General features: G+C 56.4%; 63 protein-coding genes, 4 tRNA genes and 1 pseudogene (1 of these 68 running past the window's edge). 58 read left to right on the top strand and 10 right to left on the bottom strand.

All coding sequences use genetic code 11. The features are described from left to right. Positions 1-72: 72 nt before the first annotated feature. The 50 genes from birA to bfr all read left to right on the top strand — a co-directional run bounded on the left by birA (position 73) and on the right by bfr (position 36640). On the top strand, positions 73-1026 hold the full coding sequence (gene birA / locus M0808_RS10025) for a bifunctional biotin--[acetyl-CoA-carboxylase] ligase/biotin operon repressor BirA (protein ID WP_027614311.1): 954 nt from the start codon (positions 73-75) through the stop codon (positions 1024-1026). Continuing rightward, on the top strand, positions 1016-1765 hold the full coding sequence (locus tag M0808_RS10030) for a pantothenate kinase (protein WP_247840956.1): 750 nt from the start codon (positions 1016-1018) through the stop codon (positions 1763-1765). Before birA ends, M0808_RS10030 begins: the two co-directional genes overlap by 11 nt. Positions 1766-1772: 7 nt before the next feature. Then, complete coding sequence (locus M0808_RS10035; RefSeq protein ID WP_247840958.1) at positions 1773-2210, top strand: hypothetical protein; 438 nt, start codon at positions 1773-1775, stop codon at positions 2208-2210. Between the two features lie 142 nt (positions 2211-2352). After that, positions 2353-2437 (top strand) — tRNA-Tyr (locus M0808_RS10040). A gap of 24 nt (positions 2438-2461) precedes the next feature. Continuing rightward, positions 2462-2535 (top strand) — tRNA-Gly (locus tag M0808_RS10045). Positions 2536-2561: 26 nt separating this feature from the next. Further along, positions 2562-2637 (top strand) — tRNA-Thr (locus M0808_RS10050). 84 nt (positions 2638-2721) lie between these two features. Next, positions 2722-3915: an elongation factor Tu gene (tuf, locus tag M0808_RS10055; RefSeq protein ID WP_024014521.1), complete on the top strand. Its 1194-nt coding sequence runs from the start codon at positions 2722-2724 to the stop codon at positions 3913-3915. A 53-nt stretch (positions 3916-3968) separates the two neighbouring features. Then, positions 3969-4044: transfer RNA gene (locus tag M0808_RS10060), tRNA-Trp, on the top strand. A gap of 45 nt (positions 4045-4089) precedes the next feature. Beyond that, positions 4090-4458 carry a preprotein translocase subunit SecE gene (secE, locus tag M0808_RS10065; RefSeq protein WP_041074957.1) on the top strand — a complete coding sequence of 123 codons (369 nt, stop codon included), beginning with the start codon at positions 4090-4092 and terminating at the stop codon, positions 4456-4458. 9 nt (positions 4459-4467) lie between these two features. Further along, positions 4468-5001 (top strand): transcription termination/antitermination protein NusG, encoded by a 534-nt coding sequence (gene nusG, locus M0808_RS10070; protein WP_025113545.1) that lies wholly within the window; start codon positions 4468-4470, stop codon positions 4999-5001. Between the two features lie 117 nt (positions 5002-5118). Next, complete coding sequence (rplK, locus tag M0808_RS10075) at positions 5119-5550, top strand: 50S ribosomal protein L11 (RefSeq protein ID WP_003228756.1); 432 nt, start codon at positions 5119-5121, stop codon at positions 5548-5550. After that, entirely contained in the window at positions 5550-6245 is a 696-nt protein-coding gene (gene rplA / locus M0808_RS10080; RefSeq protein ID WP_003228754.1) for a 50S ribosomal protein L1, read from the top strand. The genes rplK and rplA overlap by 1 nt, the downstream gene beginning before the upstream one ends. Before the next feature lie 198 nt (positions 6246-6443). After that, a complete protein-coding gene (rplJ, locus tag M0808_RS10085; protein ID WP_003228752.1) occupies positions 6444-6944 on the top strand; it encodes a 50S ribosomal protein L10 in 501 nt (166 codons plus the stop codon). A 74-nt stretch (positions 6945-7018) separates the two neighbouring features. Further along, positions 7019-7384, top strand: coding sequence for a 50S ribosomal protein L7/L12 (rplL, locus tag M0808_RS10090; RefSeq protein ID WP_007962228.1), 366 nt, complete (start codon positions 7019-7021; stop codon positions 7382-7384). Positions 7385-7605: 221 nt separating this feature from the next. Then, complete coding sequence (gene rpoB, locus M0808_RS10095; protein ID WP_027614262.1) at positions 7606-11679, top strand: DNA-directed RNA polymerase subunit beta; 4074 nt, start codon at positions 7606-7608, stop codon at positions 11677-11679. Positions 11680-11742: 63 nt separating this feature from the next. Next, positions 11743-15942 carry a DNA-directed RNA polymerase subunit beta' gene (gene rpoC, locus M0808_RS10100; protein ID WP_027614261.1) on the top strand — a complete coding sequence of 1400 codons (4200 nt, stop codon included), beginning with the start codon at positions 11743-11745 and terminating at the stop codon, positions 15940-15942. 215 nt (positions 15943-16157) lie between these two features. After that, complete coding sequence (gene rpsL / locus M0808_RS10105; protein WP_003186084.1) at positions 16158-16529, top strand: 30S ribosomal protein S12; 372 nt, start codon at positions 16158-16160, stop codon at positions 16527-16529. A gap of 107 nt (positions 16530-16636) precedes the next feature. Continuing rightward, positions 16637-17110 carry a 30S ribosomal protein S7 gene (gene rpsG / locus M0808_RS10110; RefSeq protein ID WP_003228745.1) on the top strand — a complete coding sequence of 158 codons (474 nt, stop codon included), beginning with the start codon at positions 16637-16639 and terminating at the stop codon, positions 17108-17110. Between the two features lie 30 nt (positions 17111-17140). Next, positions 17141-19246: an elongation factor G gene (gene fusA, locus M0808_RS10115; protein ID WP_007962223.1), complete on the top strand. Its 2106-nt coding sequence runs from the start codon at positions 17141-17143 to the stop codon at positions 19244-19246. Between the two features lie 31 nt (positions 19247-19277). Then, a complete protein-coding gene (gene tuf / locus M0808_RS10120) occupies positions 19278-20471 on the top strand; it encodes an elongation factor Tu (RefSeq protein WP_210685724.1) in 1194 nt (397 codons plus the stop codon). 158 nt (positions 20472-20629) lie between these two features. After that, positions 20630-20941 (top strand): 30S ribosomal protein S10, encoded by a 312-nt coding sequence (gene rpsJ / locus M0808_RS10125; protein WP_003186070.1) that lies wholly within the window; start codon positions 20630-20632, stop codon positions 20939-20941. Between the two features lie 80 nt (positions 20942-21021). Further along, positions 21022-21657: a 50S ribosomal protein L3 gene (gene rplC / locus M0808_RS10130; RefSeq protein WP_003228738.1), complete on the top strand. Its 636-nt coding sequence runs from the start codon at positions 21022-21024 to the stop codon at positions 21655-21657. Positions 21658-21669: 12 nt separating this feature from the next. Next, complete coding sequence (rplD, locus tag M0808_RS10135) at positions 21670-22272, top strand: 50S ribosomal protein L4 (protein WP_003228735.1); 603 nt, start codon at positions 21670-21672, stop codon at positions 22270-22272. Next, positions 22269-22568: a 50S ribosomal protein L23 gene (gene rplW / locus M0808_RS10140; RefSeq protein ID WP_002555488.1), complete on the top strand. Its 300-nt coding sequence runs from the start codon at positions 22269-22271 to the stop codon at positions 22566-22568. Before rplD ends, rplW begins: the two co-directional genes overlap by 4 nt. Before the next feature lie 14 nt (positions 22569-22582). After that, complete coding sequence (gene rplB, locus M0808_RS10145) at positions 22583-23407, top strand: 50S ribosomal protein L2 (protein ID WP_003228734.1); 825 nt, start codon at positions 22583-22585, stop codon at positions 23405-23407. Positions 23408-23423: 16 nt separating this feature from the next. Beyond that, positions 23424-23699: a 30S ribosomal protein S19 gene (gene rpsS, locus M0808_RS10150; protein ID WP_003228731.1), complete on the top strand. Its 276-nt coding sequence runs from the start codon at positions 23424-23426 to the stop codon at positions 23697-23699. 11 nt (positions 23700-23710) lie between these two features. Continuing rightward, positions 23711-24043 carry a 50S ribosomal protein L22 gene (rplV, locus tag M0808_RS10155; RefSeq protein WP_003103908.1) on the top strand — a complete coding sequence of 111 codons (333 nt, stop codon included), beginning with the start codon at positions 23711-23713 and terminating at the stop codon, positions 24041-24043. Between the two features lie 13 nt (positions 24044-24056). Further along, the gene (gene rpsC, locus M0808_RS10160; protein ID WP_003176422.1) at positions 24057-24743 is read left to right on the top strand and encodes a 30S ribosomal protein S3; all 687 of its coding nucleotides are present in this window, start codon (positions 24057-24059) and stop codon (positions 24741-24743) included. 12 nt (positions 24744-24755) lie between these two features. Beyond that, positions 24756-25169 carry a 50S ribosomal protein L16 gene (rplP, locus tag M0808_RS10165; RefSeq protein WP_003228729.1) on the top strand — a complete coding sequence of 138 codons (414 nt, stop codon included), beginning with the start codon at positions 24756-24758 and terminating at the stop codon, positions 25167-25169. After that, positions 25169-25360, top strand: a complete 192-nt coding sequence (rpmC, locus tag M0808_RS10170) for a 50S ribosomal protein L29 (protein ID WP_002555481.1) — start codon at positions 25169-25171, stop codon at positions 25358-25360. The genes rplP and rpmC overlap by 1 nt, the downstream gene beginning before the upstream one ends. 2 nt (positions 25361-25362) lie before the next feature. Continuing rightward, complete coding sequence (gene rpsQ / locus M0808_RS10175) at positions 25363-25629, top strand: 30S ribosomal protein S17 (RefSeq protein WP_003194644.1); 267 nt, start codon at positions 25363-25365, stop codon at positions 25627-25629. A 23-nt stretch (positions 25630-25652) separates the two neighbouring features. Next, the gene (gene rplN, locus M0808_RS10180; protein WP_002555479.1) at positions 25653-26021 is read left to right on the top strand and encodes a 50S ribosomal protein L14; all 369 of its coding nucleotides are present in this window, start codon (positions 25653-25655) and stop codon (positions 26019-26021) included. Positions 26022-26032: 11 nt separating this feature from the next. After that, complete coding sequence (gene rplX / locus M0808_RS10185; RefSeq protein WP_003186046.1) at positions 26033-26347, top strand: 50S ribosomal protein L24; 315 nt, start codon at positions 26033-26035, stop codon at positions 26345-26347. Positions 26348-26367: 20 nt separating this feature from the next. Beyond that, complete coding sequence (gene rplE / locus M0808_RS10190) at positions 26368-26907, top strand: 50S ribosomal protein L5 (RefSeq protein ID WP_003210069.1); 540 nt, start codon at positions 26368-26370, stop codon at positions 26905-26907. A 13-nt stretch (positions 26908-26920) separates the two neighbouring features. Next, a complete protein-coding gene (gene rpsN, locus M0808_RS10195) occupies positions 26921-27226 on the top strand; it encodes a 30S ribosomal protein S14 (RefSeq protein ID WP_003228726.1) in 306 nt (101 codons plus the stop codon). Positions 27227-27435: 209 nt separating this feature from the next. Then, positions 27436-27828: a 30S ribosomal protein S8 gene (gene rpsH, locus M0808_RS10200; RefSeq protein WP_007966178.1), complete on the top strand. Its 393-nt coding sequence runs from the start codon at positions 27436-27438 to the stop codon at positions 27826-27828. Positions 27829-27840: 12 nt separating this feature from the next. Further along, a complete protein-coding gene (gene rplF / locus M0808_RS10205) occupies positions 27841-28374 on the top strand; it encodes a 50S ribosomal protein L6 (protein WP_007966176.1) in 534 nt (177 codons plus the stop codon). 10 nt (positions 28375-28384) lie between these two features. After that, positions 28385-28735, top strand: coding sequence for a 50S ribosomal protein L18 (gene rplR, locus M0808_RS10210; protein ID WP_003186037.1), 351 nt, complete (start codon positions 28385-28387; stop codon positions 28733-28735). Positions 28736-28738: 3 nt separating this feature from the next. Further along, on the top strand, positions 28739-29239 hold the full coding sequence (rpsE, locus tag M0808_RS10215; protein WP_003176409.1) for a 30S ribosomal protein S5: 501 nt from the start codon (positions 28739-28741) through the stop codon (positions 29237-29239). Between the two features lie 2 nt (positions 29240-29241). After that, positions 29242-29418 carry a 50S ribosomal protein L30 gene (gene rpmD, locus M0808_RS10220; RefSeq protein ID WP_003176408.1) on the top strand — a complete coding sequence of 59 codons (177 nt, stop codon included), beginning with the start codon at positions 29242-29244 and terminating at the stop codon, positions 29416-29418. A 3-nt stretch (positions 29419-29421) separates the two neighbouring features. Continuing rightward, positions 29422-29859: a 50S ribosomal protein L15 gene (gene rplO / locus M0808_RS10225; RefSeq protein WP_003228720.1), complete on the top strand. Its 438-nt coding sequence runs from the start codon at positions 29422-29424 to the stop codon at positions 29857-29859. Then, on the top strand, positions 29860-31188 hold the full coding sequence (gene secY, locus M0808_RS10230; protein ID WP_003228718.1) for a preprotein translocase subunit SecY: 1329 nt from the start codon (positions 29860-29862) through the stop codon (positions 31186-31188). Positions 31189-31215: 27 nt separating this feature from the next. After that, a complete protein-coding gene (gene rpmJ, locus M0808_RS10235) occupies positions 31216-31332 on the top strand; it encodes a 50S ribosomal protein L36 (RefSeq protein ID WP_002555468.1) in 117 nt (38 codons plus the stop codon). A 130-nt stretch (positions 31333-31462) separates the two neighbouring features. Beyond that, the gene (gene rpsM / locus M0808_RS10240) at positions 31463-31819 is read left to right on the top strand and encodes a 30S ribosomal protein S13 (protein WP_008374135.1); all 357 of its coding nucleotides are present in this window, start codon (positions 31463-31465) and stop codon (positions 31817-31819) included. A 30-nt stretch (positions 31820-31849) separates the two neighbouring features. Then, entirely contained in the window at positions 31850-32239 is a 390-nt protein-coding gene (gene rpsK / locus M0808_RS10245) for a 30S ribosomal protein S11 (protein WP_002555466.1), read from the top strand. Between the two features lie 18 nt (positions 32240-32257). Then, complete coding sequence (gene rpsD, locus M0808_RS10250) at positions 32258-32878, top strand: 30S ribosomal protein S4 (protein ID WP_003176404.1); 621 nt, start codon at positions 32258-32260, stop codon at positions 32876-32878. Positions 32879-32900: 22 nt separating this feature from the next. Then, entirely contained in the window at positions 32901-33902 is a 1002-nt protein-coding gene (rpoA, locus tag M0808_RS10255) for a DNA-directed RNA polymerase subunit alpha (protein WP_003186012.1), read from the top strand. A gap of 42 nt (positions 33903-33944) precedes the next feature. Then, on the top strand, positions 33945-34331 hold the full coding sequence (gene rplQ / locus M0808_RS10260) for a 50S ribosomal protein L17 (protein WP_003176402.1): 387 nt from the start codon (positions 33945-33947) through the stop codon (positions 34329-34331). Between the two features lie 239 nt (positions 34332-34570). Beyond that, positions 34571-36025, top strand: coding sequence for a catalase (locus M0808_RS10265; protein ID WP_027614253.1), 1455 nt, complete (start codon positions 34571-34573; stop codon positions 36023-36025). Between the two features lie 150 nt (positions 36026-36175). Beyond that, a complete protein-coding gene (gene bfr / locus M0808_RS10270) occupies positions 36176-36640 on the top strand; it encodes a bacterioferritin (protein WP_003228714.1) in 465 nt (154 codons plus the stop codon). A 64-nt stretch (positions 36641-36704) separates the two neighbouring features. Here the strand turns inward: bfr and uvrA are convergent, their stop codons facing one another. Then, positions 36705-39539 carry an excinuclease ABC subunit UvrA gene (uvrA, locus tag M0808_RS10275; protein WP_027614251.1) on the bottom strand — a complete coding sequence of 945 codons (2835 nt, stop codon included), beginning with the start codon at positions 39537-39539 and terminating at the stop codon, positions 36705-36707. Between the two features lie 191 nt (positions 39540-39730). On the opposite strand from uvrA, the gene M0808_RS10280 reads away from it, so the two are divergent. The 3 genes and pseudogenes from M0808_RS10280 to M0808_RS28560 all read left to right on the top strand — a co-directional run. Next, complete coding sequence (locus M0808_RS10280; protein WP_139055401.1) at positions 39731-41128, top strand: MFS transporter; 1398 nt, start codon at positions 39731-39733, stop codon at positions 41126-41128. A 9-nt stretch (positions 41129-41137) separates the two neighbouring features. Further along, a complete protein-coding gene (locus M0808_RS10285; RefSeq protein WP_007966163.1) occupies positions 41138-41656 on the top strand; it encodes a single-stranded DNA-binding protein in 519 nt (172 codons plus the stop codon). A 95-nt stretch (positions 41657-41751) separates the two neighbouring features. Beyond that, positions 41752-41841: pseudogene (locus M0808_RS28560) on the top strand (metal ABC transporter ATP-binding protein); the annotation flags it as partial. Positions 41842-41856: 15 nt separating this feature from the next. Here the strand turns inward: M0808_RS28560 and M0808_RS10290 are convergent. The 6 genes from M0808_RS10290 to M0808_RS10315 form a co-directional block, all read right to left on the bottom strand. Beyond that, positions 41857-43014 (bottom strand): glutathionylspermidine synthase family protein, encoded by a 1158-nt coding sequence (locus tag M0808_RS10290; protein WP_247840960.1) that lies wholly within the window; start codon positions 43012-43014, stop codon positions 41857-41859. 2 nt (positions 43015-43016) lie between these two features. Then, complete coding sequence (locus tag M0808_RS10295; protein ID WP_247840962.1) at positions 43017-43694, bottom strand: DUF1190 domain-containing protein; 678 nt, start codon at positions 43692-43694, stop codon at positions 43017-43019. Positions 43695-43711: 17 nt separating this feature from the next. Further along, a complete protein-coding gene (locus tag M0808_RS10300; RefSeq protein WP_027614247.1) occupies positions 43712-44137 on the bottom strand; it encodes a DUF350 domain-containing protein in 426 nt (141 codons plus the stop codon). Between the two features lie 15 nt (positions 44138-44152). Then, the gene (locus tag M0808_RS10305) at positions 44153-44803 is read right to left on the bottom strand and encodes a DUF2491 family protein (RefSeq protein ID WP_247840964.1); all 651 of its coding nucleotides are present in this window, start codon (positions 44801-44803) and stop codon (positions 44153-44155) included. A 196-nt stretch (positions 44804-44999) separates the two neighbouring features. Next, positions 45000-45698: a PspA/IM30 family protein gene (locus tag M0808_RS10310; protein ID WP_007966153.1), complete on the bottom strand. Its 699-nt coding sequence runs from the start codon at positions 45696-45698 to the stop codon at positions 45000-45002. Between the two features lie 17 nt (positions 45699-45715). Further along, positions 45716-46297 (bottom strand): YjfI family protein, encoded by a 582-nt coding sequence (locus M0808_RS10315; protein WP_230679397.1) that lies wholly within the window; start codon positions 46295-46297, stop codon positions 45716-45718. A 660-nt stretch (positions 46298-46957) separates the two neighbouring features. On the opposite strand from M0808_RS10315, the gene M0808_RS10320 reads away from it, so the two are divergent. The 5 genes from M0808_RS10320 (at position 46958) to M0808_RS10340 (ending at position 52146) form a co-directional block, all read left to right on the top strand. Continuing rightward, the gene (locus tag M0808_RS10320; protein ID WP_247840966.1) at positions 46958-48088 is read left to right on the top strand and encodes a ThiF family adenylyltransferase; all 1131 of its coding nucleotides are present in this window, start codon (positions 46958-46960) and stop codon (positions 48086-48088) included. Then, positions 48089-49282: an MFS transporter gene (locus tag M0808_RS10325; protein WP_098965850.1), complete on the top strand. Its 1194-nt coding sequence runs from the start codon at positions 48089-48091 to the stop codon at positions 49280-49282. A gap of 90 nt (positions 49283-49372) precedes the next feature. Beyond that, entirely contained in the window at positions 49373-50107 is a 735-nt protein-coding gene (locus M0808_RS10330; RefSeq protein WP_247840968.1) for an iron-containing redox enzyme family protein, read from the top strand. A 181-nt stretch (positions 50108-50288) separates the two neighbouring features. Continuing rightward, positions 50289-51398 (top strand): DUF3182 family protein, encoded by a 1110-nt coding sequence (locus tag M0808_RS10335; protein WP_247840970.1) that lies wholly within the window; start codon positions 50289-50291, stop codon positions 51396-51398. Further along, positions 51388-52146, top strand: coding sequence for an alpha/beta fold hydrolase (locus M0808_RS10340; RefSeq protein ID WP_047602490.1), 759 nt, complete (start codon positions 51388-51390; stop codon positions 52144-52146). The genes M0808_RS10335 and M0808_RS10340 overlap by 11 nt, the downstream gene beginning before the upstream one ends. Before the next feature lie 114 nt (positions 52147-52260). Here M0808_RS10340 and M0808_RS10345 read toward each other — a convergent pair whose 3' ends face one another. The 3 genes in view from M0808_RS10345 to M0808_RS10355 are tightly spaced (each overlapping or abutting the next) and all read right to left on the bottom strand, a layout consistent with a single transcriptional unit that may run on beyond the window. Continuing rightward, a complete protein-coding gene (locus M0808_RS10345; RefSeq protein WP_027612952.1) occupies positions 52261-53235 on the bottom strand; it encodes a lysylphosphatidylglycerol synthase domain-containing protein in 975 nt (324 codons plus the stop codon). After that, positions 53232-54506: a cardiolipin synthase ClsB gene (clsB, locus tag M0808_RS10350; protein ID WP_027612951.1), complete on the bottom strand. Its 1275-nt coding sequence runs from the start codon at positions 54504-54506 to the stop codon at positions 53232-53234. Before clsB ends, M0808_RS10345 begins: the two co-directional genes overlap by 4 nt. Then, on the bottom strand, positions 54503-55079 hold the 3' portion of the coding sequence (locus M0808_RS10355) for an endonuclease/exonuclease/phosphatase family protein (protein WP_247840972.1). Its footprint extends 218 nt past the window's final position; only the last 577 of its 795 coding nucleotides appear in the window; its start codon lies off the right edge, out of view — the gene reads right to left on this strand; it ends in the stop codon at positions 54503-54505. The genes clsB and M0808_RS10355 overlap by 4 nt, the downstream gene beginning before the upstream one ends.

The raw sequence follows: 55079 nt of genomic DNA on the forward strand, positions 1-55079 counted from the left end.
GGTGCGCTTGATTTCTATGCAATCGCCCGGCTCATGGCTATTATTCGGACCTCATTGTGAGGCGAGACCTGCATGCTGACGTTGTTGAATCTATTAAAGGATGGTCGATTCCATTCCGGCGAGGCTCTGGGGGTTACCCTGGGAATCAGTCGAAGTGCGGTGTGGAAGCAGCTTCAGCATCTTGAGGCTGAGCTCGGGTTGTCCATAAACAAAGTCCGGGGCAGAGGCTATCAACTGGCTGCACCCTTGACGCTCCTCGACCCCCTGAAGATTAGTGCCTTAGCAGCGGTTTGGCCGATTACAGTCTTTGATTCCATCGATTCCACTAACGCAGAGGCGCTTCGCGCGATCAATCAGGGTCGAGCGGCGCCGTTTCTGGTATTGGCCGAACGACAGATTTCCGGTCGCGGTCGCCGAGGCCGCAAATGGGTAAGCCCTTTTGCTGAAAATCTCTACTACAGCCTGGTCCTGCGCATTGAAGGTGGCATGCGCCAGCTTGAGGGCTTGAGTCTGGTGGTCGGTTTGGCTGTTATGCATGCCCTGCGAAAGCTGGGGGTGGCGGGCGCAGGATTGAAGTGGCCCAACGATGTGCTGGTCGGGAACAAGAAAATCGCCGGTATTCTTCTTGAGCTAGTAGGGGATCCGGCAGATGTTTGCCATGTGGTGCTGGGTATAGGCATTAATGTGAACATGCAGGTTGCTGAGGAAGTTGACCAGCAATGGACGTCAATTCGACTCGAGACGGGTCAAACCTGCGATCGCAACGTCTTGGTGGCTGAGCTGAGCGACCAACTGCGCGGTTATATCCAGCGTCATCAGGTCCATGGTTTCTCTGCGTTCCAGGAGGAATGGGAAAAGGATCACATGTGGCAAGGTCGCCCGGTTTCTTTGGTTGCGGGCGTTAGTCATATAGAAGGCGTAGTGCTTGGTATTGATAGCCAGGGTGCGCTGCGCTTGAAGGTGGACGGCGTGGAAAAAGTATTTAGTGGTGGTGAGCTCAGTCTGAGGTTGCGTGATGATTCTTGAGCTCGACTGTGGGAATAGCTTTATCAAGTGGCGCGTATTGAATACGGCTGCTGGCGGTCTTTTCGCGGAAGGTGTTGTCGACTCGGATCAAGCTCTGGTGGATAGCTTGTGCGCATTTGAGAACCTGTCGTTGCGCAAATGTCGGTTGGTCAGCGTAAGAACCAGCGAAGAAACTGCTGCGCTCACCCGAATTCTCGAGCAGACGTTCTGCATCTCGGTCGTGTGCGCCAAGTCGGCCAGTGAAATGTCTGGTGTCAGGAATGGCTATGACGACTATGAACGCTTGGGACTGGATCGCTGGTTGGCGATGCTCGGTGGCTTTCATCTGTCTGCCGGCGCCTGTCTGATTCTGGATTTTGGCACTGCTGTGACGGCCGACTTTATTAATGCCGAAGGTGAGCACCTTGGGGGATTCATTTGCCCAGGAATGCCCTTGATGCGTAACCAGTTACGTACGCATACCCGGAAAATCCGTTATGGGGACTTGGCTGCCGAAAAAGCGTTGACGAGCCATGCTCCGGGGCGCAGTACCGTCGAGGCGGTGGAGCGAGGGTGCTCTTTAATGTTGAGAGGTTTCGTTCTGACCCAGATGGAAATGGCTCGATCCTATTGGGGGGAGCGCTTTGCTGTCTTTATTACCGGTGGCGATGCTGGATTGGTGGCGGACGTCGTGCCTGATGCTCGGATCGTCCCTGACCTGGTATTTGTAGGGTTGGCGATGGCGTGTCCTTTAACTTGAGGTTTGTATGCGTTGGTTGTTCCTGCTGCTCGTTGTTCTCAATGTGTTCTATTACGTCTGGCATCAGCAGGAGGCGCCCTTGCGTGCAAAAGATGTCACTCCTCTCAGCATGTACCGCGGGTCCCAGCAAGATATTCGCTTATTGAGTGAGGCGACTGGTGACTCGGCGGGAGTGCAAGGCGCGCGCCATGCCGGACAGGAGTGTCTGTTTTTGGGTGGTTTGACTCAAGAAAGCAGCCTTTCCGCGCTACAGATGCGTCTAGCGGGCATGAGTGTGAAGGTTCAGGCATCGCAAATGGATCTTCCCGAGCCTGGATATTGGTTACGTATTGCGCCCGAGAGCCAGCGTTTATTGGGGGATGTGCAGTTGCAGAACCTTTCCAAGGAATTCAATGAGTTAAAACATAAAATAATGCTGTGTGAGGGGGTTGCACCGCTGGAATAGTTTGCATAGAATGGCGCCCGCTCCACAGCGAACACCTAAACAGGTTGTCCAAGTGGGGCGGTGTCAACGCAGCTAACCTCAGGTTTTTAATGAGAAAATGCTTGACAGAAGGTCGGCATAGTATAGAATGCCGGCTCGCTTAGGAGGGGTTCCCGAGCGGCCAAAGGGATCAGACTGTAAATCTGACGTCTACGACTTCGAAGGTTCGAATCCTTCCCCCTCCACCATTTTTAGCGTGAGCTGCAGGCTCCGCGGGTATAGTTTAGTGGTAGAACCTCAGCCTTCCAAGCTGATGATGCGGGTTCGATTCCCGCTACCCGCTCCAAGTTTGCAGGTTGTGCAAAGTGTTACGCTCTTGTAGCTCAGTTGGTAGAGCACACCCTTGGTAAGGGTGAGGTCAGCGGTTCAAATCCGCTCAAGAGCTCCATATAACAAGGCAGATATGAGAATATCTGCCTTTGTTTTAATGGTAGATATCGTTCGTCTAATTCTTCTGTTGAGGGTGTTATCGATGGCTAAGGAAAAATTTGATCGTTCCCTGCCCCACGTCAACGTAGGGACCATTGGTCACGTTGACCACGGTAAAACCACTCTGACCGCTGCTCTGACTCGCGTCTGCTCCGAAGTTTTCGGTTCGGCCGTAGTTGAATTCGACAAGATCGACAGCGCTCCAGAAGAAAAAGCTCGCGGTATCACCATCAACACCGCTCACGTTGAGTACAACTCGACTATTCGTCACTACGCTCACGTTGACTGCCCAGGTCACGCTGACTACGTGAAGAACATGATCACTGGTGCTGCCCAGATGGATGGCGCGATCCTGGTTTGCTCGGCCGCTGATGGTCCGATGCCACAAACCCGTGAGCACATCCTGCTGTCCCGTCAGGTAGGCGTTCCGTACATCGTGGTTTTCCTGAACAAGGCTGACCTGGTAGACGACGCTGAGCTGCTGGAACTGGTTGAGATGGAAGTTCGCGACCTGCTGTCCACTTATGACTTCCCAGGCGACGACACTCCGATCATCATCGGTTCGGCTCGTATGGCGCTGGAAGGCAAAGACGACAACGAAATGGGCACCACTGCCGTTCGTAAGCTGGTTGAAACTCTGGATACCTACATCCCAGAACCAGTTCGTATGATCGACAAGCCATTCCTGATGCCAATCGAAGACGTATTCTCGATCTCGGGTCGCGGTACTGTTGTGACTGGTCGTATCGAGCGCGGCATCGTTCGCGTTCAAGATGCACTGGAAATCGTTGGTCTGCGTGACACCACCACCACCACCTGCACCGGTGTTGAGATGTTCCGCAAGCTGCTCGACGAAGGTCGTGCTGGCGAGAACTGCGGTGTTCTGCTGCGTGGTACCAAGCGTGACGACGTTGAGCGTGGTCAGGTTCTGGTTAAGCCGGGTTCGGTTAAGCCGCACACCAAGTTCACCGCAGAAGTTTACGTTCTGAGCAAGGAAGAAGGCGGTCGTCACACTCCGTTCTTCAAAGGCTACCGTCCACAGTTCTACTTCCGTACTACTGACGTGACTGGTAACTGCGAACTGCCAGAAGGCGTTGAAATGGTAATGCCAGGTGACAACATTCAGATGACTGTTACCCTGATCAAAACCATCGCGATGGAAGATGGTCTGCGTTTCGCTATCCGTGAAGGCGGTCGTACCGTCGGCGCTGGCGTCGTAGCTAAAATCATCGAATAAGCGGTTGTAATGTATTTTTCGGGCCGGCATAATGGTCGGCCTGATTTTGTTTTAGGTCAGTAGCTCAATTGGCAGAGCGACGGTCTCCAAAACCGTAGGTTGGGGGTTCGATTCCCTCCTGACCTGCCAGATTCACTCGGTGTGTCTGGCTTTCTTTTCACAGGATCTTCATAGATGACTCCTAAGGCTGAAGCTCAAGGCTCTCGCTTCGATCTGCTCAAGTGGCTTGTGGTAGCCGCTTTGGTGGTTGTGGGTGTAGTTGGCAATCAGTATTACGCTGCTTCGCCGATCCTGTACCGTGTACTCGCTTTGCTCGTAATTGCTGCTGTGGCTGCCTTTGTAGGCCTGCAGACTGCAAAGGGCAAGTCGTTCTTTGTACTGGTTAAGGAAGCGCGCACCGAGATTCGTAAAGTCGTATGGCCAACTCGCCAGGAAACCACGCAGACAACGTTGATCGTTGTTGCTGTGGTTATCGTTATGGCGTTGCTGTTGTGGGGTGTTGATTCCCTGCTCGGTTGGCTTGTTTCCTTGATTGTCGGCTAAGGGTGTCCCGTGGCTAAGCGTTGGTACGTTGTGCATGCTTACTCGGGTTACGAGAAGCATGTCATGCGCTCGCTGATTGAGCGCGTTAAGCTGGCTGGCATGGAAGATGGCTTCGGCGAAATTCTGGTTCCCACTGAAGAAGTGGTTGAAATGCGTAATGGCCAGAAGCGCAAAAGCGAACGCAAGTTCTTCCCAGGCTATGTGCTGGTGCAGATGGATATGAATGAGGGTACTTGGCACTTGGTCAAGGATACTCCTCGGGTGATGGGCTTCATTGGCGGTACCGCCGACAAGCCTGCTCCAATCACCGACAAAGAGGCGGAAGCCATTCTGCGTCGCGTGGCTGATGGTAGCGATAAGCCGAAACCGAAGACTCTGTTTGAGCCGGGTGAGGTAGTTCGTGTTACTGACGGTCCATTCGCTGACTTTAACGGCACCGTCGAAGAAGTTAACTACGAAAAGAGCCGTGTCCAGGTGGCAGTGCTTATTTTCGGTCGCTCTACTCCGGTAGAGTTGGAGTTCAGTCAGGTCGAAAAGGTCTAGCTGAACAAGCATCCCAACCCCGCAGCCCTAGGCTGTGGGGTTTTGTCGTCACTGGGATAAACGCGCAAGTAACCGGGGAGCCTTTCGAGGCGTTCGAACCCGTAATTGGAGTGCCTCATGGCCAAGAAGATTACCGCTTACATCAAGCTGCAAGTGAAGGCCGCTCAGGCTAACCCAAGCCCACCTGTTGGTCCTGCTCTGGGTCAGCACGGCGTGAACATCATGGAATTCTGCAAGGCTTTCAACGCCCGTACTCAGGGTCTTGAAGCAGGTCTGCCGACTCCAGTGATCATCACTGTCTACAGCGACCGTAGCTTCACTTTCGAAACCAAATCCACCCCTGCTTCGGTTCTGCTGAAGAAGGCGGCCGGTCTGACCAGCGGTTCCGCTCGTCCGAACACCGTTAAGGTTGGCACTGTTACCCGTGCTCAGCTGGAAGAAATCGCGAAAACCAAAAACGCGGATCTGACTGCAGCTGATATGGATGCAGCCGTGCGTACTATCGCCGGTTCTGCTCGTAGCATGGGCCTTAACGTGGAGGGTGTGTAATGGCTAAGCTGACCAAGCGTCAAAAGGCTATCGCCGGCAAAATCGAAGCAGGCAAGGCCTACAACATTGTAGACGCTGCTGCTCTGCTGGCTGAGCTGTCGACTGTCAAGTTCAGCGAGTCGTTCGACGTTGCTGTAAACCTGGGTGTAGACCCGCGTAAATCCGACCAGGTTGTTCGTAGCGCTACTGTGCTGCCACACGGCACTGGCAAGACCGTTCGCGTTGCTGTGTTCACCCAGGGTCCAGCTGCTGAGGCCGCTCTGGCTGCCGGCGCTGACCGTGTAGGTATGGACGACCTGGCTGCCGAAATGAAAGGCGGCGACCTGAACTACGACGTAGTGATCGCATCCCCGGATGCCATGCGCGTTGTAGGTCAACTGGGTCAGATCCTCGGTCCACGTGGCCTGATGCCTAACCCGAAAGTCGGCACCGTAACTCCAGACGTAGCTACCGCGGTTAAAAACGCCAAGGCTGGTCAGGTTCGTTATCGCACCGACAAAAACGGCATCATCCACACCTCCGTTGGCAAGATCGGTTTCGATGCCGTCAAGCTGAAGGAAAACGTTGAGGCCCTGATCGCTGACCTGAAGCGTATCAAACCAGCTTCCTCGAAAGGTATTTACGTCAAGCGCGTTACCCTGAGCACCACTATGGGCCCAGGTCTGGTTATCGACCAGAGCTCGCTGGACGCGTAAGACAAAGGTTGGTGCGATTATTCGCGCCAATTGAAAGATTGGGGTCCCTGCCTGGCGGGGGCTATCCAAGACCGTAGGCGGCGCAAGCCTTAAACCACAAGCCTACGCAGATGGTGCTCCCGGTTCCTTACCGAATCAGACACCAAAACGACATTCGGTTTCGACCGAGTGAAACGGTAACAAGCAGGAGTTAAACCCGTGGCAATTAATCTCGAAGACAAGAAGGCCATCGTCGCTGAAGTCAACGAGGCTGCCAAAGTCGCTCTGTCCGCTGTCGTGGTTGATGCCCGTGGCGTAACAGTAGGCGCAATGACCGGACTCCGTAAAGAGGCTCGTGAAGCTGGCGTTTACGTACGTGTTGTACGTAACACCCTGCTCAAGCGCGCTGTTGCTGACACTGAATACAGTGTTCTCAACGACGTGTTCACCGGCCCGACCCTGATTGCATTCTCGAACGAACATCCGGGCGCTGCTGCCCGTATCTTCAAAGAGTTTGCCAAGGGTCAGGACAAGTTCGAGATCAAGGCAGCTGCGTTCGAGGGCAAGTTCCTCGCAGCTAATCAGATCGACGTACTGGCAACTCTGCCGACCCGTGACGAAGCAATTTCTCAGCTGATGAGCGTGATTCAAGGCGCTACCAGCAAGTTGGCTCGTACTCTGGCGGCAATTCGCGACCAGAAAGAAGCTGCCGCAGCCTAAGGCTCGTCAACTTCTCGCGTTTTTTGTTTATTTCGATGGTCGCGTAGGCCGTCCCCCAATTCAGGAATTGAGTCATGTCTCTGACTAACGAACAAATCATCGAAGCAATCGGCCAGAAATCCGTAGTGGAAATCGTTGAGCTGATCAAAGCGATGGAAGAAACCTTCGGTGTTACCGCTGCTGCTGCTTCGGCTGGCCCAGCTGTAGCTGCTGCTGCTGTTGAAGAGCAAACCGAGTTCAACGTTGTTCTGCTGGAAGCTGGCGAGAAGAAGGTTAACGTGATCAAGGCAGTTCGTGAACTGACCGGTCTGGGCCTGAAAGAAGCCAAAGAGAAAGTAGACGGCGCTCCTCAGGTTGTAGCTGAAGGCGTTTCGAAAGAAGCTGCTGAAGACGCTAAGAAGAAGCTGGAAGAAGCAGGCGCTAAAGTCGAGCTGAAATAAGTATCGACTTTGCTCCTCCAGCCCGAGCGTCAAGCGACAGGCTGATGGCTGGTGGCTCTTGCCACCGGCCTTTTTCCGTTATTGGCAGCCGACTGGGTCGGTGCTGATAAAGGCGCTGTAACCACCCGATGCGGTGGCGCAAACCATGGGGTTTGCACGATTTTCTGGCTGCTCCCGTCGGGAGGGGCCAAACAAGCAGGTGACCAAGCTGGGGAACGCTGATGGCTTACTCATATACTGAGAAAAAACGTATCCGCAAGGACTTTAGCAAGTTGCCGGACGTCATGGATGTGCCGTACCTCCTGGCCATCCAGCTGGATTCGTATCGTGAATTCTTGCAAGCGGGAGCGACTAAAGATCAGTTCCGCGACGTGGGCCTGCATGCGGCCTTCAAATCCGTTTTCCCGATCATCAGCTACTCCGGCAATGCTGCGCTGGAGTACGTCGGTTATCGCCTGGGCGAACCGGCATTTGATGTCAAAGAATGCGTATTGCGCGGTGTAACTTTCGCCGTACCTTTGCGGGTAAAAGTGCGCCTGATCATTTTCGACAAAGAATCGTCGAACAAAGCGATCAAGGACATCAAAGAGCAAGAAGTCTACATGGGCGAAATCCCATTGATGACTGAGAACGGTACCTTCGTAATCAACGGTACCGAGCGTGTTATCGTTTCCCAGCTGCACCGTTCCCCGGGCGTGTTCTTTGACCACGACCGCGGCAAGACGCACAGTTCCGGTAAACTGCTGTACTCCGCGCGCATCATTCCTTACCGCGGTTCGTGGCTGGACTTCGAGTTCGACCCGAAAGACTGCGTATTCGTGCGTATCGACCGTCGTCGCAAGCTGCCGGCCTCGGTATTGCTGCGCGCGCTCGGCTACACCACCGAAGAAGTGCTGGACGCTTTCTACACCACCAACGTATTCCACGTTAAAGGCGAAGGCCTGAGCCTGGAACTGGTGCCTCAGCGTCTGCGCGGTGAAGTGGCTGTCCTCGATATCCAGGACGATAAAGGCAAGGTTATTGTCGAGCAGGGCCGTCGTATTACTGCCCGCCACATCAACCAGCTGGAAAAGGCCGGGATCAAAGAGCTGGACGTGCCTCTGGACTACGTCCTGGGTCGCACCACCGCCAAGGTCATCGTGCATCCGGCTACCGGCGAAATCCTGGCAGAGTGCAACACCGAGCTGTCGACCGAAGTCCTGGCGAAAATCGCCAAGGCCGGCGTTGTTCGCATCGAAACTCTGTACACCAACGACATCGACTGCGGTCCGTTCATCTCCGACACGCTGAAGATCGACTCCACCAGCAACCAATTGGAAGCACTGGTCGAGATCTATCGCATGATGCGTCCAGGCGAGCCGCCGACCAAAGACGCTGCCGAGACCCTGTTCAACAACCTGTTCTTCAGCCCTGAGCGCTATGACCTGTCTGCGGTCGGCCGGATGAAGTTCAACCGTCGTATCGGTCGTACCGAGATCGAAGGTTCGGGCGTGTTGTGCAAGGAAGACATCGTCGCGGTCCTGAAGACTCTGGTCGACATCCGTAACGGTAAAGGCATCGTCGATGACATCGACCACCTGGGTAACCGTCGTGTTCGCTGCGTAGGCGAAATGGCCGAGAATCAGTTCCGCGTTGGCCTGGTACGTGTTGAGCGTGCGGTCAAAGAGCGTCTGTCGATGGCTGAAAGCGAAGGCCTGATGCCGCAAGACCTGATCAACGCCAAGCCAGTGGCTGCGGCGGTGAAAGAGTTCTTCGGTTCCAGCCAGCTCTCGCAGTTCATGGACCAGAACAACCCGCTGTCCGAGATCACCCACAAGCGTCGTGTCTCTGCACTCGGCCCTGGCGGTCTGACTCGTGAGCGCGCAGGCTTTGAAGTCCGTGACGTACACCCGACTCACTACGGTCGTGTCTGCCCGATTGAAACGCCGGAAGGTCCGAACATCGGTCTGATCAACTCCCTGGCTGCTTATGCCCGTACCAACCAGTACGGCTTCCTGGAAAGCCCGTACCGTGTGGTGAAAGAGGGTGTAGTCACCGACGAGATCGTGTTCCTGTCCGCCATTGAAGAAGCCGATCATGTGATCGCGCAGGCTTCGGCGACCATGAACGAGCAGAAAGTCCTGATCGACGAACTGGTAGCCGTACGTCACCTGAACGAATTCACCGTCAAGGCGCCGGAAGACGTCACCCTGATGGACGTTTCGCCGAAGCAGGTAGTTTCGGTTGCAGCGTCGCTGATTCCGTTCCTCGAGCACGACGACGCCAACCGCGCGTTGATGGGTTCGAACATGCAGCGTCAGGCTGTACCAACCCTGCGCGCTGACAAGCCGCTGGTAGGTACCGGCATGGAGCGTAACGTGGCCCGCGACTCCGGCGTTTGCGTCGTGGCTCGTCGTGGCGGCGTGATCGACTCCGTTGATGCCAGCCGTATCGTGGTTCGTGTTGCTGATGACGAAGTTGAAACCGGCGAAGCTGGTGTCGACATCTACAACCTGACCAAATACACCCGCTCGAACCAGAACACCTGCATCAACCAGCGTCCGCTGGTGAGCAAGGGTGATCGTGTTCAGCGTAGCGACATCATGGCCGACGGCCCGTCCACCGACATGGGTGAACTGGCACTGGGTCAGAACATGCGCATCGCGTTCATGGCATGGAACGGCTTCAACTTCGAAGACTCCATCTGCCTGTCCGAGCGTGTGGTTCAGGAAGACCGCTTCACCACGATTCACATTCAGGAACTGACCTGTGTGGCTCGTGACACCAAGCTTGGCCCAGAGGAAATCACTGCGGACATCCCGAACGTGGGTGAGGCTGCACTGAACAAGCTGGACGAAGCCGGTATCGTTTACGTAGGTGCTGAAGTCGGCGCAGGCGACATCCTGGTGGGTAAGGTCACTCCGAAAGGCGAGACCCAACTGACTCCGGAAGAAAAACTGCTGCGTGCGATCTTCGGTGAAAAAGCCAGCGACGTTAAAGACACCTCCCTGCGTGTACCTACCGGTACCAAAGGTACTGTCATCGACGTACAGGTCTTCACCCGCGACGGCGTTGAGCGTGATGCTCGTGCTCTGTCGATCGAGAAGTCCCAGCTGGACGAGATCCGCAAGGATTTGAACGAAGAGTTCCGTATCGTAGAAGGCGCGACCTTCGAACGTCTGCGCTCCGCTCTGGTAGGCCACAAGGCTGAAGGCGGCGCCGGTCTGAAGAAAGGTCAGGACATCACCGACGAAGTTCTCGACGGTCTTGAGCATGGTCAGTGGTTCAAACTGCGCATGGCTGAAGATGCGCTGAACGAGCAGCTCGAGAAGGCTCAGGCCTACATCGTTGATCGTCGCCGTCTGCTGGACGACAAGTTCGAAGACAAGAAGCGCAAACTGCAGCAGGGCGATGACCTGGCTCCAGGCGTGCTGAAAATCGTCAAGGTTTACCTGGCAATCCGTCGTCGCATCCAGCCGGGCGACAAGATGGCCGGTCGTCACGGTAACAAAGGTGTGGTCTCCGTGATCATGCCGGTTGAAGACATGCCGCACGATGCCAATGGCACCCCGGTCGACGTCGTCCTCAACCCGTTGGGCGTACCTTCGCGTATGAACGTTGGTCAGATCCTTGAAACCCACCTGGGCCTCGCGGCCAAAGGTCTGGGCGAGAAGATCAACCGGATGGTCGAAGAGCAGCGTAAAGTCGCTGAACTGCGTACCTTCCTCGACGAGATCTACAACCAGATCGGCGGTCGTAACGAAGATCTGGACAGCTTCTCCGATCAGGAAATCCTGGATCTGGCGAAAAACCTGCGTGGCGGCGTTCCAATGGCCACTCCAGTGTTCGACGGCGCCAAGGAAAGCGAAATCAAGGCCATGCTGAAACTGGCAGACCTGCCGGAAAGCGGCCAGATGCAGCTGACTGACGGCCGTACCGGCAACAAGTTCGAGCGTCCAGTTACCGTTGGCTACATGTACATGCTGAAGCTGAACCACTTGGTAGACGACAAGATGCACGCGCGTTCTACCGGTTCGTACAGCCTGGTTACCCAGCAGCCGCTGGGTGGTAAGGCGCAGTTCGGTGGTCAGCGTTTCGGGGAGATGGAGGTCTGGGCACTGGAAGCATACGGTGCCGCTTACACTCTGCAAGAAATGCTCACAGTGAAGTCGGACGATGTGAACGGCCGTACCAAGATGTACAAAAACATCGTGGATGGCGATCACCGTATGGAGCCGGGCATGCCCGAGTCCTTCAACGTGTTGATCAAGGAAATTCGTTCCCTCGGCATCGATATCGATCTGGAAACCGAATAACACGTGACGCGATCGAGAGCGGGGCAGGACTGCCCGCTCTCTGCTCCGCCAGGAGGAAAGGCCTTGAAAGACCTACTGAATTTGCTGAAAAACCAGGGTCAAGTCGAAGAGTTCGACGCCATCCGTATCGGATTGGCCTCGCCTGAGATGATCCGCTCGTGGTCGTTCGGCGAAGTTAAAAAGCCGGAAACCATCAACTACCGTACGTTCAAACCTGAGCGTGACGGTCTGTTCTGCGCCAAGATCTTTGGCCCGGTAAAGGATTACGAGTGCCTGTGCGGTAAGTACAAGCGCTTGAAGCACCGTGGTGTGATCTGCGAGAAGTGTGGCGTTGAAGTTGCACTGGCCAAGGTTCGTCGTGAGCGCATGGCGCACATCGAACTGGCTTCGCCGGTTGCCCACATCTGGTTCCTGAAATCGCTGCCGTCCCGTATCGGCCTGCTGATGGATATGACCCTGCGTGATATCGAACGCGTTCTCTACTTCGAGAGCTACGTCGTTATCGATCCAGGCATGACCACCCTTGAAAAAGGTCAGCTGCTGAACGACGAACAGTACTTCGAAGCGCTGGAAGAGTTCGGTGACGACTTCGACGCCCGCATGGGTGCTGAAGCTGTCCGTGAACTGCTGCACGCTATCGACCTGGAACACGAGATTGGCCGCCTGCGCGAAGAGATTCCGCAAACCAACTCGGAAACCAAGATCAAGAAGCTGTCCAAGCGTCTGAAGTTGATGGAAGCCTTCCAGGGTTCCGGCAACCTGCCAGAGTGGATGGTACTGACCGTTCTGCCGGTTCTGCCGCCAGATCTGCGTCCACTGGTCCCGCTGGATGGCGGTCGCTTCGCGACTTCCGACCTCAACGATCTGTATCGTCGAGTGATCAACCGTAACAACCGTTTGAAGCGCCTGCTGGATCTGTCCGCTCCGGACATCATCGTGCGCAACGAAAAGCGTATGTTGCAGGAAGCTGTCGATGCACTGCTCGACAACGGTCGTCGTGGCCGCGCTATCACCGGTTCGAACAAGCGTCCTCTGAAATCCCTGGCTGACATGATCAAGGGTAAGCAGGGTCGCTTCCGTCAGAACTTGCTCGGTAAGCGCGTTGACTACTCCGGTCGTTCGGTAATTACCGTAGGTCCGACCCTGCGTTTGCACCAGTGCGGTCTGCCGAAGAAGATGGCTCTCGAGCTGTTCAAGCCGTTCATTTTCGGCAAGCTGGAAATGCGTGGTCTCGCGACCACCATCAAAGCGGCCAAGAAAATGGTCGAGCGCGAACTGCCAGAGGTTTGGGACGTTCTCGCTGAAGTGATTCGCGAACACCCGGTTCTTCTCAACCGTGCACCGACCCTTCACCGTCTGGGTATCCAGGCGTTTGAACCGGTCCTGATCGAAGGTAAGGCTATCCAGCTGCACCCGCTGGTCTGCGCCGCGTACAACGCCGACTTCGACGGCGACCAAATGGCCGTGCACGTACCGCTGACGCTGGAAGCCCAGCTCGAAGCGCGTGCGTTGATGATGTCGACCAACAACATTCTGTCGCCAGCCAACGGTGAGCCAATCATCGTTCCGTCGCAGGACGTTGTATTGGGTCTGTACTACATGACTCGTGAAGCGATCAACGCCAAGGGCGAAGGTCGTGTGTTCGCGGATCTGCAGGAAGTTGACCGTGTGTTCCGTGCCGGCGAAGCCGCACTGCACGCCAAGGTCAAGGTTCGTATCAACGAAACCGTCAACGACCGTGACGGCAACAGCGTGAGCAACACTCGTATCGTCGACACCACTGTCGGCCGTGCGCTGCTGTTCCAGGTTGTGCCAAAAGGTCTGTCGTACGATGTCGTCAACCTGCCGATGAAGAAAAAGGCGATCTCCAAGCTGATCAACCAGTGCTACCGCGTGGTTGGTCTGAAAGAGACCGTGATCTTCGCTGACCAGTTGATGTACACCGGTTTCGCTTACTCGACCATCTCCGGCGTTTCCATCGGCGTTAACGACTTCGTTATCCCGGACGAAAAAGCCCGCATCATCGGTGCAGCCACCGACGAAGTGAAAGAGATCGAGAGCCAGTACGCCTCCGGCCTGGTAACCCAGGGCGAGAAGTACAACAAAGTGATCGACCTTTGGTCGAAGGCGAACGACGAAGTTTCCAAGGCGATGATGGCCAACCTCTCGAAAGAGAAAGTCATCGACCGTCATGGCGATGAAGTTGACCAAGAGTCCTTCAACTCGATGTACATGATGGCCGACTCGGGTGCGCGGGGTTCCGCAGCACAGATTCGTCAGCTGGCCGGTATGCGTGGTCTGATGGCCAAGCCGGACGGTTCCATCATTGAAACGCCGATTACTGCGAACTTCCGTGAAGGTCTGAGCGTACTTCAGTACTTCATCTCGACTCACGGTGCTCGTAAAGGTCTGGCGGATACCGCGTTGAAAACTGCGAACTCCGGTTACCTGACTCGTCGTCTGGTAGACGTGGCGCAGGATCTGGTTGTAACCGAGATCGATTGCGGCACCGAACACGGTCTGTTGATGACTCCGCACATTGAAGGCGGTGACGTTGTAGAGCCGTTGGGTGAGCGCGTATTGGGTCGTGTTATTGCCCGTGACGTATTCAAGCCAGGCACCGAGGACGTTATCGTTCCTGCCGGTACCCTGGTAGACGAGAAGTGGGTCGAGTTCATCGAGCTGAACAGCATCGACGAAGTGATCGTGCGTTCGCCGATCAGCTGCGAAACCCGCTATGGCATTTGCGCCAAGTGCTACGGCCGTGATCTGGCTCGTGGTCACCAGGTGAACATCGGTGAAGCGGTCGGCGTTATTGCTGCCCAGTCCATCGGTGAGCCGGGTACCCAGCTGACGATGCGTACGTTCCACATCGGTGGTGCGGCAAGCCGTACTTCCGCAGCCGACAGCGTTCAGGTGAAGAATGGCGGTACTGTCCGTCTGCACAACCTGAAACACGTTGAGCGAGTGGATGGCCACCTGGTTGCCGTGTCCCGTTCCGGTGAGCTGGCAATCGCTGATGACTTCGGTCGTGAGCGTGAGCGTTACAAGCTGCCGTACGGTGCTGTGATTTCGGTTAAAGAAGGTGACAAGGTCGACGCTGGCGCAATCGTGGCCAAGTGGGATCCGCACACTCACCCGATCGTTACCGAAATGAAAGGTACCGTGACCTACGTGGGCATGGAAGAAGGCATCACGATCAAGCGTCAGACTGACGAATTGACCGGTATGACCAACATTGAAGTACTCGACGCGAAAGATCGTCCAGCTGCGGGCAAAGAAATCCGTCCAGCAGTGAAGATGGTCGACGACAACGGCAAGGATCTGTTGCTGCCAGGCACTGACGTTATCGCTCAGTACTTCCTGCCAGCCAACGCCCTGGTCGGTGTTGCGGACGGTGCGAAGATCGCGATCGGTGACGTTATCGCTCGTATCCCGCAAGAAACTTCGAAAACTCGCGACATCACCGGTGGTCTGCCGCGTGTTGCCGACCTGTTCGAAGCTCGTCGTCCGAAGGAAGCGTCGATTCTGGCTGAAGTCAGCGGCACCATCGCGTTCGGTAAAGAGACCAAAGGCAAGCGCCGTCTGGTCATTACCCCGAACGACGGTAGCGATCCGTACGAAGAGCTGATTCCGAAGTGGCGTCACCTGAACGTGTTCGAAGGTGAACAGGTAAACCGCGGCGAAGTTATCTCCGACGGTCCGAGCGATCCGCACGACATTCTGCGTCTGCTGGGTGTGAGCGCGCTGGCCAAGTACATCGTGAACGAGATCCAGGACGTTTACCGTCTGCAAGGCGTGAAGATCAACGACAAGCACATCGAGACCATCCTGCGTCAGATGCTGCGTAAAGTTGAGATCTCCGAGTCCGGCGATTCCAGTTTCATCAAGGGCGACCAGATGGAACTGACTCACGTACTGGTAGAGAACGAGCGTCTGAGCGCGGAAGACAAGTTTGTCTCCAAGTTCACTCGCGTTCTGCTGGGTATCACCAAGGCGTCGTTGTCGACCGAATCGTTCATCTCGGCGGCTTCCTTCCAGGAAACCACTCGCGTACTGACCGAAGCGGCAGTCACCGGCAAGCGCGACTACCTGCGCGGCCTGAAAGAAAACGTGGTTGTGGGTCGTCTGATCCCGGCCGGTACCGGTCTGGCGTACCACAGCGAGCGCAAGCGTCGTCGTGATGCAGACAAGCCGTTGCGCGTAAGCGCCAGTGAAGTGGAAGCTGCACTGACCGAAGCGCTGAACTCGAGCGGTAACTGAGTTCTGCGGTAAATAAGCTGAGGCCCTGATCGCTCCGTTCGTCGAATCGAGACAAATTGTCAAGGTTCGACGGGCGGGGAGGTCGGGGCCTTGCCTTGACTGGGGACAAGATCCTCTTTAGACTCTTGATCCCCTAAATTTGGCGGGAATCCGTTCCTGTCATTTTGCTTTTCTTGCAAGACAATAGCGTCGCAAGACAACAGTGGAGCTAGTAGATGGCAACTATCAACCAGCTGGTACGTCAGCCGCGTAAGCGTATCGTCGAGAAATCCGACGTACCTGCGCTGCAGAACTGCCCGCAACGTCGTGGCGTGTGCACCCGTGTGTACACCACTACGCCGAAAAAACCTAACTCGGCACTGCGTAAAGTATGCCGTGTGCGTCTGACCAACGGTTTCGAGGTTTCCTCGTACATCGGTGGTGAAGGCCACAACCTGCAAGAGCACAGCGTGGTACTGATCCGCGGCGGTCGTGTAAAAGACTTGCCAGGTGTTCGTTACCACACCGTTCGCGGCTCCTTGGATACTTCCGGCGTTAAAGGCCGTAACCAGGGTCGTTCGAAGTACGGTACCAAGCGTCCGAAGTAATCGGTCGTTTTGCAGATTTTCATTTTATTGAGTCGATAAGAGTAAGGTCGGGCTTGCATCCGCTGGATCTGTCCCGAACTAACCTGAAGACCGCTTGAGGGCTTATCATGCCAAGACGTCGCGTAGCAGCAAAGCGTGAGATTCTGGACGATCCGAAATACGGAAGCCAGATCCTCGCCAAATTCATGAACCACGTTATGGAAAGCGGCAAGAAAGCCGTTGCCGAGCGTATCGTTTATGGTGCCCTGGAAACCGTGAAGGCTCGTAAGGCCGGCACCGATCCCCTGGAACTCTTCGAAAAAGCACTCGACGCCATCGCTCCGCTGGTCGAAGTGAAGTCGCGCCGCGTTGGTGGTGCTACTTACCAGGTTCCGGTCGAGGTTCGTCCTTCCCGCCGTAACGCTCTGGCAATGCGCTGGTTGGTAGACTTCGCCCGTAAGCGTGGCGAGAAGTCTATGGCTCTGCGCTTGGCTGGCGAACTGCTGGATGCTGCTGAAGGTAAAGGTGCTGCTGTTAAGAAGCGTGAAGACGTGCACCGTATGGCCGAAGCCAACAAAGCTTTCTCGCACTACCGCTTCTAATTTTAGCTTCACTAATTTTGCGAGGGCTTTATGGCTCGTACTACTCCGATTAGTCGCTACCGTAACATCGGTATCGTCGCTCACGTGGATGCTGGTAAAACCACCACCACCGAGCGCGTCCTTTTTTACACTGGCAAAAGTCACAAAATGGGCGAGGTGCATGACGGCGCCGCGACCACAGACTGGATGGTTCAGGAGCAGGAGCGTGGTATTACCATTACTTCTGCTGCCATTACCGCCTTCTGGAAAGGTTCCGAGAAGCAGTACCCGCACGAGCACCGTTTCAACGTCATCGATACCCCGGGCCACGTAGACTTCACCATTGAAGTTGAACGTTCCCTGCGCGTACTCGACGGCGCTGTCGTTGTATTCTGCGGTACTTCGGGTGTTGAGCCACAGTCGGAAACCGTATGGCGTCAAGCCAACAAATACGGCGTTCCACGTCTTGTTTACGTAAACAAGATGGACCGTGCTGGTGCCAACTTCCTGCGCGTGATCGGTCAGATCAAACAGCGTCTGGGTCACACTCCGGTGCCGATTCAGCTGGCTATCGGTTCGGAAGACAACTTCCAAGGCCAGATCGACCTGATCAACATGCAGGCTGTTTACTGGAACGACTCTGACAAGGGTATGGTTCCTGTTCGCAAGGAAATCCCTGCGGACATGCTCGAGCTGGCTACTGAGTGGCGCAGCAACATGGTTGAGGCTGCGGCCGAAGCCAGTGAAGAGCTGATGAACAAGTACCTGGAAGGCGAAGAGCTGTCGATCGAAGAGATCAAGGCCGCTCTGCGTCAGCGCACTATCGCTGGCGAAATCGTTCTGGCAGTGTGCGGTTCGTCGTTCAAGAACAAGGGCGTTCCCCTGGTTCTCGACGCCGTTATCGACTTCCTGCCTGCTCCAACCGACATTCCAGCTATCAAGGGCTCGAACCCTGATAACGAGGAAGAGGAAATGGAGCGTCACGCAAGTGACGACGAGCCGTTCGCGGCACTGGCGTTCAAAATCGCTACCGACCCATTCGTGGGTACCTTGACCTTCGTCCGTGTTTACTCGGGCGTGTTGAACTCCGGCGACGGCGTGATCAACTCGGTTAAAGGCAAGAAAGAGCGCGTGGGTCGTATGGTGCAAATGCACGCAAACGCCCGTGAAGAGATCAAGGAAGTACGCGCTGGCGACATCGCGGCCCTGATCGGCATGAAGGACGTCACCACTGGTGAAACCCTCTGCAACGCTGACAAGCCAATCATCCTGGTTCGCATGGACTTCCCGGAGCCGGTTATTTCGGTTGCCGTAGAGCCTAAGACCAAGGATGACCAGGAAAAAATGGGTATCGCACTGGGCAAGCTGGCTCAGGAAGACCCGTCTTTCCGCGTTAAAACTGATGAAGAGACTGGTCAAACGATCATCTCCGGCATGGGCGAGCTGCACCTGGACATCCTGGTTGACCGGATGCGCCGTGAGTTCAACGTCGAAGCCAACATCGGCAAGCCTCAGGTTTCGTATCGTGAGCGCATCACGAAGAACTGTGAAATCGAAGGCAAGTTCGTTCGTCAGTCCGGTGGTCGCGGCCAGTTCGGTCACTGCTGGATCCGTTTTGCTCCTGCTGATGAAGGTCAGGAAGGTCTGCAATTCGTGAACGAAGTTGTAGGTGGTGTGGTTCCTAAGGAATACATCCCGGCTATCCAGAAGGGTATCGAAGAGCAGATGAAGAACGGCGTTGTTGCCGGCTATCCGCTGATCGGCCTGAAGGCAACCGTGTTCGATGGTTCTTACCACGACGTCGACTCCAACGAGATGGCGTTTAAAGTGGCTGCTTCCATGGCGACCAAGCAACTGGCCCAGAAGGGTGGTGGTGAGTTGCTCGAGCCGATCATGGCGGTAGAGGTTGTTACGCCTGAAGACTATATGGGTGATGTAATGGGCGACCTTAACCGTCGTCGCGGCATGATCCAGGGTATGGAAGACACAGTGTCCGGCAAGGTTATCCGTGCCGAGGTTCCACTGGGTGAGATGTTCGGTTATGCGACCGACGTTCGTTCCATGTCTCAGGGTCGCGCAAGCTACTCTATGGAATTCAAAAAATACGATACGGCTCCGTCGCACATCGTCGAATCCGTAACCAAAAAACAAGGCTGATTCAGCCCCTTTAGGCTAGGAGTTAATTGTCGTGGCTAAAGAAAAATTTGATCGTTCCCTACCGCACGTCAACGTTGGCACCATCGGTCACGTTGACCACGGTAAAACCACTCTGACCGCTGCTCTGACTCGCGTCTGCTCCGAAGTTTTCGGTTCGGCCGTAGTTGAATTCGACAAGATCGACAGCGCTCCAGAAGAAAAAGCTCGCGGTATCACCATCAACACCGCACACGTTGAGTACAACTCGCTGATCCGTCACTACGCTCACGTTGACTGCCCAGGTCACGCTGACTATGTGAAGAACATGATCACCGGTGCTGCTCAAATGGACGGCGCTATCCTGGTTTGCTCGGCCGCTGATGGTCCGATGCCACAAACCCGTGAGCACATCCTGCTGTCCCGTCAGGTAGGCGTTCCGTACATCGTGGTTTTCCTGAACAAGGCTGACCTGGTAGACGACGCTGAGCTGCTGGAACTGGTTGAGATGGAAGTTCGCGACCTGCTGTCCACCTACGACTTCCCGGGCGATGACACTCCAATCATCATCGGTTCGGCTCGTATGGCGCTGGAAGGCAAAGACGACAACGAAATGGGCACCACTGCCGTTCGTAAGCTGGTTGAAACTCTGGATACCTACATCCCAGAACCAGTTCGTATGATCGACAAGCCATTCCTGATGCCAATCGAAGACGTATTCTCGATCTCGGGTCGCGGTACTGTTGTGACTGGTCGTATCGAGCGCGGCATCGTTCGCGTTCAAGATGCACTGGAAATCGTTGGTCTGCGTGACACCACCACCACCACCTGCACCGGTGTTGAGATGTTCCGCAAGCTGCTCGACGAAGGTCGTGCTGGCGAGAACTGCGGTGTTCTGCTGCGTGGTACCAAGCGTGACGACGTTGAGCGTGGTCAGGTTCTGGTTAAGCCGGGTTCGGTTAAGCCGCACACCAAGTTCACCGCAGAAGTTTACGTTCTGAGCAAGGAAGAAGGCGGTCGTCACACTCCGTTCTTCAAAGGCTACCGTCCACAGTTCTACTTCCGTACTACTGACGTGACTGGTAACTGCGAACTGCCAGAAGGCGTTGAAATGGTAATGCCAGGTGACAACATTCAGATGACTGTTACCCTGATCAAAACCATCGCGATGGAAGATGGTCTGCGTTTCGCTATCCGTGAAGGCGGTCGTACCGTCGGCGCTGGCGTCGTAGCCAAAATCATCGAGTAATTCTCTTTTATAGAGTCTGCTTGATGAATTGAAAAAGCCCCCGCTCAGCGGGGGCTTTTTTATTGGGTTGACACCTATCTGGGGCGTCTATAGAATTGCGCCTCCTTTTAACGGGCGTATTGCGCCCGGTGGGAATAGCAGCCGGAGTCTGAAATCCAATGCAAAATCAGCAAATCCGTATCAGGTTGAAGGCCTTTGACCATCGCCTGATCGACCAATCAACCCAGGAAATCGTGGAAACCGCGAAACGTACTGGTGCTCAAGTGCGTGGTCCAATTCCACTGCCTACCCGTAAAGAGCGGTTCACCGTTCTGGTTTCCCCGCACGTTAACAAAGACGCGCGTGACCAGTACGAAATCCGCACTCATAAGCGCGTTCTGGACATCGTCCAGCCAACGGATAAAACCGTTGATGCTCTTATGAAGCTTGATCTTGCGGCCGGTGTGGAAGTGCAGATCAGCCTCGGCTAAGACTCGGTCTTGGTCGTGTAACGCTCTGAAATGGGCGGCCATAGCGGGTGAAAGCCCCGTACACTCATGAGGTTTACAACATGACTATTGGTGTAGTCGGTCGTAAATGCGGTATGACCCGTATTTTCACCGAAGAAGGTGTCTCCATTCCGGTCACGGTCATTGAGATCGAACCGAATCGCGTCACCCAGTTCAAAACTGAAGAGACCGATGGCTATCGTGCAGTGCAAGTCACTGTCGGCGAGCGTCGTGCTTCGCGTGTAACAGCAGCTCAAGCTGGTCACTTCGCTAAAGCGAACGTTGCCGCTGGTCGCACTACCATGGAATTCCGTCTTGAAGAAGGCGAGTACCAGGCTGGCGATCTGATCAACGCTGAAATCTTCGCCGCTGGTCAACTGGTTGATGTAACCGGTCAGTCCAAAGGTAAAGGCTTCCAGGGTACGATCAAGCGTTGGAATTTCCGCGGGCAAGATAACACCCACGGTAACTCCGTATCCCACCGCGTCCCAGGCTCTATCGGCCAGTGCCAGACTCCTGGTCGTGTATTCAAGGGCAAAAAAATGTCCGGTCATATGGGCGCTGAGCGCGTGACCGTGCAGTCCCTGGAAGTAGTGCGCGTGGACGCTGAACGCAATCTGTTGTTGGTCAAGGGCGCTGTTCCTGGCGCTACTGGCGGCAACCTGGTTGTACGTCCAGCAGCCAAGGCTCGCGGTTAAGGGGAAGCTGACATGCAATTAAATGTAAATGACGCTCAAGCGATCGAAGTTTCCGAACTGACATTTGGCGGCGAATTCAACGAGACGCTGGTTCACCAAGCAGTCGTGGCCTACATGGCCGGCGGCCGTCAAGGTAGCAAGCAGCAAAAGACCCGTTCCGACGTTCGTGGTGGCGGCAAGCGCCCATGGCGTCAGAAAGGTACTGGCCGTGCTCGTGCCGGTACTATCCGTAGCCCAATCTGGCGTGGCGGCGGTACCACTTTCGCAGCTCGTCCACAGGATCACTCCCAGAAGCTGAACAAGAAGATGTATCGCGCAGCAATGCGTTCCATCCTTGCTGAGCTGGTGCGTACTGATCGTCTGGTCGTGGTTCAGGATTTCGCTGTTGAAACTCCGAAAACCAAAGATCTGCTGGGCAAGCTGAACAACATGAGCCTGACCGATGTTCTCATCGTGTCGGACGCTGTTGATCAGAACCTGTACCTGGCTGCTCGTAACCTGCCACACGTAGATGTACGTGACGTGCAAGGTTCCGATCCAGTTAGTCTGATCGCATACGACAAGGTGTTGATCACCGTGTCGGCCGTGAAGAAATTCGAGGAGCTGCTGGGATGAACCAGGAACGCGTATTTAAAGTTCTGCTTGGCCCGCACGTTTCCGAGAAGGCTACGGTTCTGGCAGACAAGAAAGGCCAGTTCGTTTTCAAGGTTGCTACTGATGCAACCAAGCTGGAAATCAAGAAGGCCGTCGAAAGCCTGTTCAGCGTGAAAGTAGAGCGCGTCACTACCCTGAACGTTCTGGGTAAGAGCAAGCGCACTGCTCGCGGTCTGGGCAAGCGTAATGACTGGAAGAAGGCAGTTATCTCCCTTCAGCCAGGCCAAGATCTCGATTTCAGCAGCAGTGCTGAGTAAGGAAGGGGTGCATCATGGCAATCGTTAAATGCAAACCGACTTCCCCTGGCCGCCGTTTTGTGGTCAAGGTGGTCAACCAGGAGCTGCATAAAGGCGCTCCTCACGCACCGCTGCTCGAGAAAAAATCGAAGACTGGTGGTCGTAACAACAATGGCCGTATTACCACTCGTCACATCGGTGGTGGTCATAAGCAGCATTACCGTATGGTCGATTTCCGTCGCAACGACAAAGATGGCATCGTCGCCACTGTCGAGCGTATCGAATACGATCCAAACCGTACTGCTCACATCGCACTGCTCTGCTACGCAGACGGCGAGCGTCGCTACATCATCGCCCCTAAAGGCGTGAGTGCTGGCGACCAACTGATCGCAGGCGCTCTGGCTCCAATCAAGCCAGGCAACGCTCTGCAACTGCGCAACATTCCAGTCGGTTCTACCGTACACGGCATCGAACTGAAGCCAGGTAAAGGCGCGCAGATCGCTCGTTCCGCTGGTGCTTCGGCTCAGCTGATCGCTCGTGAAGGCGTGTACGTTACCCTGCGTCTGCGTTCCGGTGAAATGCGTAAAGTCCTGGCTGAATGCCGTGCGACCCTGGGCGAAGTCTCGAACTCCGAGCACAGCCTGCGTTCGCTGGGTAAAGCTGGTGCCAAACGCTGGCGTGGCGTTCGCCCAACCGTTCGTGGTGTTGCCATGAACCCGGTTGACCACCCACATGGTGGTGGTGAAGGTCGTACCTCTGGTGGTCGTCATCCGGTATCGCCATGGGGCTTCCCGACTAAGGGCGCGAAGACTCGTGGTAATAAGCGTACCGACAAAATGATCGTCCGTCGTCGCAAGTAAATAGAGGGATACGACAGTGCCACGTTCTCTGAAAAAAGGTCCTTTTATTGATCTTCACCTACTGAAGAAGATCGAAGTGGCGGCGGAAAAGAACGATCGCAAACCAATTAAGACTTGGTCGCGTCGTTCGATGATCCTGCCACAAATGGTCGGTCTGACCATCGCAGTACACAACGGCCGTCAGCACGTCCCAGTTCTCGTGAACGAAGACATGGTTGGCCATAAACTGGGCGAGTTCGCCGGTACCCGCACTTATCGTGGGCACGTGGCTGACAAGAAAGCCAAGCGTTAAGGGGTAAGGAAATGGAAGTAGCCGCTAAGTTGTCGGGCGCTCGAATCTCCGCCCAGAAAGCCCGCTTGGTCGCCGACCAGATCCGCGGGAAGAAGGTGGGCGAAGCGCTCAACCTGTTGGCTTTCAGCAGTAAGAAAGCCGCCGAGATCATGAAGAAAGTGCTGGAGTCGGCCGTAGCCAACGCCGAGCATAACGAAGGCGCAGACGTTGATGACCTGAAGGTCAGCACCGTTTTCGTCAACGAAGGGCGTTCGCTGAAGCGCATCATGCCACGTGCCAAAGGCCGTGCTGATCGCATCGTCAAGCGGTCTTGCCATATCACTGTCAAGGTTGCTGACAAGTAACGGAGTCGAAGAGATGGGTCAGAAAGTACATCCCATTGGCATTCGCCTGGGAATCGTCAAGGAGCACACCTCCGTCTGGTACGCAGACGGTCGGACTTATGCGGACTACTTGTTCGCAGATCTGAAAGTGCGTGAGTATCTCCAAGACAAACTAAAAAGCGCGTCCGTAAGCCGTATCGATATCCATCGTCCGGCCCAAACTGCACGCATCACCATCCACACCGCTCGTCCAGGTATCGTTATCGGGAAGAAAGGTGAAGATGTTGAGAAACTGCGTCAGGACCTGACCAAGCAAATGGGTGTGCCTGTGCACATCAATATCGAAGAGATCCGCAAGCCGGAGCTCGACGGTATGCTGGTTGCGCAGAGCGTAGCTCAGCAGCTGGAGCGTCGTGTAATGTTCCGTCGCGCTATGAAGCGCGCAGTACAGAACGCCATGCGCATTGGTGCCAAAGGCATCAAAATCCAAGTGAGCGGTCGTCTCGGCGGTGCTGAAATCGCACGTACTGAATGGTATCGCGAAGGTCGTGTGCCACTGCACACCCTGCGTGCCGACATCGACTATGCCAACTACGAAGCTCACACCACCTACGGTGTGATCGGTGTAAAGGTTTGGATCTTCAAAGGCGAAGTAATTGGTGGTCGCCAAGAAGAGCTGAAACCACAAGCACCAGCGCCTCGTAAAAAAGCTGCTAAGTAAGGGGTACGCCAAATGTTGCAACCAAAGCGTACGAAGTTCCGCAAGCAGATGACCGGCCACAACCGTGGTCTGGCACTGCGCGGTAGCAAAGTCAGCTTCGGCGAGTTCGCGCTGAAGTCTGTTGCTCGTGGTCGTCTCACCGCTCGTCAGATCGAGTCAGCGCGTCGTGCTCTGACCCGTCACGTAAAACGTGGTGGCAAGATCTGGATCCGTGTATTCCCGGACAAGCCGATCTCCAAGAAACCTCTCGAGGTTCGTATGGGTAAAGGTAAGGGTAACGTGGAGTACTGGGTTGCCCAGATTCAGCCAGGCAAAGTCCTGTATGAAATCGAGGGTGTTTCTGAAGAGCTGGCGCGTGAGGCTTTCGCCCTGGCTGCTGCAAAGCTGCCGCTCGCCACCTCCTTTGTTAAACGGACGGTGATGTGATGAAAGCGAATGAACTTCGTGAAAAATCCGCACAGCAGCTGAACGAGCAACTGCTCGGCTTGCTGCGCGACCAGTTCAATCTGCGTATGCAGAAAGCAACTGGCCAGTTGGGGCAGTCTCATCTGCTCTCGCAAGTTAAGCGTGACATCGCTCGCGTGAAGACTGTGCTCAACCAGCAGGCAGGTAAGTGATCATGGCTGAAGCCGAAAAAACTGTCCGTACGCTGACTGGCCGTGTTGTCAGCGACAAGATGGACAAAACCATCACCGTTCTGATCGAGCGTCGCGTTAAGCACCCGATCTACGGTAAATACGTTAAGCGTTCGACTAAGCTGCACGCGCACGACGAAACCAATCAGTGCCACATCGGCGACAAAGTCACTATTCGTGAAACTCGTCCGATGGCCAAGACCAAGTCTTGGGCGCTGGTTGATGTTCTCGAACGCGCTGTGGAAGTCTAAGGGCTAGGGGTCGGAGAAATTATATGATTCAGACTCAATCCATGCTCGATGTGGCCGATAACAGCGGCGCTCGCCGCGTTATGTGCATCAAGGTGCTGGGTGGCTCCCATCGTCGTTACGCTGGTATCGGTGACATCATCAAAGTTACCGTCAAGGAAGCAATTCCTCGCGGTAAAGTGAAAAAAGGCCAAGTGATGACTGCTGTTGTAGTCCGCACTCGTCACGGCGTACGTCGTGCTGATGGCTCCATTATCCGCTTTGATGGCAACGCTGCTGTTCTTCTGAACAACAAGCAAGAGCCGATCGGCACCCGTATCTTTGGGCCAGTGACCCGTGAACTTCGTACTGAGAAGTTCATGAAGATCGTCTCGCTCGCCCCAGAAGTGCTGTAAGGAGATCCGACATGCAAAAGATTCGTCGTGACGACGAGATCATCGTGATCGCCGGCAAAGACAAAGGTAAGCGCGGTAAGGTGCTGAAGGTTCTTGCTGACAACCGTCTGGTTGTTGGTGGTCTGAACCTGGTCAAGCGTCATACCAAGCCTAACCCGATGTCGGGCGTACAGGGCGGTATCGTCGAGAAAGAAGCGCCACTGCACGCTTCCAACGTCGCCATCTTCAACGGCGAAACCAACAAGGCTGACCGCGTTGGTTTCAAAGTAGAAGACGGTAAGAAAATTCGTGTCTTCAAGTCGACCCAAAAAGCGGTTGATGCTTGAACACTGCTAGGTAGAAGACCATGGCACGACTAAAAGAGATTTACCGGAAGGAAATCGCTCCGAAACTTAAGGAAGAACTTAAGCTTTCGAACGTGATGGAAGTTCCGCGCGTTACCAAAATCACCCTGAACATGGGTCTGGGCGAAGCGATCGGCGACAAAAAAGTCATCGAGCACGCTGTTGCTGACCTGGAAAAGATCACCGGCCAAAAAGTCGTTGTGACCTACGCTCGTAAATCCATCGCTGGCTTTAAAGTCCGTGAAGGATGGCCGATCGGCGTCAAAGTGACTCTGCGCCGTGAGCGTATGTACGAGTTCCTGGATCGTCTGCTGTCGATCTCCCTGCCTCGGGTTCGCGACTTCCGCGGCCTGAATGCCAAGTCCTTCGATGGTCGTGGCAACTACAGCATGGGCGTGAAAGAGCAGATCATTTTCCCGGAAATCGACTACGACAAGATCGATGCTCTCCGCGGTCTGGACATTACCCTGACCACCACTGCCAAGAACGATGATGAAGGCCGCGCTCTGCTGCGTGCTTTCAAATTCCCGTTCCGCAACTGATTGGAGTAGGAAAATGGCCAAGAAGAGCATGAAAAACCGTGAGCTGAAGCGTCAGCTCACTGTTGCCAAGTACGCCACCAAGCGTGCAGCGCTGAAAGCTATCATCGTTGATCTGAACGCAAGTCCAGAAGCGCGTTGGGAAGCTACCGTAGCTCTGCAGAAGCAACCACGTGACGCAAGCGCTTCGCGCATGCGTAACCGTTGCCGCCTGACTGGTCGTCCGCACGGCGTTTACCGCAAGTTCGGCCTGGGCCGTAACAAACTGCGTGAAGCGGCAATGCGTGGTGACGTTCCAGGTCTGGTTAAAGCCAGCTGGTAATCGCTGTCAAAGCCTTGATGGTCAGGGTCGCAAGAACCTGACCATCGGTGGCCTTGAATCTGAATCAAGCCCCTTTTGGGGCTTGATTCATTTCTGGGGTGTGTCTAGAATGACCGGCTCGCCTGAGCCCGTGTTTTTCATGCCCGGAGTTTCTCGGCGACATGTAGTAGCCGCAAGGCTAATTTTTCTGTATTAGGAGCGTCTAGCCCATGAGTATGCAGGACCCGTTAGCGGACATGCTAACTCGAATCCGTAATGCCCAGATGGCTGAAAAGTCTGTCGTAAGCATGCCGTCTTCCACGTTGAAGGTGGCTGTAGCAAAAGTCCTGAAGGACGAAGGTTACATCGCGGATTTTCAGATCACCACCGACGCTAAGCCGTCGTTGTCCATCTCGCTGAAATACTTCGAAGGCCGTCCGGTCATCGAGGAAGTGAAGCGCGTTAGTCGTCCAGGCCTGCGTCAGTACAAGTCCGTTGAAGATCTGCCGAAAGTTCGTGGCGGTCTTGGCGTGTCTATCGTCTCCACCAACAAAGGTGTGATGACGGATCGTGCTGCGCGCGCTGCCGGTGTCGGCGGCGAAGTTCTTTGCACTGTGTTCTAAGGGGGGATAAGCATGTCTCGCGTCGCTAAGAACCCCGTTAAGCTGCCAGCCGGTGTCGAAGTAAAATTCGCAGGCCAACAGCTTTCGGTGAAGGGTGCCAAGGGTACTCTTGAACTGAACATCCATTCGTCCGTTGAGATCGTTGAAGAAGCTGGTGAGCTGCGTTTCGCTGCTCGCAATGGCGATCAACAGACTCGCGCAATGGCCGGTACCACGCGTGCGTTGGTAAACAACATGGTCCAAGGCGTAAGCCAAGGCTTCGAGCGCAAGCTCCAGCTGGTCGGTGTTGGTTACAAAGCGCAAGCAAAAGGTCAGGTGCTGAACCTGGCTCTTGGCTTCTCGCACCCAGTGGATTACGAACTGCCGCAAGGCATCACCGCTGAGACTCCTAGCCAGACCGATATCCTGATCAAGGGCATCGATAAACAGCTGGTAGGTCAAGTGGCCGCTGAGATCCGCGACTTCCGTCCACCAGAGCCGTACAAAGGCAAAGGTGTGCGCTACGCGGACGAAGTCGTCCGTCGTAAAGAAGCCAAGAAGAAGTAGGGCATAGCAAATGACCGACAAAAAAGTTACTCGACTGCGTCGCGCTCGCAAAGCACGCCTGAAAATGCACGAACTCGAAGTCGTGCGTCTCTGCGTGTTCCGCTCGTCGCAGCACATCTACGCCCAGGTCATCTCGGCCGACGGCAACAAAGTCCTGGCAAGCGCCTCGACTTTGGATAAAGAACTGCGTGATGGCGCCACTGGCAACATCGACGCGGCCACAAAGGTTGGCCAGCTGGTCGCTACGCGTGCTAAGGCCGCTGGCGTCTCGCAAGTGGCTTTCGACCGCTCTGGCTTCAAGTACCATGGCCGCGTTAAAGCGCTGGCTGATGCTGCTCGTGAAGCTGGGCTGGAGTTCTAAGTTATGTCAAATAACGACCAAAAGCGCGACGAAGGCTACATTGAGAAGCTGGTTCAAGTTAACCGCGTAGCCAAAACCGTTAAAGGCGGCCGTATCTTCACTTTCACCGCGTTGACCGTGGTTGGTGATGGTAAAGGGCGTGTTGGCTTCGGCCGTGGCAAGTCGCGTGAAGTGCCTGCTGCGATCCAGAAGGCAATGGAAGCTGCTCGCCGCAACATGATTCAAGTTGACCTGAACGGCACTACCCTGCAGTACGCAATGAAGTCCGCTCACGGCGCTTCGAAGGTGTACATGCAGCCTGCTTCTGAAGGTACCGGTATCATCGCTGGCGGCGCTATGCGTGCTGTCCTCGAAGTTGCTGGCGTTCAGAACGTTCTGGCCAAGTGCTACGGCTCGACTAACCCGGTAAACGTGGTTCACGCCACTTTCAAAGGTCTGAAAGCCATGCAATCTCCTGAGTCCATCGCTGCCAAGCGCGGCCTGACTGTCAAGGAGATCTTCTGATCATGGCTACCGTTAAAGTTACGCTGATCAAAAGCATGACCGGCCGCATCCCTAACCACAAACTGTGCGTTAAGGGTCTGGGTCTGCGTCGCATCGGTCACACTGTAGAAGTCCAGGATACTCCCGAGAATCGCGGGATGATCAACAAGGCTTACTACATGCTGCGTGTCGAGGGTTAATCGATGAAACTCAATGATCTGAGTCCAGCGCCGGGTTCCCGTCGCGAAAAGCATCGTCCGGGCCGTGGTATCGGTAGCGGTTTGGGTAAGACTGGTGGCCGTGGCCACAAGGGTCAGACCTCCCGCTCCGGTGGCACTATTGCTCCAGGCTTTGAAGGCGGTCAACAGCCGCTGCATCGTCGCCTGCCGAAGTTCGGTTTCGTTTCCCTGAAAGCCATGGACCGCGCAGAAGTGCGTCTGTCCGAGCTGGCCAAAGTGGAAGGCGACATCGTCACCGTGCAGTCCCTGAAAGATGCCAACGTGATCAACGTCAACGTACAGCGTGTGAAAATCATGCTGTCCGGTGAAGTGACTCGCGCTGTCACTATCGGCAAGGGAATCGGCGCCACCAAAGGTGCGCGTGCGGCTATCGAAGCAGCTGGCGGCAAGTTCGAGGAATAAATGGCTAAGCAAGGTGCTCTCTCTGCGCTCGGCAAAGGCGGTATGTCTGAACTCTGGGCTCGTCTGCGTTTTCTGTTCCTGGCGATTATCGTCTACCGAATAGGCGCACACATCCCGGTTCCAGGTATCAACCCGGACCGACTCGCAGACCTGTTTCGACAGAATGAGGGGACCATTCTTAGCTTGTTCAACATGTTCTCCGGCGGCGCGCTGGAACGGATGAGCATCTTTGCACTGGGGATCATGCCGTACATTTCGGCATCGATCATCATGCAATTGATGACCGCCGTCAGCCCGCAGCTGGAGCAGTTGAAGAAGGAAGGTGAAGCTGGCCGTCGCAAGATCAGCCAGTACACCCGCTACGGCACCGTCGTCCTCGCTCTCGTTCAGGCTATTGGCATGTCCATTGGTCTGGCGGGGCAGGGCGTTGCGTTCACTGGTGACTTTGGCTTCCATTTCGTCGCGGTATCCACTTTTGTGGCTGGTGCGATGTTCATGATGTGGCTGGGTGAGCAGATTACTGAGCGTGGTGTAGGCAACGGTATCTCGATGTTGATTTTTTCGGGTATCGTCGCCGGTCTTCCGAGAGCAATCGGGCAGTCTTTCGAGTCTGCGCGTCAGGGTGATATCAATATCTTCGCCTTGGTTGCCATCGGTTTGCTGGCAGTAGCGATTATCGGTTTCGTGGTGTTCATTGAGCGTGGCCAGCGTCGTATCGCTGTTCACTACGCCAAGCGTCAGCAGGGCCGCAAGGTTTTTGCTGCGCAGACAAGCCACTTGCCGCTGAAGGTGAACATGGCCGGTGTTATTCCGGCTATTTTCGCGAGCAGCATTTTGCTGTTCCCGGCTTCGTTGGGTGCCTGGTTTGGTCAGTCTGAAGGTATGGGCTGGTTGCAGGACATCTCGCAGTCGATCGCTCCTGGTCAGCCGTTGAATATTCTGCTGTTTAGTGCAGGGATTATTTTCTTCTGCTTCTTCTATACGGCGTTGATGTTCAATCCGAAAGACGTAGCGGAAAACCTGAAGAAGTCCGGTGCCTTTATTCCGGGCATCCGTCCAGGTGAGCAGTCTGCACGCTATATTGATGGCGTTCTGACTCGCTTGACCATGTTCGGTGCTCTTTACATGACGGCCGTGTGCCTGTTGCCCCAATTCCTGGTGGTTGCAGCAAACGTTCCGTTCTACCTTGGCGGGACCTCGTTGCTGATCGTGGTCGTGGTTGTGATGGACTTCATGTCCCAAGTACAATCGCACCTCGTTTCGCACCAGTACGAATCCCTGATGAAGAAAGCCAACCTGAAGGGTTACGGCAGCGGCATGTTGCGCTGAGTACCCATAAGGTTCGAGGAGTTGGTGATGAAAGTTCGTGCATCGGTGAAAAAGCTGTGCCGTAACTGCAAGATTATTCGCCGCGAAGGTGTTGTTCGAGTAATTTGCAGCGCGGAACCGCGTCACAAACAGCGCCAAGGCTGAGTGTGATTGTGCTTCAAGCCCGGCAGCTAGTGCGCTGCCGGGTTGATTATTTGTTATTACAGCGATATTATCTCGCGCCCTATTTCTTGGCTTCCGGGGCGTAGGTAGCTGTCAATTGGAGTCCCACTGAATGGCCCGTATTGCAGGCGTTAACATTCCAGATAACAAGCATACTGTTATCTCGCTGACCTACATCTATGGTGTCGGTCGCACTACTGCGCAGAAAATCTGTGCAGACACTGGGGTAAACCCAGCAGCAAAGATCAAAGATCTGAGCGACGAGCAAATTGAACAGCTGCGTGGCGAAGTGGCGAAGTTCACCACTGAAGGTGACCTGCGTCGCGAAATCAACATGAAAATCAAGCGCTTGATGGACCTCGGTTGCTATCGCGGTCTGCGTCATCGTCGCGGTCTTCCAGTACGCGGTCAGCGTACCAAGACCAACGCGCGTACCCGTAAAGGTCCGCGTAAGCCGATCCGCAAGTAATCGCCCCAGCGAATCGACAGGAATTTAATCATGGCAAAACCTGCTGCTCGTCCTCGTAAAAAAGTTAAAAAGACAGTGGTTGATGGCATCGCCCACATCCATGCTTCTTTTAACAACACCATCGTGACCATTACCGACCGTCAAGGTAACGCTCTTTCCTGGGCTACCTCCGGTGGTTCGGGTTTCCGCGGTTCCCGCAAGTCCACCCCGTTCGCTGCTCAAGTAGCTGCTGAGCGTGCTGGTCAAGCTGCGCTGGAATACGGCCTGAAAAACCTCGACGTTAACGTCAAGGGTCCAGGTCCAGGTCGTGAATCCGCAGTCCGCGCTTTGAACGGCTGTGGCTACAAGATCGCCAGCATCACCGACGTGACGCCAATCCCGCACAACGGGTGCCGTCCGCCGAAGAAGCGCCGCGTGTAATCCAGGAGATTGTAAAGAATGGCTCGTTACATTGGTCCAAAATGCAAACTCGCTCGTCGCGAAGGCACCGATCTCTTCCTGAAGAGCGGCGTGCGCGCGATCGAATCGAAGTGCAACATTGAAGCAGCACCTGGTATCCACGGCCAACGCCGCGGTCGCCAGTCCGACTACGGCACCCAACTGCGTGAAAAGCAGAAGGTCCGTCGTATCTACGGCGTTCTCGAGCGTCAGTTCAGCGGCTACTACAAAGAAGCTGCTGGCAAGAAAGGTGCAACCGGTGAAAACCTGCTGCAACTGCTCGAATGCCGTCTGGACAACGTTGTATACCGTATGGGCTTTGGCTCGACTCGTGCCGAATCCCGTCAGCTGGTATCGCACAAGTCGATCAGCGTTAACGGTCAGACCGTAAACGTTCCGTCGTATCAGGTTCGTGCTGGTGACGTGGTCGCAGTTCGCGAGAAAGCAAAAAACCAACTTCGCATTGTCCAAGCTCTCGATCTGTGTGCCCAACGTGGCCGCGTAGAATGGGTAGAAGTAGACACTGAGAAGAAGTCGGGCGTTTTCAAGAACGTTCCTGCTCGCAGTGATCTGTCCGCCGACATCAACGAAAGCCTGATTGTCGAGCTCTACTCCAAGTAAGGGCTAGAAAATAGGTGCATCCATGCAGATTTCGGTAAATGAGTTCCTGACACCCCGCCACATTGATGTGCAGGTTGTCAGTCCAACCCGCGCCAAGATCACTCTCGAGCCTCTCGAGCGTGGTTTTGGCCACACCCTGGGCAACGCGCTGCGCCGCATCCTGTTGTCCTCAATGCCCGGCTGCGCAGTAGTCGAGGCCGAGATTGACGGTGTGCTCCACGAGTACAGCGCCATCGAAGGTGTACAGGAAGACGTAATTGAAATCCTGTTGAACCTTAAAGGTCTGGCCATCAAGCTGCACGGTCGTGACGAAGTTACGCTGACCTTGTCGAAGAAGGGTTCGGGGGTGGTTACCGCTGCCGATATTCAGCTGGATCATGATGTCGAGATCGTTAACCCCGATCACGTAATCGCTAACCTGGCGTCTAACGGCGCCCTGAACATGAAGCTCACCGTAGCTCGTGGTCGTGGTTATGAACCAGCCGACTCGCGTCAGAGCGATGAAGACGAAAGCCGCAGCATTGGTCGCTTGCAGCTCGACTCTTCGTTCAGCCCGGTTCGCCGTATCGCATACGTGGTGGAAAACGCCCGTGTCGAGCAGCGTACCAACCTGGACAAGCTGGTTATTGATCTGGAAACCAACGGTACCCTGGATCCTGAAGAGGCTATCCGCCGCGCTGCAACCATCCTGCAACAGCAGTTGGCTGCGTTCGTCGACCTCAAAGGTGACAGTGAGCCAGTGGTTGTCGAGCAGGAAGACGAGATCGATCCGATCCTGCTTCGCCCGGTTGACGATCTGGAACTGACTGTACGTTCGGCTAACTGCCTTAAGGCGGAAAACATCTACTACATCGGCGACCTGATTCAGCGTACCGAAGTAGAGCTGTTGAAGACTCCGAACCTGGGCAAGAAATCCTTGACTGAAATCAAGGACGTTCTGGCCTCCCGCGGTCTGTCCCTCGGCATGCGCCTCGACAACTGGCCGCCTGCAAGTCTTAAGAAGGACGACAAGGCGACTGCCTGATCGTCGTAATCACCGAACGTAGTGTTTGGTAAGGAATGAACCATGCGTCATCGTAAAAGTGGGCGTCACCTGAGCCGCACCAGCTCGCACCGCAAGGCCATGTTCCAGAACATGGCGGTGTCGTTGTTCGAGCACGAGCTGATCAAGACTACTCTGCCAAAAGCCAAAGAACTGCGCCGCGTTGCCGAGCCGCTGATCACTCTGGCCAAGACAGACAGCCTGGCTAACCGCCGTCTGGCTTTCGACCGTACTCGTTCGAAAGCTATCGTTGGTAAGCTCTTCAACGACCTGGGCAAGCGTTACGCTACCCGTGAGGGTGGCTACCTGCGCATCCTCAAGTGCGGCTTCCGCGCTGGCGACAACGCGCCTATGGCGTACGTCGAGTTGGTTGATCGTGCTACTGCTGGCGAAGCTGTATCCGCCGAGTAAGACGTCAGTCTGAAACGAAAAACCGGGCCTAGTGCCCGGTTTTTTGTGCCCGCAAGAAATGCGCTGTTCGTACAAGCTTCTGACATTGTTGTGTTGCCACTATGTGCAGGGAAACATAATTAGTAATTATCTATCGATGACTGCAAGTTAATGAATTTGTAGGTGTCTCATCGATGATCAATACTTCCCAGCAAGCCGATTAGCCGGCAGTTTCAAGACTGACAGAGGAAGAAGACCGTATGAGCCAGATCAAAACGCTTACGACCGCCAGTGGCGCACCTGTCGCCGATAACCAGAATTCTCGCTCCGCCGGCCCCCGTGGCCCGCTGCTGCTCGACGATTTTCATCTGATCGAGAAGCTTGCCCATTTCAACCGTGAAAACATTCCTGAGCGCCGCGTGCACGCCAAGGGCTCGGGTGCTTACGGTACGTTCACCGTGACCCGTGATATCACCGAATACACCAGCGCCAAACTGTTTGAGGCCGTGGGCAAGCAAACGCCAACGTTCTTGCGCTTCTCCACTGTAGGCGGCGAACGTGGCTCGGCTGACACTGAACGTGATCCACGTGGGTTCGCCCTCAAGTTCTACACCGAAGAGGGCAACTGGGACATCGTTGGCAACAACACCCCTGTTTTCTTCATTCGTGATCCACTGAAGTTTCCCGACTTTATCCACACGCAGAAACGTCTGCCGCAGAGCAACCTGAAAAGCGCCCAGATGATGTGGGACTTCTGGTCGCATTCGCCGGAAGCACTGCATCAAGTGACCATTCTGTTCTCGGATCGTGGCATTCCCGACGGCTATCGCCATATGCACGGCTTCGGCAGCCACACCTACAGCCTGATCAATGCCAAAGGTGAGCGTCACTGGGTGAAGTGGCACTACAAAACCAAGCAGGGCATCAAGAACCTGGCACCAGCCGATGCTGCGCGCCTGGCGGGTACCGATCCGGATTACGCTCAGCGTGATCTGTTCGAAGCCATCGAGCGTGGCGATTTCCCGAAATGGCGCGTATGCATTCAGATCATGACCGAGGCTCAGGCTGCAGCGCACTACGAGAACCCGTTCGACGTGACCAAGACCTGGTCGCAAAAGGAGTTTCCGCTGATCGAAGTCGGCGAACTGGAGCTGAACCGCAACCCGCTGAACTACTTTGCCGAGGTCGAGCAAGCCGCATTCGGTCCGAGCAACATGGTGCCAGGTGTCGGTCTGTCGCCGGATCGCATGCTGCAAGGCCGCGTGTTCGCCTACGCCGATGCACATCGCTATCGCGTGGGCACAAACCACCAACAATTACCGGTGAATGCGCCGCGCAGCCCGGTGAATACGTACCAGCGCGACGGCTCGATGGCCTTCGGCAGCAATGGTGGTGCAGCACCTAACTACGAACCGAACAGCTACATTGAATCACCGAAGCAAGCTCCGCACTACGCCGAGCCTGCACTGGCATTGAGCGGTGCTGCTGACCGTTACGATCATCGCGAAGACACCGATTACTACAGCCACGCCGGTGCGCTGTTCCGTCTGATGAGTGACGAGCAGAAAGCCTTGCTGGTCAGCAATATTGCCGGCGCCATGAGCGGTGTTTCACCTGATGTGGTTGATCGTCAGTTGCAGCATTTCTATAAGGCCGATCCGGCGTATGGAGAAGCAATCGCAAAGCTGCTCGACGTACAGCTTAACGAAGTCTAAACGAGAAGCAGAACCGCCCTCATTGGGGCGGTTTTTGCGTTATTTAGGCTGGTTTTCTCAGAATATCTTCGCTTTTATTGCGCGAAACGGGGTGACCTTCCGGTCAGCTTGGTTCAAACTACAGACTTTCAAGCAGGGAGATGTAGGGCGATGCAAGGCCACCCAGACGTAATCGATTACCTCAACACGTTGCTGACCGGCGAACTGGCCGCGCGTGACCAATATTTTGTTCACTCGCGGATGTATGAGGACTGGGGTTTCACCAAGCTCTACGAACGAATCAACCACGAGATGGAAGAAGAGGCCGGTCACGCCGACGCACTGATGCGCCGGATCCTGATGCTCGAAGGCACACCGCGCATGCGCCCGGACGATCTCGACGTCGGCACCACCGTCCCGGAGATGCTCGAAGCAGATCTGCGTCTCGAGTACAAAGTCCGCGCCGCTCTGTGCAAAGGCATTGAGTTGTGCGAGCAGCACAAGGATTATGTCAGTCGCGAAATCCTGCGTGTTCAGCTCAACGACACTGAAGAAGATCACACCTACTGGCTGGAAAAGCAGTTGGGCCTGATCAAGCTCATCGGTCTCGAGAATTACCTGCAATCTCACACCTGATTGCACAGACACAAAAAAGCCCCTGTCACGGTTGAAGTGACAGGGGCTTTTTCATGCCCGGAGATCAGGCCCGATCGCGAATCAGCAATGGCTTGAGGTAATGACCGGTGTGAGATTGCTTCATCTCGGCCACTTCCTCCGGCGTACCGGTGGCGATGATCTGACCACCCTTGGAGCCGCCCTCCGGCCCCAGATCCACCAGCCAGTCGGCGGTCTTGATCACGTCCAGGTTGTGCTCGATCACCACTACGGTATTGCCGTGGTCGCGCAAGCGATGCAGCACGTCGAGCAATTGCTGGATATCCGCAAAGTGCAGGCCGGTGGTCGGCTCATCGAGGATATACAGAGTTTTGCCGGTGTCGCGCTTGGACAGCTCGCGTGACAGCTTGACCCGCTGCGCTTCACCACCGGACAGCGTGGTTGCCGACTGCCCGAGCTTGATGTACGACAGGCCCACATCCATCAACGTCTGTAGCTTGCGTGCAAGCGCCGGTACCGCGTCGAAGAACTCCCGCGCCTCCTCGATGGTCATCTCGAGGGTTTCGTGGATGCTCTTGCCCTTGTATTTGATCTCAAGGGTTTCGCGGTTGTAGCGCTTGCTCTTGCACACATCGCACGGCACGTAAATGTCCGGCAGGAAGTGCATTTCCACTTTGATCAGGCCGTCGCCCTGGCACGCCTCGCAGCGACCGCCCTTGACGTTGAACGAGAAGCGCCCCGGGCCGTAACCACGGGAGCGCGACTCAGGCACGCCGGCGAACAGTTCGCGGATCGGTGTGAACAGCCCGGTGTAGGTCGCCGGGTTGGAACGCGGCGTACGGCCGATCGGGCTCTGGTCGATATCGACGACCTTGTCGAGATGCTCCAGGCCCTTGATGCTGTCATGTGCGGCCGCTTCCAGCGTGGTCGCACCATTGAGTGCAGTAGCGCTCAACGGGAACAGCGTGTTGTTGATTAGCGTCGACTTGCCGGAGCCGGAAACCCCGGTCACGCAGGTCAGCAGGCCGATCGGGATTTCCAGATCGACGTTGCGCAGGTTGTTGCCGCGCGCGCCCTTGAGCGACAGCGTCAGCTTCTTGTTACGCGGCGTGCGTTTGGCCGGCACTTCGATCTTCACCCGCCCCGACAGGTATTTACCGGTCAGGGAATCCGGGTGCGCCATGACTTCGGCCGGCGTGCCTTCAGCCACGATCTGCCCGCCGTGCACCCCGGCGCCCGGCCCGATATCCACCACATAGTCGGCCAGACGAATCGCGTCTTCGTCGTGCTCGACCACGATCACCGTGTTGCCGATGTCGCGCAGGTGCTTGAGGGTGCCGAGCAACCGGTCGTTATCGCGCTGATGCAGGCCGATGGACGGTTCGTCGAGGATATACAGCACCCCGACCAGACCGGCGCCGATCTGGCTCGCTAGACGAATGCGTTGCGCCTCGCCACCGGACAGGGTGTCGGCGCTGCGATCCAGCGATAGATAGTCGAGGCCGACGTTGACCAGGAACTGCAGACGCTCGCGGATTTCCTTGAGGATCTTGTCGGCGATCTCGCCACGCCGACCTGTCATCTTCAACTCGCCGAAGTATTCGCAGGCATCGCCAATCGGCAGGTTGGTCACTGCCGGCAGGGTTTTCTCGCCAACCCACACGTGCCGCGCTTCACGGCGCAGACGAGTGCCGCGGCAATCCGGGCAAGCCTGGGTGCTGAGAAACTTGGCCAGCTCTTCACGCACGCTGGCCGATTCGGTTTCGCGGTAGCGACGTTCAAGGTTCGGCACGATGCCTTCGAACGGGTGCGAACGTTTGACGATGTCGCCGCGGTCGTTGAGGTATTTGAAGTCGACATTCTGTGAGCCGCTGCCATGCAGGATCTGTTTCTGCTGTTCGGCGGTCAGCTCGTTGAACGGCTTCTCAAGACTGAACTTGTAGTGCGAGGCCAGTGAGCCGAGCATCTGGAAGTAATAGACGTTACGCCGGTCCCAGCCACGGATCGCGCCCTCGGCCAGGGTCAGTTCACCATTGACCAGGCGCTTGATGTCGAAGAACTGCTTCACGCCCAGGCCATCGCAGGTCGGGCAGGCGCCGGCCGGGTTGTTGAAGGAGAATAGCTTCGGCTCAAGCTCGCTGATGGCATGGCCGCAGATCGGGCAGGCAAAGCGCGCGGAGAAGATCATCTCTTCACCTGGCTCATCGTCCATCGGCGCGACCAAGGCAATGCCGTCCGCCAGCTTCAGTGCGGTTTCGAACGATTCGGCCAGACGCTGCTGCAGGTCGGCGCGGACCTTGAAACGGTCGACGATCACATCGATCGAGTGCTTCTTCTGTTTATCCAGTTTCGGCAGTTCATCAAGTTCGCAAATGCGGCCGTTGACCCGGGCGCGGACGAAGCCTTGGGCACGCAGCTCTTCAAAAACCGAAAGGTGTTCACCTTTGCGTTCGCGAATAACCGGCGCCAGCAACATCAGCTTGCTGCCTTCCGGTTGTGCCAGCACCAGATCGACCATCTGGCTGACGGTCTGCGCTTCCAGCGGAATGTCGTGATCCGGGCAACGCGGCGTACCGACACGTGCATACAGCAGACGCAGGTAGTCGTAGATTTCGGTGATGGTGCCGACCGTGGAACGCGGGTTGTGCGAGGTCGACTTCTGTTCGATGGAGATCGCCGGCGACAAACCTTCAATGGTGTCGACGTCGGGTTTTTCCATCATCGACAGGAACTGTCGGGCGTAGGCCGACAGGGATTCGACATAGCGGCGCTGACCTTCGGCGTACAGCGTGTCGAAGGCCAGGGACGACTTGCCGGATCCGGACAGGCCGGTGATGACGATCAGTTTGTCCCGTGGCAGGGTCAGGTCGATGTTCTTCAGGTTGTGGGTACGGGCCCCACGTATCAGGATCTTGTCCAAAGTGGCCTCGCTCGGCGGGCGTCGAAAACGTAGGAGTATACGGGCAAATACTGGATGGATGCACACTATCAAACGAAGGGTTTTTTACCTTGCATGAAGAGAGTTTCATCTATACGCGTCATAGCGTCGCGATATACCCCGTCTTTCGATGGGACTGGTAGAATCGCCGCCGGTTCACACGAGGTTTTTCCATGCACGATCCCCACAGCGAACGCATGAGTGGCAGCGAGACCCGCGCAGCGAGCGGTCTGGCCCTGGTGTTCGCCTTCCGTATGCTTGGCATGTTCATGGTGTTGCCGGTACTGGCGACCTACGGCATGGACCTGGCGGGAGCGACCCCGGCCCTGATCGGGCTGGCGATTGGCGCTTACGGCCTGACCCAGGCGATTTTCCAGATTCCGTTCGGGATCATTTCCGACCGTATCGGCCGGCGGCCGGTGATTTTCCTCGGGCTGGTGGTCTTCGCCCTTGGCAGTGTGCTGGCGGCTCAGGCCGATTCGATCTGGGGCGTGATTGCCGGACGCATCCTGCAGGGCGCCGGGGCGATTTCCGCTGCGGTCATGGCACTGCTTTCCGACCTGACCCGTGAACAGCACCGTACCAAAGCCATGGCCATGATCGGCATGACCATCGGTCTGTCGTTCGCCGTGGCCATGGTGGTCGGGCCGTTGCTGACCCGCGCGTTCGGCCTGTCCGGACTGTTCCTCGCCACTGGCGGCATGGCCCTGTTCGGGATCGTCATCGTGATGTTCATGGTGCCGAAATCCACCGGGCCGCTGAGCCATCGAGAGTCTGGCGTGGCGCGTCAGGCCTTGATGCCGACGCTCAAACATCCGGATCTGCTGCGCCTGGATTTGGGCATTTTTGTGTTGCACGCGATGCTGATGTCGAGCTTCGTCGCCCTGCCGCTGGCGCTGGTGGAAAAGGCCGGGCTGCCCAAGGAGCAGCACTGGTGGGTTTATCTGACTGCGCTACTGATCTCTTTCTTCGCCATGATCCCGTTCATCATCTATGGCGAGAAGAAACGCAAAATGAAACGAATTTTGCTCGGCGCCGTCCTGACGCTGATGTTCACTGAGCTATTCTTCTGGCAGTTCGGTGACAGTTTGCGGGCTCTGGTGATCGGTACGGTGGTGTTCTTCACCGCGTTCAATCTGCTGGAAGCTTCGTTGCCGTCGCTGATCAGCAAGGTTTCACCGGCAGGCGGGAAGGGCACGGCCATGGGCGTGTATTCCACCAGCCAGTTCCTCGGTTCGGCGCTCGGCGGGATACTTGGCGGCTGGCTGTTTCAGCATGGCGGTCTGTCGGTTGTGTTCCTTGGATGTGCGGGTCTGGCTGCCATCTGGCTGGCCTTTGCTGTTACCATGCGCGAACCTCCCTACGTGACGAGCCTGCGCTTGCCGTTGTCGCCCGAGGCGATCCGCGAAGCGGGTCTGGTCGAGCGCCTCAAGGCCCTCGTAGGGGTAACAGATGCAGTGATAGTTGCTGATGAAGCGGCTGTTTACATCAAACTGGACAAAGAATTAGTGGATCGCGACACCCTCGAACGCCTGGTGAACAACCCGGCCGGGGCTGCTTGCGAAGCCTAGGAGAACGTTATGGCCCGTGGGGTTAACAAAGTCATATTGGTCGGCACTTGCGGCCAGGATCCCGAAGTTCGCTACCTGCCTAACGGTAACGCCGTGACCAACCTGAGTCTGGCAACCAGCGAACAGTGGACCGACAAGCAAACCGGTCAAAAGGTCGAGAAGACCGAATGGCACCGTGTTTCGATGTTCGGCAAGGTTGCGGAAATCGCCGGCGAGTACCTGCGTAAAGGCTCGCAGGTGTACATCGAAGGCAAGCTGCAGACCCGCGAGTGGGAAAAAGACGGTATCAAGCGTTACACCACAGAAATCGTGGTCGACATGCAAGGCACCATGCAACTGCTCGGCGGCCGTCCACAACAGGGCGACCAACAAGGCGGTGGCAACAACTACCAGCAGCAGGCGCCACGCCAACAGGCTCCGCGTCCGCAGCAGTCGGCTCCGCAACAGCGTCCAGCCCCGGCTCCACAGCAGGCTGCACCGCAACCGGCTCCGGATTTCGACAGCTTCGATGACGATATCCCGTTCTGATTCGCTGCTGCATCCACGCTGAATAAAAAAGGCCCGTCGTTCAACACGACGGGCCTTTTTTGTGGCGCAAGGTCCGCGATTACTACTGATCTCCTGTGGGAGCGGGCTTGCTCGCGAAGGCGTCGGGTCAGTCAAAGCATTTGTTGAATGGCAGTCCGCTTTCGCGAGCAAGCCCGCTCCCACAAATGCGGGTGTGTGTTTCAGTCGAGGATCAGGTGCGGCAGAAACCGGCTTGAATCCTTGGTGATCAGACTGTTGTCTTCGCGCACGCCGATCCCCGCCGCCTGATCACCAATCACCCACGAGCCGATCAGCGTGTAGCTGTCGTCGAACTTCGGCAATGGCGCAAATTCCTGCAGGATGAATGGCGCATCGGTGTAGGGCCCGTCTTCTTTGACGATCAGACCTTCTGCCGTTTGCAGTTCGATATTCGCGCCTTCGCGGGAGAAGTACGGTTTGCGTACCCAGCCCTTGGGCACCGCACTGGCCGGATTCGGATCAAGGTGCGCCGCGAGCAGATTCGGATGCCCCTTGTGCAGCTCCCACAGCAAAGGCAGCGCGCCTTTGTTCGACAGGATCGACTTCCACGCCGGTTCGAAGAACTGCGTATCGCTTTCGGCGATTGCTGCACCGAATGGCTCGTGGAAAATAAATTCCCAGGCATGCAGCTTGAACAGGTGCGGGATCCAACGATCCTCAAGGTCGACGAAGCGACCCTCGGCGGTCAGGCCGATGTCTTCGATGTCGATGTGCCGGGATTCGAAACCGACCTTTTCCGCGATCAGGCGCAAGTAGTCGGTGGTCCCCTTGTCTTCGACCGAGTCTTTCATCGACGCAAAGTAGAACGGCCGCTTGAGCTGCAACTCGGCAAACGCCTGGTGCAGCTTGGTATCGATGCTGTTGAACTGGTCGGCATGGCGCGGCAGCATCCCGCGCTCGATGCACTGCTCCAGCCAGCCCCACTGAAATGCCGCCGCCTCATAGAGACTGGTCGGCGTGTCGTAGTTGAGTTCCAGCAGCTTTGCCGGGCCGTTGCCGCTGTAGGAAAAGTCCATACGCCCGTACAGATGCGGATGACCTTCCAGCCAGGACGTGCGGATCATGTCGTAGTACGGCGCTGGGATGCTCAGGCGATCCAGCAGCTCTTCGCTGTGCACCACACGGTCGACCAGGTCCATGCACATCTCGTGCAGTTCGGTGGTCGGATCCTCCAGATCGTTTTCAATCTGCGCGAGCGTGAACTGGTAGTAGGCGCTTTCGTCCCAGTACGGCTCGTCGTCGATGGTGTGGAACAGAAAACCGAGGCTTTCGGCAGTCTGTTTCCAGTCGGGGCGCTCGGCGCAGTGGATCTTTTTCATGATCAGCTGCTCGAACTGCCCCAGCCGCCCCAACCGCTGCGCGCGGAAGACTGGCTGCCGAAGCCGCCGCGGGACGTCGACGAAGCGACGTTGACCGGTTTGCTCCGGGTGCTGTCGTAGCGGGTGTCGGTGCGGGTACCCGGTGCCGATTCGATTTTGCGGTACTGCGCCGAGGTGTTGTAGGTCTGGCGCGTATCGCGATCGCGATAGACCGTGCGATTGGCGTTGTTGCTCATCGCATTGCCGATCAGCCAGCCCGTCAGCCAACCGTTGCCGCCGCCGGACGAGTGCGAAGTGCTTTGTACGTTCTGGGCGGCGGCGGCTTCACCGGCAGGCATCTGCGCATTGGCAAGCGCATTCAGGTCCTGTGGCGCCTCGTCGTTCTGCGGCACCTTGAAGCCGCCGAGCTTCGGCACGAAGCGGCCATCGGAGTTTTTCTGGCACCAGTCGGCGGCAAAGTCTGCGTCGCACTTGGCCTTGTCATCGTAGGCCGGCGCAATACGTCGATGTTCGGTCAATGCCGCGACGTAGGCGTTGGAACAGACGTCGGCGGCCACTTCGGCGCCGACGCACTCCTCGACAGATTGGAAGCGTTGCTGCTCCTGCGCGGCAACCTCGCCGGAAATCGCCAGCGCCACCGAAGCGGCGAGAGACAGTTGAACGTACTTGCTGCGTTTCATCGAAGGCTTCCTGCCGATCAGTTGGACGGGGTCATGCACGCGGCGTTAAGCATGCCGACGCTGATGGCCACTGCGGCCACATAGATACCCGAAGCGATTTCACCGTTGGCGATACGCTGCGACGTGCCCTTGAGCACCAGCCCCGTGGCGAGAAAGGCCAGCAGCTGCACCACCGCAGCAATCACCGCCCACAGCACGAAATCGAGAACGTTGACCGAAAACGCGATCACGTTGCTGGCCGGAATCGCGAAGCCGATGATCGCGCCCGCCAGAGCGATGGCGGCAGCGATGTTGCCGGAGCGAATCAGCTCGAACTCCTTGTGTGGCGTGATGCGGGTGTAGACGAACTGAAACAGCATGAACAGCAGCACGGCGCCGATCAGGTAGACGACGAAACCGACCAGTGCGGTCTTGTTCAGGGAAACGGCCAGCACTTCCAGCATGGAAAACTTCCTTATTTAAATGGTGCTCAAATCAGTCGTGTACAGCGAAATGCCCAGCGAGGTGCTCAGGCTGACGGTGCCTTCCTCGTCCTGTTCGACGGAGAACAGCAGCAGTTCGCGGCGATCGGTCAGGCCGGTCTCGCGCGCGTAAAGCATGGAGTGGTGTTCGATGGTGTAGCTCTCGTCCGGGTTGACCACATGTTCGGTCATCGGTACGAGTTCGGTCTGGCCTTGTTCGGTGCCCCATTCGCGGCTGTACTGGACGCCGTCGTGGGTATAGATCGGCAGGCCGATCGGGCTTTCGGGGCCGGCCAGGCGCTGCAGCTCGGCGTCACTGTTGACGGTCACGTAGCTGAGGTAGTTGAACAGGGTGACCGACTCGATCTGGTCGTCACCGGTGACGTGGATCTGCAGCCAGAAGTCTTCGTTATTGAGGTAGTAGCGATGCAGCTTGTTGGATTGGCCGAGGTCGATCCAGCCGGCGCTCCAGATTGCCTCTGCCGCTGGAACCTGCACCGAGGTGCTGCCATCGAGCAGCAAGGCCAGAGTCGAATCGAATCGCACACCTTTGCCTTGTGCCATCCCGAGTGGGCCATTGGCAACGGTTGGCGTTGGCGCAGCGGTCTGCCAGTTGCTGGTACCCAGCAAGTCTTTGAACCATCCCATGGGTACATTCCTTGAGGCGGGTGGAGGTGTTCGTCGTAAAAAACGCCGCCAGTGTACCGGGCCGGGCGACGAACGACACGCCGTAAACCATGTGGGAGCGGGCTTGCTCGCGAAGGCGGTGTGTCAGGCAGCTAAAGTAACGACTGACAAACCGCTTTCGCGAGCAAGCCCGCTCCCACAGGTTTTGTGCAAACGCTTACTGCGCGGACTTCTGCTTCAGACGCTCGAGGATCGCATTGGCGCTGCCTTCGTTCGGCGTGATGCCGGCGTCGCGCAGTTTGCGTTCCAGGTCATTGCCGGTCGAAGCGTCAGCCAATTCATCGGCGGCACTCAGCTCGGCAGCGCGTTGCTGCTGCTTGGCCTGCAGACGGTTCAGCGTGCCCACCGCGGTTTCCAGCTTGCCATTGGCGCCGCCGCTGGCGATGGATGCGCTGACCTGTGCTTTCTGCACGCTTTCACGGGCCTTGGCCATGTCCACCTGCTGGCGCAGGCTCTTGATCCGCGACTCGGCCTTGCTGATGTCCTTGCGCATGTTTTCGGCGTAGGTGCCGAATTCGTCGCTCTGGGCTTTCTCGGCGGTCAGGTCGTTGGTCAGGGTCGAAATCGCTTCAGCCACTTCCATCGCCAGGTCTTCGCGGCCGGCGTTCAGCGCTGAAACCGCCTTGGCTTCCAGATCCTTGATCTTGGCGTCGTACTCGCTCACGCGATCAGCGGCCAGCTTGTGCTTGGCCATGATGGTGACCAGCTCACGGCGGGCATTCGACAGCGCGGTGTCGGCGTCGCGGATTTCCTGGTCGAGGATGCGCAGGGCCTGTTGGTCGACGATCGCTTCGCCGACTTCATTGGCGCCGCCGCGCAGCGCGGTGAACAACTTGCTCCAGATGGACTGAGTCATTGGATATTCCCTGTTGATTACTTGAAGAAGTGTTCGAAGGCTTCGCTCGCGCGCTGCACGTTGTCGACCAGGGTTTTCACCTCGGTGACGACGTTGGTCAGGCTCGAGTCGGCGCTGAGGGCGCCAAACATGTTGTAAACGGTCTGGCCGTTAGGCATCGACTCGATACCGATCGACGACAGCGGGAACATTTCCCGGCTGCGCAGCACGGCGTCGTTGAAGGCGCGCACGTCAGTGATCGAATCGATGTCCACCAGCACGGTGTCGACGATGATCTGCTGACCGGCCACAGCGATGTGAATCGGCAGACCGCCGAATTCGTTCATTTCCAGCTTGATGCTGGGTTCGGAGCTCTGGATCAGAGACAGCGTGATCTCGTGCGAAGCCACCTCGTCCAGTGCCTTGAGGGCGTTGAAGAGGCTATCGATGTTCCAGTTGTTGCCTGCGCTCATGTAATTCTCCGACATGAATGAGCCAGCCAGAATCGGTTGGCGTAGCTGTTGCTCCATCTGCTTGAGCAAGCTTCGGTTTTCCGGAAGTACCCAAGTTTCGTGTTTCACATAACCGGCGGCAGCCAGGCCCGCGCGCATCTGCTTCATGTAGAAGCTCGACGGCTTTTTCGCGGACGGTTTCGAGCGCTCTCCCTGTGGGCTCTCTGATGCAACGGTGGGGGAGCGACTTTTCATGGCAATGACTCCGTTATGAACATCTCACGCGTGAGCCACACTACAACCAATTCAAAATGCCATCAATGGCTCACGCGTGAGATTTTTTCGGCATGTCGACATCGCTGATGAGGTGGTGGTCGCAAGCGTTGTGCCGGGTGGGGAGTGTATTTCTGATTAATCACTGATGTTTATTGTCTGGAAGGCGAGTTTGTTTCTCAATTCTCGCGCTGTGATTTTTTATTGTTTAAGTATTGAAGATAATTCCTACATTGTTTTTGCATGTTTCCGTAAGAAGTAATAGCGGCCCTTCGTAAGGGCGTAGGAATTTTTTTCTTTGTGAGTAATATTAAGAAACAAGGTCGGTTCGCAACCACTAAGAACTTATTCTAGTTTTGGGGTGTGCACACCTTCACTCCGGTGGAACACAGCTTGGACTACCGGCCCTTCAACTTTTGAGGAAATCATTATGACTTTCGAAAAAGCATCTTCCGCTGGCGATTCTCAGATCGGCTGATCTGATCAGTAAGAACCGGGGCCTTCGCGGCCCTGGTTCTTTTACTAACTTGTTTTAATAGCGATCGAGGCTCGAATATGAAGCTTTGTCTTAAACCGACGATTATTCCGTTCAAACTGGATGGTCAGGTAGTTCTGCGTTTTAACGGTCAATACGCAAAAATCCCCGACCTACACGGTGCTGTCTGGGAGTTCATCAAGGCACTTGATGGCCGTACACCCTTTGAGGAGTTGATTACCCAAGTGGCAGACCGTTACCCCGCGGTGGATCAGGACGAAATCCGAAGCGTCGCGCAAGATCTGATCAAATACCGGCTGGTCGAGAGTCCGGATGCCTTTGAGACTACTTCTCTTTCGGATCATGATCGCATCAGATTTTCCCGCAACATCGACTTTTTCGGGTCGATGGCGGCTGTGGGCGAGAACAAGTTCACCCACCAGGAAAAACTGCGCACGGCCAGGGTCTGTGTCCTGGGCTGCGGCGGTCTGGGCACCCATATCCTGTTCGACCTGGTAGCGCTGGGTGTCCACCATCTGACGATCCTCGATTTTGACACGATCGAGTTGAGCAATTTGAACCGGCAGATCCTTTACAAGGAAACCGACGTTGGCATGCCGAAGGTTGCAACGGCCAGGCGCAGGTTGCTTGAATTCAACAGTCACCTCGACATTACTGCTCACGAAACCCGCCTCCAGTCGGCGCAAGACGTCGCCGGCATCGTACGCGGCCACGATATTGTGATTTGTGTCGCCGATAAACCCGCGAACTACATGGCCGACTGGCTGAATGAGGCCTGTGTTGAACAGGGCGTACCCTTCATTTCAGGCGGGCTTGATGTACGGCGCTCGGTGTTTTATTCGGTGGTGCCTGGCTCCTCGGGCTGCGGTGCTTGCTGGCTGACGTCGGCGCGTAACAAGAGCAGCCTGGTGAACAGCGTTTCGACCATGGCCAAACAGCACGACATCACTTATGAGCATCCCGGCCCGGCTCTTGTGACTTTGGTGGCTGTCACCGCCGGGATGATGGTCAGCGAAACAGTCAAGATCATCACCGGCTGCCAACCGCCACAATTGACCAACAAGCTAAAGGAATTCACATTCGACGACCTGGACATCAGCGTCGCCGAAGTCTGGCAACAGAATCCGGACTGCACGGTGTGTGGACATCTCGCGGACGCGCAACGGTCGCCGCAGGCGGAGACTGTCTAGATGTTCAAACTCCTGGCGTCCTATGCCATCACGTCCATCTGTTCATGGGCCATCGCGTTTCTGATCCCGCTTTATGTTTATGAGCAGACCGGCTCCCCAGTCTGGACGTCGCTGGCTTTTTTCGCCGCGATGGCGCCGTACATACTGGTCACGCCCTTCGCCGGTGTGTGGAGTGATCGCTACAGCAAACGGCGTTTTTTGATCGGTGGTGATCTGATCAACATCGTCACCGGCTGCCTTATATATGCTGCCGTGATTACGCTGTCCGGGAGCAGCTTGAGTATTACTCTGTTACTGCTGAGCTTTCTGTTGGCAAGCGTCGGTGCCACCCACCACCCGGTCTTCCAGAGTATTGCGCCCGCACTGATCGAAGGGCCCAAACTCCACCGGTTCAATGCAATCGTCAATGCCAGTGACAACATCATTCGCATCGTTGCACCAATCGGCGTTGCAGCCTTGCTGGCCTTCAGTACCAAGGAGCAGTTGCTGATTGGCAGCATTGTCGGATTTGCGCTATCCCTGCCGCTTTGCTTCTTGCTGAAAGAGCAGGGTAAGCCTGCGCCGGCCACCACGCGGGTATTCACGGAAATCAAAGCCGGACTGTTGTATGTCATCCAGCAGCGAGAACTGTGTTCGTTTGTCATGCTGTTCTTTTTCTGCAATTTCGGTTTTGCCTTGATCGGTGCCAGCCTTGTCTATGTCTACACCACGCTACTGGCCGTGCCATTGAGTGATGTGGGCTATTACTACGGGCTCATTGGTGCAGGTGCCGTCGCCGGATCAGCTATGGGGGCGTTTCTGGTGAAGAGATATCCGGCCGGCATTCTTATCCGTCGAAGCTGTTTGCTGGCCGGGGTGTTCACGCTGATGGGGGCGATGGCCAACGATCCGTGGTCACTTTCGGCACTGTGGGCGCTTTCTACCGGTTGCCAATCCGTGGTGGTCATCGCTTTTTTCACCTATCGCCAGCAGGTGGTTCCGCAAACCATTCTTGGGCGAACGGTCGGAGTTACACGGCTCATTGCCTACCTCGCGATTCCGCCGGCGAGCCTGCTGAGTGGATGGCTGTTACTGCATTTCTCAAGCAGCGCTGTGATTCTTGCGTCAGGCGGTCTGTGCATCATTTTCGCCTCTCTATGTGCTTACTTTCTGGCCAGGTTTGAGCGCCCGGTCATTTACAGCGACGCACAATGAATACGGTTTTGTAAGTTTTTCGGGGTTGCAGAATAACTGGAAAGTTGCGATCGGCTGGATGGCTGATAAAGAATTAAAAGGAATTTAAAGTTGGAAGTAGATAAAGAGTTGAATCGCGGCGATGGGGCGAAGGTCATTAAGTTCATGACCGGAGGCACATTATGGGGCGAATGGCTGGACGCTGATGCGTTAGATGGATTGGTTAATCATGAACTGTTGCTGGCAATGCAAGACGGTCATGTTTCGCTGAAGGGGATGCGTTACTTTCTGATCCAGCATCATTACTACTCGCGAAACTTTACCCGCTTTCTGTGCGCGATCCTCAATCGCCTCGAGTCCCTTGGCGACATAAAATTGCTATTGGAAAACATGCAAGAGGAAATGGGCATAGATGGTGACAACAAGCTCACGCATGCCGAGTTGTTTCAAAGGTCGCTGCGGATCCTGGGCACCCATCCCTTGGCTGAATTGCCTTTACCTCAGACCGTGGATTTCACCCAATGCATCATGCAGCTTTGCCGCAGTGAAAATCCTGTCGAGGGCCTCGCAGCACTCTGCCTGGGAGCCGAAGCCATTGTGCCGCTGATTTACAAACCGATTCTGCTGGCACTGGAGGGACTGAATGTCAGTGAGGAAGGCCTGGAGTTCTTTCGCCTGCATATCGAAGAGGATGAGGACCACGCGATAACCATGCTGGGAATTCTGCAACGCCTGACTCACCAGACGCCTGAAGCCAAGCGGCTTGCGATTCAAATCGGGCGTCAGGCTATGCTCAAACGTTGTGTCATGTTCGATGCCATCTGGAAGGAAGTCAGTCAGCAGTAGTCGACGTCCCGTTTCGTGCAAATTGCCGCGGATTCGCTGGCAGTCGTGCAGATTGAAACAGGCCTGATGCCACCATGCTTGTTCCAAGCGATTGAATCATTGGGCATTCCCGGCGCCAGGCGATTGGCCTGATCTCTGCACTTCTCTCATTACATTCATCAAGTGGCTTGAAGGGGGATGCATGACCCCGATGTCGAGCAGGAAAGTGGTCGTCGCCCATTCGGTTCGTGCCGGGGCGCCGCAACATGAAGTGCAGACCAACAAGGCGCTGGCCCGCTGGCTGGCGCAGATTCTGGGACTCAGCTTCGGCGGAAGTTTTGACCCGCAGAAGCATCGCGGTCGCGATGTGTATTGGCTGCCGACCCAGACCATTGTTGGCCCGGCCAGCGCGCGTAATCTGGGGATCAGGGGTCCCGGCGATTTGTGGGGCGGGTACGTCGAACACGATTTCATTTGCACCAAAGCCATCAGCCACGGCTTGCGCAGTCATCTGGCTCACGCGCCACAAGGCTGGGCGCCGCTGTTTTCCGAGCGCGTGCGCGATGTGGTGCTTGATGGCTTGACGGTGTTTGCCTTGGAAGACGCGCGGCCCGCCGCCGAGCATTTGCTGTACAGCGGGCCGATCCGCCTGAAGCCGATTCACGCTTGTGCCGGTCGTGGCCAGGAAGTTATCAACAGCCTCGACGCGTTCGATGAAGTACTGGCCCGTGCAGAAGCGGAAGCGTTGTTTCGCGATGGCGTGGTGCTCGAACAGGACTTGAGCAAGGTCTTCACCCACAGCGTTGGCCAGTCATTCATCGGCGACAAAGTGCTGAGCTACTGCGGTGATCAATACTTGACCAAGGATGCCCATGGCGAAGACGTCTATGGTGGTTCGAATCTGCTGGTAGTGCAGGGCGGCTACGCAGATCTGCTGGCGCTGGACTTGCCGGATGACGTGCGACTGGCCATCAAGCAGGCGCAGATTTTCGACCGGGCGGCGGATGAGGCTTATCCAGATTTCTACGCCTCGCGGCGCAACTACGACATTGCCCAAGGCCTGGACAGCAATGGCAAACCCCGCAGCGGGGTGCTCGAACAATCCTGGCGCATGGGCGGTGCCAGCAGCGCTGAATTGGCCGCGTTGCAAAGCTTCGTCAATGATCCGCAGATGCCCGCGATCCGCGTGTCGACCGTAGAAACCTATAGCGATCAAAGCCTGCCGGCGGACGCCATCGAAATCTATCGCGGGCCAGCGGAGAACAGCGACTTCCTTCTCAAATACGTAACGGTCAAATCTTATGACGGCTAGAAGCGAAAGCATTCAGATCGACATTGATGATGAACAGATGAGCGGGACGTTTCTCAGTCCAAAATCGAAAGTCCCCGGCGTGTTGTTTGTGCACGGCTGGGGCGGTAGCCAGGAGCGTGATCTTGAACGCGCCAAGGGCATCGCCGGGCTTGGTTGTGTATGCCTGACCTTCGACCTGCGCGGTCACACCGGCGGTACCGGCATTCCGCTGACGCGGGTGACGCGCGAAGACAACCTGCGTGACCTGCTCGCAGCTTACGACCGCCTGCTGGCGCATCCGGCGCTCGACACCTCGGCGATTGCGGTGGTTGGCACCAGTTATGGCGGTTACCTGGCTTCGATCCTCACCTCGTTGCGTCCGGTGCGCTGGCTGGCGCTGCGGGTACCGGCGCTGTATCGCGACGAGCAATGGCACACGCCCAAGCGTGAACTGGACAAGGCCGACCTGCGCGACTATCGGGCGACGTTGGTCCGTGCAGACAGCAACCGTGCGCTGCACGCCTGTTCGCAGTTCACCGGGGATGTGTTGCTGGTGGAATCGGAAACCGACGACTACGTGCCCCACGCGACGATCATGAGCTACCGTGCCGCCTGTCAGCAGACGCATTCGCTGACGCACCGGATCATCGATGGCGCCGACCATGCCTTGAGCGAGCCGGTTTCGCAGCAGGCCTATACCTCGATTCTGGTGGACTGGATTACCGAAATGGTTGTCGGTGAGCGGTTGAGCATTATTCAGGCAACATGATCTTTGGCGCCCTTTCGAACCCCTTCGCGAGCAAGCCCGCTCCCACATTTGGAATGCGTTCTACCTGTGGGAGCGGGCTTGCTCGCGAAGGGGCCATCAGCCATAGCCACAAAATCAGGACGGTTTCTTCTCGATCCGCAACGCCTTGGCCTTGGCTTCCACCAGCAAATACATCACCACCGTAATCAATAACGGCAGCAGAAAATAGATCGCCCGATAAGCCAGTAACCCCGCCACCAGACTGCCCCGCGAAGCTTCGTGCTGCAGCAGCGCGACAAACACCGCTTCCAACACTCCAAGCCCCGCCGGAATGTGCGTGATGACTCCGGCAATCGCGCTGATCAACAGCACGCCGAGCACCAACGGATAATCCAGTTTGCTCGGCAGCAGAGTGAAAATCACCGCCGCCATCAGCGACCAGTTCAATGCACCGAGCAGCAATTGCAGGACGGCCATGCGCAGTGATGGCAGGTTGATTTCCACCCCGCGAATCGACCACTCGCGGCGCTTCGAGAACTGGCACGCGGCGAGGTAACCGGCACTCAACAGCAGCAACAGCACGCCAATGCCTTGCAACGCGGCGCTGCTGATTTTCCAGCCCGGCGGCATGCTCACCAGGCCGCTGCTGAACACCACGCCGGCAATCGTCATGTAACCGAACCAGTTGGTGGCCAGGCTCAGTCCGAGAATTTTGGCGATGTTGCTTTTGCTGACGCCCAAACGCGAATACAGCCGATAGCGCATGGCGATCCCGCCGACCCAGGCGCTGAGATTGAGGTTGAACGCATAACTGATGATCCCCACCGGGAGGATCTGTTTCCAGGTCAGGTCCTGGCGAATGTAGGTGCGGCCGATCAGGTCGAAACTGGCGTAGGTGAGAAAGCTCAGCAGGGTCAGGCTGGCGGCGATGATCAGCGTGCGCACCTTAAAGTCAGCCAGGGTTTGCAGAACTTCGGCCCATTCGATACGGGTGGCGAACATCGTCAGCAACACGATCAGCGCGAGGAAGAACAGCAACGTCAGTGGGCGTTTCCAGCGACTCCAGCGAGAGTGAGTGGCGGGCGCAGACTGTGCGTGGGAATGGCTCATGAGGTGCGCCCCCGAAACGGCTTGAGCCGCGGTTTGTGCGCCGGCAACCATCCGGCCATTGACGGGAAATGCCGCAGGAAGTGAAACACCAGAAACCCTACGGTCATGTGCCAGATCCGTCCTCGCGGGGACATGCTGGCGTCCATCGCCTTGCAGTGGTTCTGGCTCAGGTCTTCGAGGCGCTGAAACAAATGCTGATTGAACGCGCGATCGCGGATCAGCACGTTGGCTTCCAGGTTCAGCGACAGGCTCAGCGGGTCGAGATTGCTCGAGCCGACGGTGCTCCATTCCTCATCCACCAACGCGACTTTGCCGTGCAGCGGGCGCTGGCAATATTCGTGGATCTGCACGCCGGCCTTGAGCAGGTAGTCGTAGGTCATGCGCGCCGCCAGTTTGGCCACCAGCATGTCCGGTTGACCTTGCAGGATCAGCCGCACCTCGACGCCACGGCGCGCGGCGTTGCGGATCTCGCGCAGCAGGCGGTAGCCGGGGAAGAAATAGGCGTTGGCGATCACCACCCGGCGTTTGGCCCGGCGCAATGCGTGCAAGTACACATCTTCGATGTCGGTGTGATGCTGATCGTTGTCGCGAAACACCAGACGTACCTGACCGTCGTGATCGTTGAAAGCCATGTCCGCCCGGCGCTGACGCCGGCGCTGCCACCAGAACCGTGCGCGTCCCGGACGACCACTTTGCAGCAGGGCGAAATGATGGATGTCAGCGACCGCTGGCCCTTGAATCTGCACCGCATAATCCTGTTTCGCCTCGGGGCCGAAATCGGCCAGGTGATCGCCGGAAAAGTTGATCCCGCCAATGAACGCGATCAGTCCGTCGACCACCACAATCTTGCGGTGCAGGCGGCGGAACCAGTTGGTGCGAATGCCCAGGTGCTTGGGCGCCGGGTCAAACATTTGCAGATGCACGCCCGCTTCGCTCAGTGCCGCGAGATAACCGGTGGTCAACTCGCCGCAACCAAAACCGTCGAGGCTGACAGTGGTGCGCACGCCACGCCGGGCGGCGTCGATCAGGATCTGCTGCAACTCTGCGCCGACCTTGTCTTCGAAAACGATGAAGGTCTCCAGCAGAATTTCACTCTTCGCCGCACGCATGGCGTCGAACACCCGTGGGAAATATTCCTCGCCGTTTTCCAGCAACTCGACGCGGTTATTGCCCTGCCAGCCGTACTCGACATCGACATGCCCGGGCTCGCGCACCGGCGGGTTGATGCTGATCGGTTCCACGGCGGATTTCTCCAGCGGTGCGCTGCTCATAGTTCGATCTCCACCGATAACGGGACGTGGTCGGAAAGGTGTGACCAGGGCCGGTTGGCCAGGACTTTCGGCTGGCTGGCCTTGAGGTTGCGCACGTAGATGCGGTCCAGGCGCAGCGTCGGCAGGCGCGCCGGAAAGCTGCGCGCCGGTTTGCCGTGATGCTCGGCGAACACCTCGCGCAGACCGCAGGGTTCGAGCAGCGCGTCGGCGCGCTGGCGCCAGTCGTTGAAGTCACCGGCGACGATCACTGGCGCGTCAACCGGCAGCTCCGCCAGACGCTCGCCGAGCAGTTTCAATTGCGCATTACGATGGCTTTCGCGCAGACCCAGATGCACGCAGATCGCATGCACTTCGACGCCATCGCCGGGCAGGCGCAGCACGCAATGCAGCAGCCCGCGGTTCTCGTGGCCGCTGATCGACACGTCGAGGTTGTCGTGGCGGATGATCTGGAATTTCGACAGCAACGCATTGCCGTGATCGCCCTCCGGGTACACCGCGTTGCGCCCGTAGGCGAACTGCGGCCACAGGCTGTCGGCGAGGAACTCGTATTGCGGCATCGTCGGCCAGTTGCTG

This window comes from Pseudomonas sp. MWU12-3103b, from assembly GCF_023100615.1.
Taxonomy (GTDB): Bacteria; Pseudomonadota; Gammaproteobacteria; order Pseudomonadales; family Pseudomonadaceae; genus Aquipseudomonas; species Aquipseudomonas putida_A.

Bases quoted from the DNA above. Each gene is read 5' to 3' on its own strand.
- birA (WP_027614311.1), top strand. From the start codon at position 73: ATGCTGACGTTGTTGAATCTATTAAAGGATGGTCGATTCCATTCCGGC.
- M0808_RS10030 (WP_247840956.1), top strand. From the start codon at position 1,016: ATGATTCTTGAGCTCGACTGTGGGAATAGCTTTATCAAGTGGCGCGTA.
- M0808_RS10035 (WP_247840958.1), top strand. From the start codon at position 1,773: ATGCGTTGGTTGTTCCTGCTGCTCGTTGTTCTCAATGTGTTCTATTAC.
- tuf (WP_024014521.1), top strand. From the start codon at position 2,722: ATGGCTAAGGAAAAATTTGATCGTTCCCTGCCCCACGTCAACGTAGGG.
- secE (WP_041074957.1), top strand. From the start codon at position 4,090: ATGACTCCTAAGGCTGAAGCTCAAGGCTCTCGCTTCGATCTGCTCAAG.
- rplK (WP_003228756.1), top strand. From the start codon at position 5,119: ATGGCCAAGAAGATTACCGCTTACATCAAGCTGCAAGTGAAGGCCGCT.
- rplA (WP_003228754.1), top strand. From the start codon at position 5,550: ATGGCTAAGCTGACCAAGCGTCAAAAGGCTATCGCCGGCAAAATCGAA.
- rplL (WP_007962228.1), top strand. From the start codon at position 7,019: ATGTCTCTGACTAACGAACAAATCATCGAAGCAATCGGCCAGAAATCC.
- rpoB (WP_027614262.1), top strand. From the start codon at position 7,606: ATGGCTTACTCATATACTGAGAAAAAACGTATCCGCAAGGACTTTAGC.
- rpsL (WP_003186084.1), top strand. From the start codon at position 16,158: ATGGCAACTATCAACCAGCTGGTACGTCAGCCGCGTAAGCGTATCGTC.
- rpsG (WP_003228745.1), top strand. From the start codon at position 16,637: ATGCCAAGACGTCGCGTAGCAGCAAAGCGTGAGATTCTGGACGATCCG.
- fusA (WP_007962223.1), top strand. From the start codon at position 17,141: ATGGCTCGTACTACTCCGATTAGTCGCTACCGTAACATCGGTATCGTC.
- rpsJ (WP_003186070.1), top strand. From the start codon at position 20,630: ATGCAAAATCAGCAAATCCGTATCAGGTTGAAGGCCTTTGACCATCGC.
- rplC (WP_003228738.1), top strand. From the start codon at position 21,022: ATGACTATTGGTGTAGTCGGTCGTAAATGCGGTATGACCCGTATTTTC.
- rplD (WP_003228735.1), top strand. From the start codon at position 21,670: ATGCAATTAAATGTAAATGACGCTCAAGCGATCGAAGTTTCCGAACTG.
- rplW (WP_002555488.1), top strand. From the start codon at position 22,269: ATGAACCAGGAACGCGTATTTAAAGTTCTGCTTGGCCCGCACGTTTCC.
- rplB (WP_003228734.1), top strand. From the start codon at position 22,583: ATGGCAATCGTTAAATGCAAACCGACTTCCCCTGGCCGCCGTTTTGTG.
- rplV (WP_003103908.1), top strand. From the start codon at position 23,711: ATGGAAGTAGCCGCTAAGTTGTCGGGCGCTCGAATCTCCGCCCAGAAA.
- rpsC (WP_003176422.1), top strand. From the start codon at position 24,057: ATGGGTCAGAAAGTACATCCCATTGGCATTCGCCTGGGAATCGTCAAG.
- rplP (WP_003228729.1), top strand. From the start codon at position 24,756: ATGTTGCAACCAAAGCGTACGAAGTTCCGCAAGCAGATGACCGGCCAC.
- rpmC (WP_002555481.1), top strand. From the start codon at position 25,169: ATGAAAGCGAATGAACTTCGTGAAAAATCCGCACAGCAGCTGAACGAG.
- rpsQ (WP_003194644.1), top strand. From the start codon at position 25,363: ATGGCTGAAGCCGAAAAAACTGTCCGTACGCTGACTGGCCGTGTTGTC.
- rplN (WP_002555479.1), top strand. From the start codon at position 25,653: ATGATTCAGACTCAATCCATGCTCGATGTGGCCGATAACAGCGGCGCT.
- rplX (WP_003186046.1), top strand. From the start codon at position 26,033: ATGCAAAAGATTCGTCGTGACGACGAGATCATCGTGATCGCCGGCAAA.
- rplE (WP_003210069.1), top strand. From the start codon at position 26,368: ATGGCACGACTAAAAGAGATTTACCGGAAGGAAATCGCTCCGAAACTT.
- rpsN (WP_003228726.1), top strand. From the start codon at position 26,921: ATGGCCAAGAAGAGCATGAAAAACCGTGAGCTGAAGCGTCAGCTCACT.
- rpsH (WP_007966178.1), top strand. From the start codon at position 27,436: ATGAGTATGCAGGACCCGTTAGCGGACATGCTAACTCGAATCCGTAAT.
- rplF (WP_007966176.1), top strand. From the start codon at position 27,841: ATGTCTCGCGTCGCTAAGAACCCCGTTAAGCTGCCAGCCGGTGTCGAA.
- rplR (WP_003186037.1), top strand. From the start codon at position 28,385: ATGACCGACAAAAAAGTTACTCGACTGCGTCGCGCTCGCAAAGCACGC.
- rpsE (WP_003176409.1), top strand. From the start codon at position 28,739: ATGTCAAATAACGACCAAAAGCGCGACGAAGGCTACATTGAGAAGCTG.
- rpmD (WP_003176408.1), top strand. From the start codon at position 29,242: ATGGCTACCGTTAAAGTTACGCTGATCAAAAGCATGACCGGCCGCATC.
- rplO (WP_003228720.1), top strand. From the start codon at position 29,422: ATGAAACTCAATGATCTGAGTCCAGCGCCGGGTTCCCGTCGCGAAAAG.
- secY (WP_003228718.1), top strand. From the start codon at position 29,860: ATGGCTAAGCAAGGTGCTCTCTCTGCGCTCGGCAAAGGCGGTATGTCT.
- rpmJ (WP_002555468.1), top strand. From the start codon at position 31,216: ATGAAAGTTCGTGCATCGGTGAAAAAGCTGTGCCGTAACTGCAAGATT.
- rpsM (WP_008374135.1), top strand. From the start codon at position 31,463: ATGGCCCGTATTGCAGGCGTTAACATTCCAGATAACAAGCATACTGTT.
- rpsK (WP_002555466.1), top strand. From the start codon at position 31,850: ATGGCAAAACCTGCTGCTCGTCCTCGTAAAAAAGTTAAAAAGACAGTG.
- rpsD (WP_003176404.1), top strand. From the start codon at position 32,258: ATGGCTCGTTACATTGGTCCAAAATGCAAACTCGCTCGTCGCGAAGGC.
- rpoA (WP_003186012.1), top strand. From the start codon at position 32,901: ATGCAGATTTCGGTAAATGAGTTCCTGACACCCCGCCACATTGATGTG.
- rplQ (WP_003176402.1), top strand. From the start codon at position 33,945: ATGCGTCATCGTAAAAGTGGGCGTCACCTGAGCCGCACCAGCTCGCAC.
- M0808_RS10265 (WP_027614253.1), top strand. From the start codon at position 34,571: ATGAGCCAGATCAAAACGCTTACGACCGCCAGTGGCGCACCTGTCGCC.
- bfr (WP_003228714.1), top strand. From the start codon at position 36,176: ATGCAAGGCCACCCAGACGTAATCGATTACCTCAACACGTTGCTGACC.
- M0808_RS10280 (WP_139055401.1), top strand. From the start codon at position 39,731: ATGCACGATCCCCACAGCGAACGCATGAGTGGCAGCGAGACCCGCGCA.
- M0808_RS10285 (WP_007966163.1), top strand. From the start codon at position 41,138: ATGGCCCGTGGGGTTAACAAAGTCATATTGGTCGGCACTTGCGGCCAG.
- M0808_RS10290 (WP_247840960.1), bottom strand. From the start codon at position 43,014: ATGAAAAAGATCCACTGCGCCGAGCGCCCCGACTGGAAACAGACTGCC.
- M0808_RS10295 (WP_247840962.1), bottom strand. From the start codon at position 43,694: ATGAAACGCAGCAAGTACGTTCAACTGTCTCTCGCCGCTTCGGTGGCG.
- M0808_RS10300 (WP_027614247.1), bottom strand. From the start codon at position 44,137: ATGCTGGAAGTGCTGGCCGTTTCCCTGAACAAGACCGCACTGGTCGGT.
- M0808_RS10305 (WP_247840964.1), bottom strand. From the start codon at position 44,803: ATGGGATGGTTCAAAGACTTGCTGGGTACCAGCAACTGGCAGACCGCT.
- M0808_RS10310 (WP_007966153.1), bottom strand. From the start codon at position 45,698: ATGACTCAGTCCATCTGGAGCAAGTTGTTCACCGCGCTGCGCGGCGGC.
- M0808_RS10315 (WP_230679397.1), bottom strand. From the start codon at position 46,297: ATGAAGCAGATGCGCGCGGGCCTGGCTGCCGCCGGTTATGTGAAACAC.
- M0808_RS10320 (WP_247840966.1), top strand. From the start codon at position 46,958: ATGAAGCTTTGTCTTAAACCGACGATTATTCCGTTCAAACTGGATGGT.
- M0808_RS10325 (WP_098965850.1), top strand. From the start codon at position 48,089: ATGTTCAAACTCCTGGCGTCCTATGCCATCACGTCCATCTGTTCATGG.
- M0808_RS10335 (WP_247840970.1), top strand. From the start codon at position 50,289: ATGACCCCGATGTCGAGCAGGAAAGTGGTCGTCGCCCATTCGGTTCGT.
- M0808_RS10340 (WP_047602490.1), top strand. From the start codon at position 51,388: ATGACGGCTAGAAGCGAAAGCATTCAGATCGACATTGATGATGAACAG.
- M0808_RS10345 (WP_027612952.1), bottom strand. From the start codon at position 53,235: ATGAGCCATTCCCACGCACAGTCTGCGCCCGCCACTCACTCTCGCTGG.
- clsB (WP_027612951.1), bottom strand. From the start codon at position 54,506: ATGAGCAGCGCACCGCTGGAGAAATCCGCCGTGGAACCGATCAGCATC.